We start from the raw sequence: 55,107 nt of genomic DNA on the forward strand, positions 1-55,107 counted from the left end.
GCCGCCGGACGTGGGGCCGGACGAGGTGCTCGGGGCCTGGCCGGCCGGGGAGGACGGGCGAGGCGGGGCCTGGCCCGCGCTGCCCTGGGTCTGGCTGGGCCGGCCGCCGGTGACGGTGCCGGACTCCTGGGTGGCGCCCGGCCGGGACGTGGTGCCCGCGCTGGGGGCGGCCGAGCCGGACGTGGCGCCCTGGGTGGGCGTGGAGGAGGCCGACGGGGTCCGCTTGTGCTGCCGCTTGCCCGGTTCGCCCGGGAGCGGGGAGCCGGGCAGCTCGTTGCGCGGGGCCTCGCCGGGCCCGGGGACCACGACCCGGTCGGCATCGCGGACGGCGCCGCCGAGCAGCGAGCCGACGAGCAGCGTGAGGCCGGTGGCGACGCCGGTGACGAGGACGCCCCGGCGCAGCACGTAGCGGCGCAGGTCCCAGATGTCGGCGCGGGGGCCGAGGTGGCGCCAGGCGCTGCCGGCGAGGCGGCCGTCGACGGAGTAGACGGGGGCGCCGGCGATGATCAGCGGGGACCAGGCAGCGAGGTAGAAGATGTCAGGGGTCTCGTAGACGGGGACGCTCTTCCAGCTGACGGTGACCAGCAGGGCCGCCGAGAGCAGGGCGCCCAGACAGGCGGCGACGCGCTGCCAGCACCCGAGGACCGTCAGGACGCCGACGACGACCTGTGCGAAGGCGATCACGAGCCCGGCGCCGATGGGGTGCGCGAAGGCGAACTGGCGCAGGGGCTCGGCGACTTCCCAGGGGTGCAGGGTGTTGAGCCACTTCACCATGGTGCCGCGCTCGCCGCCGTCGAAGTAGACGGGGTCGCACAGCTTGCCCATGCCGGCGTAGACGGAGATGAAGCCGAGGAAGACGCGCAGCGGGAGCAGGACGACGCCGAGGTTCATCCGGCGGCCCGGGTAGTAGGCGTGCCGGGCCGGGTCGTCGCCGTGGCGTTTGACGGGCCGCCGGGCCTCGTCGAGTTCGTCGGCGAGGTCCTCGAACTCGCCGTCGCCGTAGGAGGGTTCGCCGTAGGCGGGTTCGTCGTAGGCGCTGCCGACGGTGCGCATGGGCGGCAACATCCGGGTGCCGTCGGCCTGTTCGCGGGTGCGCTGGTGGCCGACGATCGGGGTCTCGACGGTCCGGGTGAGCTCGTCCTCGAAGCCGTCGCCCTGGTAGCCGTCGCCCTGGTAGCTGTCGCCCTGGTATCCGGGGCCGCCGTAACCGCCGTTGTCGTATCCGGCGCCGTGGTCCGTGCCCGGGCCGGTGCCCACGCGGGAGATCACCTGGGTGGCTCCGGCGTCGGCGGCGGGCTCGTCGGGGTGGCGGACGCTCTCGTGCCGCACGGCCTGGAGGAGCCGGTGGGCGCCGGTGTCGTCGGGCGCGGATCTGCCGCTCCAGACGACGGGACGGCGGCGGACGGGGCCACCGTCCGCCGCGCCCCCGGCGGTGGCGACGGGGATGCGGGCGGTGTCCTCGGTGGCGGTCATGTGCCGTGCGACCCGTGGGGACTGCACGCGACGCGTCGAGACGCCCAACTGCACGCGGAAACTCGCGTGGTTGACGATGACCTGCGCCGGGTCGCTCGGCACCTTCACCATGCTCAGCGCGGGAGCGTCGTCGAGTCCCGACGAGCGGTCCCCCGTGGGTGTGCGGGGTGTTCTGGTGTCCACACTCATCTAACCGAGTGACGTCGCGATAGGACACTACCTTTGGCCGGCCGGATCTGTCCGGACCCCGTCAAGCTTGTCCTTGTCGCCCCGATGCCCCCGGAATTACCCCGTACGGGTGAAGTGGCGGATGCCTGTTCAGCTGCGTCGGCGGGCCGCCTCGTACAGCACGATCCCCGCCGCCACACCGGCGTTGAGCGACTCGGTGCCGCCCGGCATGGGGATCCGCACGCGGAAGTCACAGGTCTCCCCGACCAGCCGGGAGAGTCCCTTGCCCTCGCTGCCGACGACGATGGCGACGGGCCCGCCCAGGGCCTCCAGATCGCCGAGTTCGGCCTCACCGTCGGCGGCGAGCCCGACGACCACGATCCCGGCCTTCTTGTACGCCTCCAGCGCGCGCGTCAGGTTGGTGGCGCGGGCGACGGGCGTACGGGCGGCGGCACCGGCGGACGTCTTCCAGGCACCCGCCGTCATCCCGGCGGCCCGCCGCTCGGGTACGACGACGCCGTGCCCGCCGAATGCCGAGACGGACCGGACGACCGCACCCAGGTTGCGCGGGTCGGTCACGCCGTCGAGCGCGACGATCAGCGGGTCCTCGCCCTCGTCGGCGGCGGCGTCGGCGAGGTCCTCGGGGTGGGCGTACTCGTACGGCGGGACCTGGAGCACGAGGCCCTGGTGGTTCAGCCCGTTCGTCATCCGGTCGAGCTCGGGGCGGGGCGCCTCCATGAGGTTGATGCCCCCGCGCTCGGCGGCGAGTTGCAGGGCCTCGCGGACCCGCTCGTCGCTGTCGATGAACTGCTGCACATACAGCGTGGAGGCCGGGACGCCCTCGCGCAGCGCCTCGACGACGGAGTTGCGCCCGACGACGAGTTCGGAGGTGCCCTTGGCGCGCGGGCCCTTGGTGCGGCTCTGGGCGCGGCGCGACTTGGCCTGTGCGGCGCGCTGCTTGGCGTGTCCCTTGCGCGCCTCGGCGGGCGGCGTCGGCCCCTTGCCTTCCAGGCCCCGGCGCCGCTTGCCGCCACTGCCGACCTGCGCGCCCTTCTTGCCGGACATGCGGCGGTTGTTTGCGGCCATGACCTACCTGTCTGTGTGAGCGTTCGTACGTACGTCTATGCAGTGTGCCGCCCGGAGGCCCGGGCGGCACAATCGATCAGCTGTGGTTCTCGTCCCAGCGCCGCCCTCAGCGCGGGCCGAGGCTCCACCGCGGGCCCTGCGGGCTGTCCTCGATGACCAGGCCGGACTGGCTCAGCTGGTCGCGGATGGCGTCCGCGGTGGGCCAGTCCTTGCGGGCCCGGGCGGCCTCGCGCTGGTCGAGGACCATGCGGACCAGCGTGTCGACCACGCCGTGCAGATCGTCGCCGCGGTCGCTCTCCCCGGCCCAGTGCTCGTCGAGCGGGTCGAGCCCGAGGACGCCGAGCATGGCGCGGACCTCGGCGAGCCGGGCCACCGCGGCTTCCTTGTCGTCGGCGGCCAGCGCGCTGTTGCCCTGCCGGACGGTGGTGTGCACGACGGCGAGCGCCTGCGGCACGCCCAGGTCGTCGTCCATGGCCTCGGCGAAGGCGAGCGGCACCTCGGGAGCGGGCTCGACGACGCCGGCCTTCTCGACCACGCGCTGCACGAAGCCCTCGATCCGCGCGAACGCCGACTCGGCCTCGCGCAGCGCCTCCTCGCTGTACTCGATCATCGACCGGTAGTGCGGGGTGCCGAGGTAGTAGCGCAGCACGATGGGCCGCCAGCGCTTGACCATCTCGCTGACCAGGACCGAGTTGCCGAGCGACTTGGACATCTTCTCGCCGCTCATGGTGACCCAGGCGTTGTGCACCCAGTACTGCGCGAAGTCGTCGCCGTAGGCCTTGGCCTGGGCGATCTCGTTCTCGTGGTGCGGGAAGACCAGGTCGAGGCCGCCGCCGTGGATGTCGAAGGCGGTGCCGAGGTACTTGTGCGCCATCGCCGAGCACTCCAGGTGCCAGCCCGGGCGGCCGCGGCCCCAGGGCGTCTCCCAGTCGGGCTCGCCCGGCTTGGTGGCCTTCCACATCGCGAAGTCGCGCGGGTCGCGCTTGCCCGAGACCCCCTCGTCGGGCTGGCGCAGGTCGTCGATGTCCTGGTTGGACAGCGCCAGGTACTCGGGGAAGGAGCGGACGTCGAAGTAGACGCTGCCGTCCGCCACGTAGGCGTGCCCGCGCTCGATGAGGCCGCGCATCATCTCGACCATCTCGGTGATGTGGCCGGTGGCACGCGGCTCGTAGGTCGGCGGCAGGCAGCCGAGGACGTCGTAGCCGTCGTTGAAGGCGCGCTCGTTCTCGTAGCCGATGGCCCACCAGGGGCGGTTCTGGTCGGCCGACTTGGCGATGATCTTGTCGTCGATGTCCGTGACGTTCCGCACGAACGTGACGTCGTAGCCGCGGTGGGCGAACCAGCGGCGCAGGATGTCGAAGTTCAGCCCGGAGCGGATGTGCCCGATGTGCGGGGCGGCCTGCACGGTGGCACCACACAGGTAGATCGAGACACAACCCGGCTGGAGCGGGGTGAAGTCACGGATCTGCCGGGCGCTGGTGTCGTACAGGCGAATAGTCACGGGACCAGGGTAGTAGGCCGTGGGGGGTGCGTGGGGCAGTCCCTTGTTTGTCGGGGTGCGGGTCGGGGTGCGGGTCGGGGTGCGGGTCGGTGGGGGCTTGTCGCGCCCACGCGGCGGAGCCGCATGTCAAACGCCGCATCTCAAACGCCGCATGTCAAACACAGCCCCGCGCCCGTGGAGGGTCTGCCCGGTCAGCGCGTCCTGACGACCAGAGCCGTCGCCACCGCCATCAGGCCCTCACCCCGGCCGGGGAAGCCCAGGCCGTCCGTCGTCGCACCCGACACGGACACCGGTGCTCCCGCCGCCTCCGACAACAGCTTCTGCGCCTCGTCGCGCCGCTTGCCGATCTTCGGCCTGGGGCCCACGACCTGTACGGCGATGTTGCCGATGCGGAAGCCCGCCTCGCGGACGATGCGGGCGGCCTCGGTGAGGAGCGTGACGCCCGACGCGCCGGACCACTCGGGCCGGCCCGTGCCGAAGTGCTGTCCGAGGTCGCCGAGGCCCGCCGCCGAGAACAGGGCGTTGCAGGCCGCGTGCGCGACGACGTCCGCGTCGGAGTGGCCCGCGAGGCCCGGGCCCTCGCCCTCCCACTTCAGGCCGGCGCACCAGAGCTCGCGGCCCTCCTCGAAGGCGTGGATGTCGGTGCCGATGCCGACCTGGGGCAGCACTGGTTCGTCAGCAGCCACCACTGGTTCCTCAGAAGCCATCGTTGAGCCTCCTGCGGGCCAGGACCGCCTCGGCGAGGATCAGGTCCAGGGGGCGGGTGACCTTGAAGGCCTCCTCGTGGCCGGGCACCGCCACGACCGTGAGGCCGAGCTGTTCGACCATGCCGGCGTCGTCGGTGACGTCCCCGGTGACCGTCTCGTGCGCCCGGACCAGCGTCGCCCGGTCGAAGCCCTGCGGCGTCTGCACCGCCCGCAGCAGCGCACGCTCCGGCGTCGCGACGACCGGCTCCGGCTCGCCGGGCGTCCCGGCGGGCTCGACCTGCTTGACGGTGTCGGCGAGCGGCAGGGCGGGGACCACGGCGGGGGCGCCCTCGCGGACGGCCTCGATCACGGCGTCGACGGTGTCCACCGGCACCAGCGGCCGGGCCGCGTCGTGCACCAGCACGATGTCGTGGCCGGGCGGCAGCGCGTCCAGGCCGAGCTTGACCGACTCCTGGCGGCTCTGCCCGCCCGGGACGACGAGGAAGTCGGTCCGCTCGGGCAGCGCGTGCCCGTCGAGCAGCGACTTGACCTCGGCGGCGCCGTCGGGCGGGGCCACGACGACGACCAGGGAGACGGCGCGGGAGGCGGCCATCGCGCGGGCCGCGTGGATGAGCATGGGGGTGCCACCCAGCGCGCGGAGCGCCTTGGGGGCGCCCGGGCCGAGCCGTACACCACGGCCGGCGGCCGGGATCACTGCCGCGGTACGGACCGCCGCGGGGCCGTCGGACGGCGAGGGACGCGAATCGTCAGACATCGGTTCCTGTCAGGTTTGTGTGCTGGCCTGGCGTGGGTATGGCCTGGAGGAGTGCCGGGCGCGACGCACTCGACCGGACCCTTCCGTGACGCTGGTCGAGGCGGCTGCCCGGGCCCGGCACGCCAAACACCGGATCGTGAGTGGTAACACATCCGGCGGTGACGGCGCATTCGGCGACCGAGTACGAACATGCCGCAGCGCCCGGCGACAGAAGAATCGTCATCGGGCACCGCGGCATTTCGATGTGCAGCGTTGATCTGCGTTGATCTGCAGAGTGCTGAGCGACAGGCTTCGCCTCAGGAGGCGAGAACCTCGTCGAGCAGGGCCTCGGCCTTGTCCTCGTTGGTGTTCTCCGCGAGAGCGAGCTCGCTCACCAGAATCTGGCGCGCCTTGGCGAGCATGCGCTTCTCACCGGCGGAGAGTCCGCGCTCACGCTCACGACGCCACAGGTCACGCACAACTTCCGCGACCTTGATGACATCACCGGAGGCGAGCTTCTCCAGGTTTGCCTTGTATCGACGGGACCAGTTCGTGGGCTCCTCGGCGTACGGTGCGCGCAGCACCTCGAAGACCCGGTCCAGCCCGTCCTGACCGACCACATCACGCACGCCGACGAACTCCGCATTGTCCGCTGGCACACGCACCGTCAGATCACCCTGGGCGACCTTCAGCACCAAGTAGGTCTTGTCCACGCCTTTGATCTGGCGAGTTTCGATAGCCTCGATCAGCGCGGCCCCGTGATGGGGATAGACCACGGTGTCGCCAACCTTGAACGTCATGTGACAGGTACCCCTTCCGTGGCTATCCAGGGTAACACGGAAACTGCGGGTTCTGAATGGCGTTTTCGCAGGTCAGGGCATATCTCGGGGCTTGACAAGTCCGACAGGAACGTGCTTCGGACAGGGAGTGGAAGAAGGTATTCGCAGGTCGGAGCGGCTCTCCGGGGCGAGAGAAACGCGCACGTTACACGCATCCAGGGCCACCCTCAGAGGGTCAAACATCCCCATATGTCCGGTTGCGTGTGATCGACTTCCGCTACTCCGTTCGGCGGCCCGACCCGGCTTCCGGCCGAATCCAGAATTGATCACACGGCCTCAGGTGGAGTCCCCGGTGATCAATTTCCGGTGGCCCGCCCATTCCTTCACGGAAAATTTTCGCTGCCGTCCGAGGTTCTTATGTGAATGCCGGACGAGTGCACCGTCAATGTGACTCAGGCGTCACCCGTGACGCAGGAACCGCCCGTGACGCAGGTGGGATCGGAGGGGCCCGGGGGGTCGGGTGCGGCAGCGCGGGAACGGCTCGGTAACCTAAGGCCCGCTGACAGACACACAGGGCGGCTTTTCCGGCCGCTCCGCTCGAGTCAAGGAGTTGCCGCCGCCGTGAGCAGCAGCCTTCGACGCGGCGCCCTCGCCGCGGCCGCCATCGCGTTCTCGATCGCCTCGCTCGCCGCGTGCGGTGCCGGCAACGACGCCCAGACACTGGAGATCAAGCCGGACAACGCGGCGACGAGCGTCGGCGACATCAAGATCCAGAACGCGATCGTGATCACCCAGCCCGACCTCGAGTCGACCGGCCCGGCCGCGATCTCCGCCACCTTCTTCAACTCCGGCAGCACCACGCAGACGCTGGAGTCCATCACCATCCCCGGCACCGGCAAGAAGGCCGAGCTCAAGCCCGCCAAGGGCGGCAGCCTGAGCATCCCGGCCGGCGGCCGGCTGATCCTGGGCGGCAAGGACAACGCCACGGCCATGCTGCCGAGCAGCCGCGAGGCCGTCCAGGACGGCAACGCCCAGAAGGTCACCTTCACCTTCAGCAAGACCGGTGACGTGAGCCTGCGCGCGTTCGTCGTCCCCGCCGAGAGCTACTTCAAGGAGTGGGGCCCGACCGAGATCCCGGCCGCGCCGGGCGCGTCCGGCACCCCGTCCGGCTCCCCGGCCGAGAGCGCCTCGGGCTCGCCGGCCGGCCCGGAGAGCCCCGCCGGTGGCGAGAGCCCGGGCGACGACCACGAGACGACGGCCACGCCGACCGACGCGGCGTCCGCGAGCGCCTCGGACGAAGCGGGCGCCGGGCACTGACCCCGTCGCAACAGCCGCGGAAGGGCGGGACCCCTCGGAGGAGGGGTCCCGCCCTTCTGTTGTCCGGTGTCCGGGGTCCGGTCCGGTGTCCGGGGTCCGGTCCGGGGTCCGGTCCGGTGTCCGGTCCGGGGTCCGGTCCGGGGTCCGGTGTCCGGTATCCGGTCCGGTGTCCGGTTCTCGCCCCGCGGGTCGGCCTACGGCTCGAACTTGTAGCCCAGACCGCGGACCGTCACCAGGTAGCGCGGGGCGCCCGGGTCCGGCTCGATCTTGGCGCGCAGGCGCTTGACGTGGACGTCCAGGGTCTTGGTGTCACCGACGTAGTCGGCACCCCAGACGCGGTCGATGAGCTGCATCCGGGTCAGCACCCGGCCGGCGTTGCGCAGCAGCATCTCCAGCAGGTCGAACTCCTTCAGCGGCAGGTCGATCTTGGTGCCGCCGACGGTCACCACGTGCCGGTCGACGTCCATCCGGACCGGGCCGGCCTCCAGCGCCGCCGGAGTCACCTCCTCCGGCTCGCCGCGGCGGCGCAGCACGGCCCGGATGCGGGCCACCAGCTCACGCGAGGAGAACGGCTTGGTGACGTAGTCGTCGGCCCCTATCTCCAGGCCGACCACCTTGTCGATCTCGCTGTCCTTGGCGGTCACCATGATGACCGGGACGTTGGAGCGGCCACGCAGCTGGCGGCACACCTCGGTGCCCGGCAGACCGGGCAGCATCAGGTCGAGAAGGACGAGGTCGGCGCCGTTGCGCTCGAACTCGTCGAGTCCGTCGGGCCCGGTGGTCGCGACGGCGACCTCGAAGCCCTCCTTGCGGAGCATGTACGACAGGGCGTCGGAGAAGGACTCCTCGTCCTCGACGACGAGCACTCGGGTCACGGAAGGACCTCCGGGGCGGGAAGCGTTTCGTACGCGGATGAATCAGGGGATGTGGGGGTGGACCGCCCGGCCTCTTCGTCGAGGCCCGCGCCTGACGCGCGTTCTTCCCGGGCGGGCTGCTGATGTGCGCGGTCGCGGGCCGCACCGGCCTCCGGCAGCCGCAGGGTGAAGGTGGAGCCCTGGTTCTCGGCGCTCCACACCGTGACCTCCCCGCCGTGCGAGGCGGCCACGTGCTTCACGATCGCCAGCCCCAGTCCCGTACCACCGGTGGCACGGGAGCGGGCCGGGTCGACGCGGTAGAAGCGCTCGAAGATGCGCTCCTTGTCCCTGTCGGAGATGCCGATGCCCTGGTCGGTGACGGCGATCTCGATGTGTTCCCCGCCGGGCGCGTTCACCCTGCGGGCCGCTATGCCGACGCGGGTGCGGGCGGGCGAGTAGTTGACCGCGTTCTCGACGAGGTTGCCGAGGGCGGCGGCGAGCTGGCCGCGGTTTCCCCACACGTGCAGGTCGGCGGTGCCGCCCGCGGCCATGGTGATCTGTTTGGCGCCGGCCTGGTGCCGGCAGCGGTCGATGGCCTCGGCGACGAGTTCGTCGACGCGGACCGGCTCGGCGTCCTCCAGCGGGTCGTCGTTCTGCACCCGCGACAGGTCGATGAGCTCCTGCACGAGGCTGGTCAGCCGGGTTGCCTCGATCTGCATGCGCCCGGCGAAGCGCTCCACGGCCTCGGGGTCGTCGGAGGCGTCCATGACGGCCTCGGAGAGCAGCGAGAGAGCACCGACGGGCGTCTTCAGCTCATGGCTCACGTTCGCGACGAAGTCACGCCGGACCGCCTCGATGCGCCGGGCCTCGGTCAGGTCCTCCACGAGCAGCAGCACCAGCCGGGAGCCGAGCGGCGCGACCCGCGCGGAGACGGCCAGCGCGTCCCCGCGTCCGGTACCGCGCCGCGGCAGGTCCAGCTCGACCTGTCGTATCTCCCCGTCACGCCGGGTGTCCCGGGCCATCTGCAGCATCGGCTCGACGGCGAGTTTGCCGCCGCGGACCAGGCCCAGGGCGTACGCCGCGGAGCTGGCCTTGACCACCGCGTCTGCCTCGTCGAGGACGACGGCGGACGACCTGAGGACCGACAGGACGGTGTCCACGCCCGGTGGAAGCACCGCGTCCGTGTGCAGGGAGGTACGTGTGGGGCGCTTCTGCTCGCGCTCGCTCCAGCGGAACGCCAGCATGGCGATGACACCGGTGAGCACCCCGGCGATCGCAGCCGCTGCGGCGACCGCCGCGTTCACGTCCATGCACCCAGGTTAGGCATGGCTCGGGCACGGGCCACAGCCGTCGGAGCGCGAGCTCGAACACTCGTCGCCCAGAGTTCACCTTGGAGCCAGTACCGGTTCATTTGGGGTGACGGAAACGGACGCGTACGGGTCGGATCGTGGGAGCGTGGGGTGCGGACCGTTGGTGATACGACGGTCGTACCGCCGGTTGTCCGGTGGGCCCGGCCCCCCGGACCCCCGAAGTAGACGCACGAGAGGGAAGCCTGATGCGGGACGCGTACCACGAGGAACTTGACTCGATCAGCGACAGTCTGGTGGAAATGGCCCGGCTGGTCGGGTCGGCGATCGGGCGCGCCACGACCGCCATCCTCGACTCCGACCTGAAGCTGGCCGAGAACGTCATCGAGGCCGACCAGAAGGTCGACGAGCTCCAGCACGACCTGGAGGCCCGGGCCATAGCCCTGCTCGCCCGGCAGCAGCCGGTGGCGACGGACCTGCGGATCGTCGTCACGTCGCTGCGCATGTCGGCCGACCTGGAGCGCTCCGGCGACCTCGCCCAGCACGTGGCGAAGCTCGCACGCCTGCGCTACCCGGACCGCGCGGTCCCGAGCGACCTGCACGCCACGATCCTGGAGATGGGCCAGCTCGCCCAGCGCCTGATGGCGAAGGCCGCCGAGGTGATCATCACCAAGGACGTCGACCTGGCGCTCCAGCTGGAGCAGGACGACGACGAGATGGACCTGCTGCACCGCACGCTCTTCCAGCACCTGATGGACGACCGCTGGAAGCACGGCATCGAGACGGCCGTGGACGTGACGCTGCTGGGCCGCTACTACGAGCGCTTCGCCGACCACGCGGTCTCGGTCGCCAAGCGGGTGGTGTACCTGGTGACGGGCGAGCACGCGGACGAGATCCAGACGGACGTGCAGCCGGACATCCAGGCGGTGACGGGGGCGGAGAGCGCCTGAGCGGCCAGGTGCAGGTGGGGGTGGGGCTCGGCGGATGCGGCTGAGCGGCCAGGTGGGACTCGGCGGATGCGGCTGAGGCGCGCGGGCGCCTCCGTGCGCCGTTGATGCGCCCAGCGCTACGGGCGTCCAATGGGCACAGGCACCAGCCTCGGAGGAGGAACCCATGGCCGATTCCCCCAGCACCACGTCCGACCCCACGCAGGAGCGCCAGACCGAGCAGCCCGCCGGGATCAGGAGTCTGCCCCTGATCGCCGCGTGCGGCTGCGGCTCGGGCTGCGGCTGCGGGTGTCAGTCGGGCAGCCCCTGCCAGTGCGGCTGACGCCGGCACCTCGTTCGTACGACCCTGTAGGGCTCCGGCTTTAGGGCTCCGGCTTTCCCAGCCGGGGCCCTACGGCTGTGTGGACCCCCTTTTGCGGGTCGCCGACGTGCGCGTAGGGGCGGAACATGGAACGCAGGGGTCCTCACGGAAGGAGGTGCGGGCCATGGCCAAGTACATGGATGTCCACCACAGCATGAAGGGCATCACCGAGGAGCAACTGCGCGAGGCCCACAACGCGGACCTCGCCATAGAGAAGGACGAGCAGGTCCACTTCGAGATGGCCTGGGCGGACCCGGAGTCCGGCCGCGTCTACTGCCTCTCGGACGCCCCCTCGGCGGAAGCGGTCCAGCGCATCCACGAGCGGGCGGGGCACAAGGCGGACGAGATTCACCCGGTGCCGCTGATGGTGCAGTGAGCGGAGGGCGCTGCTCGTTGTCAGCTGCACGTGGTCAGCTGCCCGTGGCGGTCAGGCCGAGTGGCCCGTCGACGCCGCGAGGGTCGGCTGAGTAGCCGCTTGGCCAGCCCTCGACGGCGAGATCATGATGCGGGTATGCCTGCGAACGACTCCTCCGCGACGAACCCGCCCCTCGCGACACCGACCGCCGTACGCCTCCCCCACTACACGAAGGCCGATCAGGCCGAGATCCTCGGCGACGGCGACGATCCGTTCGGTGTCGCCGAGACCGGCCTCACCTTCCTGCCCAAGGACGAGCACTTCGGCATCAGACACGGACACGGACACGGCGACCAGGGCGACCGGCTCGTGGCGCATGCCGGTCTGCTCCGGCTGCGGGTCGCGATCGGCGACGTGGAGACAGAGGTGGCCGGCGTCGGTGGCGTGGCCGTAGCACCTGACGTGCGCGGCCAGGGCCTGGCGCGTCGCGTGCTCGGGGCTGCCCTCGACCACGCGCGCACGATGGGTCCCCGGCACGCGCTCCTGTTCTGCCGGCCTCCGCTCGTACCGCTCTACCAGCGCCTGGGCTGGCATCCGCTCGACACGGACGTATGGGTCGAGCAACCCGGATCCCGCCTGGTGGCCATGCCGCTGCGGACCATGGTGACGCCCCTGCGCGACGACGCGGCCTGGCCTCCCGGGCCGGTGCGGTTGTTCTCTCTGCCGATGTGAACCCTCCGGCTCACCCGGCACCGACCTCCGGCTGCGACCGCGCCCCTGACCCCGGCCCGGCCACCGCCGCCCCTTTCTCCTTCTCCTCGTGCGGCCGCTCGTGCAGTCGCCGCATCAGCACCCCGTACCCCAGCCCAGCGACCGTCCCCACCACCGCGCACAGCCCCCACAGCCACTCCGCCCCGAACCGGTCGATGACGAAGCCGGACAGCAGTGGGGCGACCAGGCCGGCGACGGACCACGACATGGCGTACATGCCCTGGTAGCGCCCGCGGCCGTGCAGCGGGGAGAGCCGGACGACCAGCCCCGTCTGCGTCGGCGCGTTGACGATCTCCGCCAGCGTCCACACGCACACCGTGAGGGCGACGACGCCGACCGACCCGGCGAAGGCGGTGAGGCCGAAGCCGTACCCGGCGAGCAGTGAGGAGATGACGAGCAGTCGCCGCGGATCCCGGTGCTCGATGAACCGCGTGACCGGGATCTGGAGGACCACGATCAGTACGCCGTTGACGGCGATCGCCATGCCGTACTCGGCCGGCGTGAACCCGGCGTCGCCCATCGCCACCGGCAGCCCCACCGACCCCTGCTGGAAGATCAGCGCGACGAGGAAGGACAGCCCGACGACGCTCATGAAGCGCCCGTCGCGCAGGACCGTGCCGAGGCCGACGGAGCCGTCCCGGGCCGCCGTCATCGCCGTCTCGGCGGGCTTGGACTCCGGCAGCTTCAGGAAGACGACGATCGCGCAGACCATCGTCATCCCCGCCTCGATCAGGAACCCGGCGAGATAGCTGGACTCGGCGATGAACCCGGCCGCCATGGAGGAGATCGCGAAGCCCAGGTTCAGGGCCCAGTAGTTGAGGGAGAAGGCCCGTATACGGTCCTCCGGCCGCACGATGTCCGCCATCATCGCCTGCACGGCCGGCCGGGACGCGTTGCTCGCCGCACCCACGAGGAAGGCCACACCGGCGATCGCGACCGGGTCGCGCACGAACCCGAGGAGCGCGACGGACACGGCGGTCGACGCCTGGGCGATCAGCAGGGTCGGCCGCCGGCCCAGCCGGTCGGTCATCACCCCGCCGCCCAGCGAGGAGACGACCCCGCCGAGCCCGTGCAGCGCGGCGACCAGACCGGCGTACGAGGCGGAGTAGCCGCGGTCGAGCGTCAGGTACAGCGCCATGAAGGTGGCGACGAAGGCGCCGAGCCGGTTGACGAGGGTGCTGATCCACAGCCACCAGAACGCGCGGGGAAGTCCGGAGACCGTCTCCCGGACTGCATGTCCGGCGCGCAGGGCGTACGCATACGGCATGGACGGCATGGACTCCCCCAGAGCGGCGCGGGACGTGAACGAACCACGGGAACACTGGATGTAAGCGGCGCCCCCGGGAGCCACAAGTTACAAGTCGCCGATTGACAGAGGCCACTCAATTAACAGAACCCGTCAAACGTCCGCCTGCCGGGCAGCCACGCGAACGGGCGAATGCGTGGATTACGCTCTGGGGCATGGCCGACGCACCGTACAAGCTGATCCTCCTCCGCCACGGCGAGAGCGAGTGGAACGCGAAGAACCTGTTCACCGGCTGGGTGGACGTGAACCTCAACGAGAAGGGCGAGAAGGAGGCAGTCCGCGGTGGCGAGCTCCTGAAGGACGCCGACCTCCTCCCCGACGTGGTCCACACGTCCCTCCAGAAGCGGGCGATCCGCACGGCCCAGCTGGCCCTCGAGGCCGCGGACCGCCACTGGATCCCGGTCCACCGCTCCTGGCGTCTGAACGAGCGCCACTACGGCGCCCTCCAGGGCAAGGACAAGGCCCAGACGCTCGCCGAGTTCGGCGAGGAGCAGTTCATGCTGTGGCGCCGGTCCTACGACACCCCGCCGCCGCCGCTGGACGTCGACGCCGAGTACTCGCAGTTCGCCGACCCGCGCTACGCGACCCTCCCCCCGGAGCTGCGCCCGCGCACGGAGTGCCTCAAGGACGTCGTCGTCCGCATGCTCCCCTACTGGTTCGACGCGATCGTCCCGGACCTGCTGACGGGCAAGACGGTCCTGGTCGCCGCGCACGGCAACTCGCTGCGCGCCCTGGTCAAGCACCTGGACGGCATCTCCGACGCGGACATCGCGGGCCTCAACATCCCGACGGGCATCCCGCTGTCCTACGAACTCGACGCCGACTTCAAGCCCCAGAACCCGGGCGGCACGTACCTCGACCCCGAGGCGGCCAAGGCGGCCATCGAGGCGGTCAAGAACCAGGGCAAGAAGAAGTAACGCGGCGCGATCAAGCCCCCTGCCTGCGGTTTTCCCGCGAGTGGGGGGCTTGTTGTTGCACTGGGGCCGTCGCTGGGCCGTGAAAGGGATTTGGGGCCGCTGTCAAGCCTTCTGCCGTCCCTCGGTGAATAACAACATGACCGGTATGCTGGTCGCGCCTCACCTGATCCTTCCCTGAACTCCGCCCACTGGCGCGTGAGTTCCTAGGCTCCGGCCCGACCAGCGGGGCGGTTGAAGGAGGAAGGGAGGCGGTAGAGGTGAGCCTTGAGAAGGACGAGCCTCGTAGGTGGACCAGTGCCGAGAGGTGGCAGGTCTGGCTTACGGGAGCGGGTCTAGTGGTGGCCATCGCTACCGGCGTGATGCAGTTCGCTCGATGAGCGGGTCACGCGCGAGGACGGTCGGGATCGGGTGCTGCACGTGCAGCGAGCCCGGTCTGCTTGTGGGCGACCGGGCTCGCTGACTGCACAGGGGCCTGGATCTGGTTGCAGCCGGATCCAGGTCCGCAGTCTTTCTAGACTCCAATCTCTCACGCGTGAAATCACGAATCAACTTTGTGAGCGTGCTCCCGCACTTTGCTCGCTCAGCATTTCAGCGAACATTGCCAGCACAATGTTCAGACGGATCCAGCGGCGGTGGGCTCTGACCATGGCGTACGTCTTTGGTGATCGAAGACGGAAGCCACAGCCTTGCGGGTCCGCTCCTGGCTGGACGGCATCAGGTGCGCATACACGCGTAGCGTCAAGCCCGGGTCCGAGTGGCCGAGGTACTCGGCGAGGGCCTTGATGTTCTCGCCAGCGTCCAGGAGCACCGAGGCGTAGAAGTGCCGGAGGGCGTGCATGCCGTTCTCGCGGGACTCCGCGTAGGACTCGCCCGGCTTCCGCTCAGGGATCACCCCGGCCGAGGCGAGCGCCCGCTTCCACGCTTCCTCGTTGAGGGACGTCCGCCAGACATGACCGCCACGCGGGCCGGTGAAGATCAGCCGCTTGGTCACCGGAGGCCCGTCCGCCACCTTCCACGGCAAGGTGATCTCCACCGGCGGGAACCGCTCCATGTGATCCCGGAGGGCATCAGCGACCGGACCCGGCAGCGGCACGTCCCGCAGCTTGCCACCCTTGGGCGGGGCGAACACGCGCTTGCTGCGGCTCAGCTTGAGCTGCTGGACCACGTGAAGCATGCCCGACGCGAAGTCGATCGCGTCGACGGCGATGCCAAGGATCTCCCCCTGGCGTAGGCCGCAGCCGCCGCCCAGATCGACCATGGCTTGGTACCGCTCGGGCATGCCGGCCCGGACGGCGAAGACCCGCTCTGCCGTCCATGGGACGACTCGCTTGCTGTCCACGGTCGGCGGCCGGACCGAGCGAGCAGCACACGGGTTCCGGGGGAGGTGCCCATCGTCCACGGCAGCGCTCAGAGCCGCCCGCACGTTGGAGTAGATCGTCCGAGCGTACGAGCCACGGATGCCGTTCTCTTGAAGCTGCCTCACCCAGCCACGGATGTGAGCAGGCTGGAAGGAGCCGAGCGGACGCGACCCCAGGTACGGGAACGCGTGCAGCCGAAGCTGCGACTCCATCGACGCCTGAGTGTTCGGATCCGGTGCGTGAGTCATCCAGTTCTCGGCGTACTGCTGGAACGTGATCCGTGCCGCGCGCGGGTCGATGTACTGTCCGCGCGCCATGTCGGCCTCAGTCTGAGTCAACCACTGCTCGGCGAGCCGCTTCTGCCGGTCAGGAAAGCTCCTCGACTTCTCCGTGCCGTCCGGGCCGACATACCGAGCGCGGTACCGCATGCCCGAGCCGTACCGCTCGGTCTTGACCTTGCTGGTCTTGCCGTCCGGGCCAACCTCGGTCTTGTACCAGCGGTCCTGGATGTGCCCGGCCATCAGGCAGCTTCCCCAAGCTGGGCATCCACCCAGGCCCGCACGTCGATCGGGTCGAAGCGCAGGTGCCGGCCGACACGGAAGCCTCTGGGGCCAGTGCGCTTCCTGCGCCACTGGTAGACCGTCTCGACGCTGGGCAGGTCGAACATCTCGACCAGGTCTTCGGGCGTCAGGTACCGGGAAGGCAGAGGGCGCGGTTCGGCAGCCACGTCCGCCAGGGTGAGGCGTCGGTTAGCCACGGGTTGGTTCTCCTTCCGTTCCGGGGGCGGGTTCGAGGGATGCGGCCAGCCAGGCTTCGGTGTCCGAGAGGCCGGTTCCGGCGAAGACCCAGTGCGCGAGGACGTACGTCGTCTCGGGCTCGGGGCCGTTGACTGCTGCGGCTTGTGCGCGGCGCCATTCAGCGCGGGCGTCGCGGAGGGCGCCGAGGGTGGTGGAGTAGCGGCGGGACTTGGTGGAGAAGTGGCCGCGGAATCCGAGCATGTGAGCCCAGGCGCGCAGGCGGAGGTGTTCGAGGTCCTTGCGTGCGCCGAGGAACCATGCGGCGCGGATCATGCGGCGGGCGTGGTCGCTGATGTCGAGCTGGGCGAGTTCGGCGGCGAACTTGAGCGGCCGGTCGAGAGCTCCCGTGGCGGTCTCCGCGCCCTTGGTGGCGTACTTGGCGATGTAGGCGGCGACGGCCCGTTCGGTCAGTTCCTGGCCGTCGTTGAAGTCGGCCGAGCGGATGGTGCGGACGTCGAGTTGGCGGCCGAAGGTGAAGGTGTGCGTGCGGCCGTCAATGACCGGGCCGTCCACGCGAACCCTGGCAGCGGCGGCGCGGATCGCGTGGGTGAGCAGTTCGGCGGTTGCCCAGGTAGGGGGTGGGGTGTCGCCGCCGCTGGGGCCGTCGATGCGGATGACGGCGTGGAAGTGGACCGCGCCGCGCTTCTGGTACTCGGCGACCTTGGCGAAGGAAACGCGGGCGTGCTCGCGGAAGCGCCGCTGGGAGAGGCCGACGCGCTTGGCGACCTCTCGGCGCAGGTATGTGGAGAAGCGCCGCCAGAGGGGGCCGGTGTGGGCGTTCCAGAGCACGGCGGCTTGGTAGTCGTAGGTGTCCGGGTCGAGCGGGGAGCCGAGTAGGTCGTCGTCCTGGTCGTGATGGGTACCGCAGCGGCAGGGGCGTCCGCTGGAAGGGCGGTTGTGGACCGGGCCGAAGCTCGGTGCGGTGAAGGTGGCGAACACGCGGGGGTGGGCGGCGACGTGTTCGGGGATGCCCTTGCCACCGCGCAGGCCGGAGGTGATCAGGTGGAAGGTGTCGCGGCGGTAGACCTCGGCGCAGGCCGCGCAGCGGGTCGTGCGGCGGTTGTTGCAGCGGACGAGGAGCTGTCCGGCCGGGAGGCTGGTCGAGTCGAGGTCGTGGAGGACGTTGCCGATCTCGCCGGTGCGGGTGTCGACGTCGCACTCGGTGCGGTGGCCGTCGAGGCCCATCCAGCGACTGAGAGGCGCGGCGCCGAGCCAGGCACGTACACCTTGTACCGAGGGGAAGGCGGTCCGGTAGAGGACAACGATGTTGAGCCCCGGCGCACAAGGTTGCGACGGGGCTCAAGACTCACGGTGGTGCACGTGTTGCTCGCGGACCTTCCATCAGCGGCGCCTCCGCTCAAGCCAGCGAAGGATCCGGAAGGCCAAGAGCCGGGCGTCACGCCGGCGCTCGCGGTCGCGTGACCAGACGGCCGGGTAGAAGATCCCTGTGACAACTAGAAGCAGGGCCACAGGGACTACCCCGATATACGGGATGGCTGCGATCGCAAGTGAGACGACGTCTGCACTCAGTTCGACCGGCAGCCACCGGCTCACGGGTCGGTCGTGGTCGCCATGTGCACAAATTCCTTTCTTTTCGCGTTTGCGTACGTTCCATTCACGAAGCGCATCCCCTTTCCGATCTTGACTTAACTTGCGCTTCGTAAAGGTCTCAGCAACCTAGGTCCTTAGGCTCCCCCTCGGGCCGGAAGACTGGGTACAGCTTTCCTCGCGTCCACCCAAAGACCTCCCGCTTGTATGGAACGCCTGAGCTGGGCGGCAGCCTCCGAGGAGCCTACGGCGGCATATGGGGTGTCACCTTTGAGAGTCAAGATGGCGAGCGAGACCCTCTTTTGCGGCCACCGTAGGCGGCACTCTCGCGCGGATTCTCGCATGCCCGAGAATCGGCGGAAACGGCAACTACACTCGTGAGAAGGAAAGTTGCCGATAACGATGACGGTCGAACAGATCTTGAGCTAGAAGTCGGCCCTAGGGGCTAGATGTGCTGTCCGGAGAGGTTGGTGACGCGGCTGGCTGGTGTGTGGCCGCTGATGCCGGTGTGGGGTCGGTGGTAGTTGTACCAGTCCAGCCAGTCGGGAAACGCGGCCTGGCGCGCGGCATCTGAGGTGTAGGGCCTGTGGTAGGCCCATTCGCCGAGCAGGGTGCGGTGGAAGCGTTCGACCTTGCCGTTGGTCTGGGGCCGCCAGGGGCGGGTCCAGCGTGGGCTGATGCCCAGGTCGCGGCAGGTTTGGCGCCAGGTGTTCTTGGTGTAAGACCAGGCGTTGTCGGTCAGCACCCGTTCGATGGTGACGCCGCGTGCGGCGAACCAGGCGGCAGCCCGTTGCAGGAAGGCGGCGCAGGTGGCGGCCCTCTCTTCGGGCAGGTCTTCGGTGTAGGCCAGGCGGGAGTGGTCGTCCAGCGCGGTGTACAGGTAGGCGTATCCGGTGCCGTCTCGGCGGTCCTGGTTGGCCCGGCCGGCTGCGCGGCCGAGGACTTTGTGCCCGCCGCCGTCGGGGATGCGGCCGAGCTTCTTGGCGTCGATGTGGACCAGTTCGCCGGGCTGGGAGCGTTCAAAGCGGCGGACCGGTTCGCCGGTGGCCCGGTCGGTCGCGGCCAGAGCTGGCATGCCATGGCGTTTGAGGATGCAGTGTGCGGTGGAGGTGGCGATGCCGGTGCGGGCGGATAACCGCACCGGGCCGATGCGGTGCTCGCGCCGCTGCCGCACGACTCTCCATTGCCCTGCCACCCTGGACACCGCATCCTCGGCGTATGCCGGTCTCTCCTGATACTCGCGATCTATGCCGGTCCGTCTTCGCTCCGGACGTGGTGGAGCTGGCCGTTATGGCTCTGGGGACGTACACCGGGCCAGATGAGACGTGGGTTCATCAGGCCGCCACCAGGCTCAGCGAAGGAGAGCTTCACCGCCTGGCCCGCTGGTTGCACGAGGCTGAGCGAAACCCGGACACCTTCCGCTGGTACGCCAGCGAGCCCACCGACGTGTCACCCGAGACACACCGGTTCGCCGTTGAGTTCACCAACGCGCTGATGGACAAGGGTGTCCCCAAGCCGCCAGGACCGCGGTAAGCACCATGCCAGACCCGTGCCAGATAGCGCGGGGAGCCACGGGGAACAGCGGTCACTCACCGAGCACGTCCACATGTCGTCACTCCGCTGCGCAGCAGGTCAGCGCGCCAATCGAGTGCGGAGGACCCAAGCTCCCCAAGCTGATGTCCTATAGATCGGGCCCCTAGCTAGGTGGTGCAGTTGTCCCGGTTGACGTTCTCCGTCACGTAGGCCCTGCCAAGCTTCGCTCATGAGACGTTGTTCGGGCGTGACACGGCAGGGCCGAATGTGCGGCAACCCAGCTGGGCGGAGCGGCTACTGCCACTTGCATGGTGGTGGTCGCCGAAGTCCGAGCACCACCGTCCGTCCTCCGCGCCGGCCTCCACGATTAGCAGTCAGCCCTCAGCCGCAAGGAAGGCGGCGAGGCTGGTGGTGGCGACTGCGGTGGCTCCTCATGAGCTGGCTAGAGATGCTTCGCGACGCCATCAGCCGCCGCCGGTGAAGCCGTTGGCTGGGCCGTCTCTGGGCCGTCCGAAGTCGCTCAGCACCGGCCGACAACGACCAACCAGGCGGGCACCGCCAAGTCCCGGAGCTACAAAGACGCAGGGCCTCAAGATCCCCGACAAGACCCAGGGCAAGAAGAAGTAAGCAGAGCTGTTCAAGGCCCCTACCTGCGGTTTCTCCGCTGGCAGGGGCCTTGTTGCTGGGGTGAGGCCGTCTGTTGGCCGTCAGCTGCTCGGTCGGGCCGTGCTCAGTTGGGGAAGCCCGGCTCCGGCTGTTCCCTCGCTTCTGCTTGTGCTCCCACCTCATGCAGGGCCGTGACGGCTTCCTCAGCGTCTTCCTGAGGCACGCCGACGAGGATCAGGGCTGGGACCTGTGTGGCAAGGGCCTCGCTGCGCCAGAGGCTCAGCCCCGACAATCGACGAACGACCTGAACGACGTCCAGCACATGGGCGCCGGTGTCAGTGAGCACTACGTCATGGGGCACGTCGTCACACACCGACAAGACGTACTCGTCCTCCATCGCCACTCCCGCACCTCTCCTTATCAGAGCGTACGAGCCCTCGACCGTCGTGTCGCGCCGAGGCGTAGCAGTGGCGGAGGGCGTGCATGCCGTTCTCGCGGGACTCGGCGTAGGACTCGCCCGGCTTCCACTCGGGGATCACCCCGGCCGAGGCGAGCGCCCGCTTCCACGCTTCCTCGTTGAGGGACGTCCGCCAGACATGACCGCCACGCGGGCCGGTGAAGATCAGCCGCTTGGCCACCGGAGGCCCGTCCGCCACCTTCCACGGCAAGGTGATCTCCACCGGCGGGAACCGCTCCATGTGATCCCGGAGGGCATCAGCGACCGGACCCGGCAGCGGCACGTCCCGCAGCTTGCCGCCCTTGGGCGGGGCGAACACGCGCTTGCTGCGGCTCAGCTTGAGCTGCTGGACCACGTGAAGCATGCCCGACGGGAAGTCGATCGCGTCGACGGCGATGCCGAGGATCTGCCCCTGACGGAGACCGCAACCGCCGCCGAGGTCGACCATGACTTGGTACCGCTCGGGCATGCCGGCCCGGACGGCGGAGCCCCTTTCCGCCGCGGCTTTACAGAGCACAAGCCGTTGACTGTGTGCCGAGATCTCAATGGTCCGAGGCTGTCCCGCGACGGCACCGCGAGGAAGCCCAGCGCCATGCCACCCTCTTCTCACTGCCGCACGCCATGACCGGGCCAGCGGCGGCCCCGACCAGCTGATTCAAGGTTTTCCCAAGGTTCCTTGCAACACGGACCGCGCATTGTGGTTGCGCGCCACAACACGTGGCCGGCCGTTCCGACGGTCGACACCGCCAAGGAAGCGAAGGAGTCCGAAGAGTGCGCAGATTTCAGAAGATCGCTGCTACGGCGATGGGAGCCAGCCTGGCAGCAACTGCCCTTGTGGCGGCCACAGCAACGCCCGCCCTGGCCGCCGAGACCTGGTGCTCAGCAGCCCGCGACTACAAGACGGTGGCCCCGAACGAGGAATCGCGGTCTGTCGACGGACGGACCATCGCTGTCCGCTACTACAACAACCACGTCTTCAGCGTGATCTACGGGGGCAGGCAGGGCGACCGCGTGTCCATGGGGTGGAACTACAGGGGCAATGACACGTCGTACTGGTGCGGCCAGTACGGCGGCAGTTGGCCCACCTGGTCGACCGTCCCCAGCGGCAAGAACTCGGCCTTCACCGCTGCCGTTCCGCTGAGCAGCGTCAACTGGGTCTTCGCCCGGGGACGCCTGCTGAACAACGTCACCAACTACGACACCGGCAGGCTCTACCCGTGACGCTGAGGTAGGACTCCACCGCACGCTTGGGGGCTCTTATGACACCGCGCACGAAGCCGCTGTTCCCGGTTGTGTGCCTGTTAATGGCACTGACGACCGCCTGCGGACCGAACAGCGCATCCCAGGACGCCGGAGAGCATCGCAAGCGCGGTCCAGCAGTGTCACAGACTCCGCATCCACGGTCGGCATCGGATTTCACTGTTCCACTGCAGTCCTATGAGCTGACCTCACCTCAGTACGCACAGCTGCAACGTGCGCGTATGGCGGCCGTTCGGCAGTGCATGCACCGATTCGGTATCTCTCTCGACACGCCGGATATCCGCGAGGTCCGATGGCCGCACATCCCTGCGCTCTTGGGCTGGCTCGGCGACCGGAAGCCGTCTCGGTACGGATACCGGGGCCCGAGCGGGTACCTGGCAGACCAGTACGCGGCCGCCGCTCGGGGAGGAACCAAGGCCCTCTTCGTGCCCGACAAGTACAGCGGTGTCTACGACGGGTCGGCCGACTTGTTCGACGGTCGGCCCGTGCCGCGGGGAGGTTGCCACGGCGAGGTGATGCGCCGACTCGACAGGTCTGGCGAGGCACTCCGCAGATCACTGAAGGATGAGGCGATCGTCCCTTGGAAGCTGCTGTCCGACATCGAGAACACTGTGGCTCGGACAGTGGCGTCTGATCACCGGTATCAGCAGGTGGAACAGCGCTGGCGTGATTGCATGAGCCGCTCTGGGCGCCCCTACGCTTCACCAGCCGACGCCGAAGGCGATCCGCGGTGGGCAAGGTCGGTGTCGATCACGGACGAGGAACCCGAGCAACCCGTCACGCGAGCAGAGATCGAAGCTGCCGTCGCAGATGAGAAGTGCCGCGACGAGGTGAACCTGCCCGGGATGGCCCTGGCCCTGCATGCCGCCTATCAGAAGGAAGCGATCAAGGCTCACGCCACGGAACTCGAGCGAGTGAAGAAGCTTCTCCGCATCCAATTCAAGAACAGCTCCGATATTGCCCGTGCCAATCCTTGACGGCGGCGAACAGGTCGGTCTCGGTGCGGGGCCCTCGGACTCCTTGGTCCTTGCCATCGCCGGCGCAGCGACGACATACCCGGCTTTGTGGTGCTGCCCAAGCAGTGGACCTCGTCGAGCGTCTCTTCGCCTACCTGATGTGCACCCGCCGCCTGGCACGCGACTACGGGCGGCGCACGACCAAGCTGATGGCTCAGGCAGTGTGCTCACGGGCCGGCCGCTTTAGCTTCCTCTGGTCGATAACACCTTGACAGCGTGGCTGAGGCCGGCGTGGGTGCAGCAAGGCATACGCGCGCCTGGTCGGTCGGCGCACCCGCCATCTGTGGCTGACTGTCGAGTAACGCGACGCCACTGAGCCCCCGGCATACGGTTCTTCGCAGGCCGGGGGCTTCTTGGCCGAGGCCGGTGCCCACTTCGACACTCCCCCGATCGGGGACGTCCGCGAGGCAGGAGCCGCCACGTGGCCCGTGAAGATCAGCCGCCCGGTCGCGCAGGGAGGAGGATCGGCTCAGGATGCGTTTGCTCCCGGGTGGTGTCGTCCGTCTCGTTTCGCCGCAGTGATCACAGCGGACACGAGGGCGGTCACGCCCAGGCTCCCCACCATGACCAGCACCACGCCGACCATGAAAAGGCCGCTGGCGTCGTCCGACCAGTCGTAGAAGGCGGCGACGGTCAGGCCCGCCGTAGTGCCGAGCACAGCGCCTGCGTTGGAGCGCCGGGACGCCGCCCAGCACACAGGTACGAGCAGGGTCAGCACCAGCCCGATCACCTGCCACGCCTCGTACGGGCCGGTCGTCGAGCCATCAGGCTGCGCGTCACGATGCTGGTCCCAGCCCAGCCAGGCGGCCCACATCGCTGTCGATACCCCGGCCAGCACGAGGATCGACAACAGCTGGGGAACGGGTTTCAGTAGTCCTTGGCGCATGTCCCAAGCGTTTCGGCTCGCCCCGCCATCGAACAGAGCGCACGTACTCAGCTCTGTCCGAGTACCTGAGCGTCAGAGAGCCCACCGAGCCCTCGTCACCCCCGGCCGAGGACGCAGAACTCGTTGCCCTCCGTGTCGGCCAGGACGACCCAGGAGACGTCGCCCTGACCCACATCGGCCCGTGTCGCACCGAGACTCTCCAGCCGGGCGACCTCCTTCGCCTGCTCCTCGACAGGGTCGGACATGACGTCGAGATGGACGCGGCTCCATATGACCTCGTCCTCCGGCGTGCGGCGGAACTCCAAGTAGGGCCCGACGCCCTTGACGGAGCGCAGCAGGGCGCGGTCATCGGTCAGTTCATGGACCGTCCAGTCGATCGCCTCGCCCCAGAACCGGACCATGGCCCGAGGGTCGGCGCAGTCGACGACCACGGCGGCTATGGGCCCGGTGTCCCGGTAGAGCTCTCGGGGCTCCAGGACGCTGAACACGTTGCCTTCCGGGTCGGCCAGCATCGTCCACGGCACGTCGCCCTGGCCCACGTCGACGGGCGTCGCCCCGAGGTCTTTCAGGCGTGTGACCAACTCCGTCTGATGGGCGTCGGAGGTGGTGGCGAGCTCGAGGTGTACGCGGTACTTCACCGTCTCCGGGTCCGGCACGCGGACGAGATCGATGCAGACGGCGGACGGGTCCGGCCAGTCGAAGCCCACAGGTTCCAGGTTGGTGACTCCAGGGCCTTCACTTGAGACACCCCAGCCGAGCGCCTCTGCCCAGAACCGGCCGAGCGCCGAGTCGTCCCGGGCCTTGAAGTTCACCTGAACAAGTTGCAGGGTCATGCTGCGTACCCTAAAGGGCGTTGCACAAGGCCGCTTTCGGGCAGGTCAAAGCTTGTGATCGCGGTCGTGTGGCCATGATGCGAGGGCGAGGTTGTGCATGTGGGCGACGGCCTGGACCGCGTGGTGGAGGCCGTCGCCGCGCTGCCGGCAGTCGCGGAGGATCTTGTAGTTCTTCATCCGGCCGATCACATGCTCCACCCGTGCACGCACCTTGCGGTGGGCGGCGTTGTCCTCTTCCTCGCCCGGCAGCAGGGGCCGGTGCGGGCATTTGCGGTGCGGCACGACCATCCCGCAGATGAGGTAGGCGCCGTCGCCGCGTGCGCGTCCGCGGTGGTGCCCGGCACCGGGCGGGCGGCAGCGATCACCAGGCGGGTGTCGGCATCGACGATGACTTGCACGTTCGCCGAGAGCCGGTAGTTGCGTGGCGTGCAACACCCTTTAAGTGTTGTCCCCTTCACGGAACGCCCCTCAGCGCGCCACTCGATAGCGCAGGTAGACGACTTTCGAGCCGAAGGTGCGGGTCTCGACGAGGTCGAGATCCACCCGGCGCTCGTGCTGGGGAAAGAACGGAATGCCGCCGCCGACCAGCACCGGGTGGACCATGACCCGGTACTCGTCGATCAGATCCGAAGCGGCCGCCTCGGCGGCGAGCGTCGCGCCACCGATCGCGATCTCGCCCTCTCCCGGCTCTGCTCGCAACCGCTCGATCTCCTCCACCAGACCGCCGGAGACCAGTCGGGCATTGCCCTGCACCTCCGACAGTGTGGTGGAGAAGACCACCTTCGGGAGCGGGTTCCAGAGCGCGGCCCACTCGTGCCCTGAATCGTCGAGCGATGGATCCTCATCAGCGGTCTCCCAGTACAGCATCGTCTCGTACAGCCGTCGCCCCATCAGGTGGACGCCGACCTGTCGAATATCGTCGATCCAGAAACGGAAGACTTCCTCGTCGGGCACCGTCCAGTCGAAGCCGCCGTCCGGCCCGACGATGTAGCCGTCAAGGGAGACACCCATCGAGTATGTGACGCTGCGCATCGGAAGACCTCCTCGGTGGCGGGTTCGACCATACGGCCGCCGAGGCGCAAAGTGAGGTTCCGGCAGTGACTGACCAAGGGACGCCGCACACCTTTATGCCCGCTAAAGCGGCCTCGCAGCCGGCGAGCGTGCGGGCGTGGCTACCGACTGCGGGGCCGGCGGCCCTGGGCTCGGTCCTCCATGGATTCCCAGAAACTCCTCATGTTCGGCAGCGAGGCGCCTTGCCACCACATGGTCTGCCGGAAGTTGAGGAACCTGTGCTTCGCAACGAGTTCACGCTGCTTTCGACAGAAGGCCTCACTCATCTCGGATTGATGAATCTTGTCGGACTTGGATGGATAGGGACAGAGCTGTACCGGACAGCCTGAGGCACAATTCTCGCGCCCCAGGGTCAACTTCTCTGTCGAACCGGGACGGCAGGGGTCAAGCCACCCTCGGTCGCCCCGGAGGCACGAGGGCAGGTCGGTGCCCCCGGTCTGCTTGAGGCGCGTTTCGTAGTCCTTCGAGGAGGGCGGGTCCCCTCGGTCGGCCAGGTTGAGCAGGAGCAGTACGTCGGCCACAAGCTTCCGTGCCCGCGGGTCGAGCAGGCTCCAACCTGCTGAGGGCGGAATCCACAGGTGATCAATAGTGTTCATCCGGTCAAGGTGCCTGGACTCGGAGCCCACTCTCGACACGACGCCGAACTCGTCTATCCACAGGAACCGTTCCGGCGCGTGGTGCTCAAGAGCGAGTACTGCCATGTCGGCACCGGCAGTCACGAACGGATGATGCACTCTCCGTCCGTTGGTTACCGCTAGTGGCGAACGAGCCTCGGTGCCCGCGGTGTCGAGCCAGGCGTTCACCTTGGACCGCGCCTGTGAGTAGGTCAGCCGCTCTGGCTCCGGATGCTCGCTGTCCGCATCGGGCATATGCCAAAGGCACAGCGCCTGGATGAGGGTGAGTTGAGTGAACCAGAAGTCCGTCCGGCGCAGCAATGAATTGGCCCGACTGATCAGATAGCTTTCACATTCCGGCGTATTATGTCGGTGCTGGCGACGCCGATTGGCTGCATATTTGAAGCCTTGCGCCAAAGCAACCTGTTTTACCAGGCACCCTCCTTCACCTTCCGGGCTCGCACCACCCATTGCCCCATGCAGCACTCTTTCAAATTCCTCATTAACCCATTCCAGGTTATGAGAGTGTTGCGAATTCTCTCCCTTGTACTGCTTGTGCCACACTGATGCACTCCCAAAGAGCATGGGGAGAAGCCACGATCGCGCTACTTCTTCCCACTCGCCAGGGGAGTCCTTCTCCTCTTTGCGCCGCTCATCAAGCTTGCTCAGCGTGCTTATGGCCTTTGTTCCACTGTCGGCGAATTCCTGCACCGCGGCAAGCCTGATTCCGTGTGAACGGTCGGTTCCCGCGATCGCATTCAATGCTTCGTACCCTTTTCTCAGACCTTCCTCCAGCACCTCTGCCTTTTCGTTCCTCTGGCGCATACCCTCATACTGTGCCCGACTGTCCTCCAGGTTGTGAAGGGTGGTGGCCAGTGATCGAGCAAGGCGCAGTTTCGCTTGCCCAATAGTCCACTGATCGGTGACGATCTTCTCCTCGCTCTGCTTGTTTTTGATCCAGTCAACGAGCCTCTCCGCGATACAAGCAAAACGCGCGCCGCCCATTTCGCTATCTATCTCAAACGCATGAATAAACACCTCGAGCACCTTACTCGGGTCGGCACCCCGCATTGCCTTCTCGAAAGTATCGAACCCCTCATCGAAATTCAGCCTCTCGTACCAGGGTTCCAATTTCCGAAGCAGGGCTTCCTTTTCCCTTTCCAGCCTTTCTCCAGTGGCACCGAACGAAGTTCCGTGACTATAGGCGTACATGGAAAGCGCGAGGAGGAACTCGTTGCCGACGTCAAGATGTTTTTCGCCTTCCACCTGCTTCCACATCGCGTCTTGTATATAGTCGGGACTCAGCGCAATATGCATCATTCGGGATCCGAGATATGCCTGCATGATGCTGTGCGGGAAGCGAAGGCCGTCGCCGTAGGGCTCCACCAGGCCCAGTTTCGCGCCAAGCGTCGTCGCCAGCTCACGGCCGATTCCCGATGTGGTTTGCAGCTTTTTCAGCTCATCCTTGACCTCTGTGCAGTCTTCAAGCGGTTCACGGGTTTCCGGCCGTTCCTCGAAAAGATATCTGAATTCTACGACCACGGAGTCTCGCTGCAACCCAATACAGGCGAGGAGCGATATTTGGTCGATGACTTTGCGTCTGACGTCCGTGGAGATTTGCACGTGGCGGTACAGCATGCCGTCACTCACGGCGTGCACCCATGTCTTGAGCAGGTGAAGTCGTTGATTGGTCAGTATTTCGTGGCTTCGTGTGTCCAAGTCGGTGTCTGCCTCCCTGTAGCGGAGATGTTTCGTCAGACCCTGGTCGCAGAGTTCTTTCATGAGCTGTAGATAAAGGGGGGATTCGACAACTCTTGCCACCCGTACCACATATTTGAGTCGCTGCTCGTCCTCAGTGGAGTGATCTTGGCTCGATCTGAGGTAATCGAGCGCCTCTTCCTCGTTCAGAGGCTCCAGGTCGATAAGGGAAGCGTTGATGCCACGGATGGGGTCATGTGGCCTCGATGCGATGACCAGAGGAAGGTTTTGCTCATTCGCACGCTGTACAGCATCCCGGATCAATATGTCACGCCCGGACCCGATTCCATCACTGATCAGTAGTTCCTCAAGACCGTCGGCCAGCACAACGATCCTGCCGTTGTTGCGCAGCTTCTGCCAGAGTTTCTTCGGGTCGACCGTGAAGGGCATGATGCGAGAACGAGTCCTGATGATCTCGTAGAAACGCTGTTCACCGAGCGCCTCGAAGTCGAGGTTCTCCCTGTCCTTCGTCTCCCGTGCTTGTTTTTCGCGGAGCCGAATGGGCACCGGGATGTAACGTTCTTTTGCCAGTTTCTCTGCCAGTTTCAGCAGTACGGCTGTCTTACCCGCGCCGGCGCCTCCCATGATCAGCTGCGGCCGCGGGTTCTCCTTGCTGGTTACTTCCTTGAGAATGGTGTGGCAAAGCGCGTCGCGGCCCACGACCTCGCCGAAGATTCTGCCTGCCGTAGGGACAACTCCGTGTGGGTTATTCCTGACCGTCTTCAAGTACTTCCGCTTGACCGGCCAATAGGCCACCACGAGGAAGAGAAGGGCAGTCAAAGCGAACAAGAACAATGTTGTGGCCCCGCTGGCGAGACCACTACATGCAAGCGGGTGCCCTGTGCACCCCTTTTCAAAGGGTCCGGGCTTTCTTGGGGCTGGAGAGAGCAATTCGACGATACCCCAGACCATCCAGGCGACGAACGCCATTGCCAGGACAAGAAGCAGAACACCTGAAGTCGAGCGACCGATCACCTGCGGCCAATTGCGTACGTAGTGACGGTCGCGGTAGGACCAGTAGGAACGTCTGGCCCGCTCCTGTGTGTCGGCAAGGAAATTACGAACGCCGCCTACTGTTCGCCTGAGTGTCCGGTGGATCGCCCCCGGCTCTCTATGCTGCTTCTTCGGTGTCCGGAAATCCGCGTCGTTCATATGCTCCTCCCGCGGGCCGGAGGTACAGCGCCGCTCACCAAGGCGGGCTGCGAGGTAACCGAAACGAGGGGAATGTTTCTCCCAGGTTCGCTTGGGGCTGCGGCTCGGGCAACCTGAGGCCGTCGCACGGCTCAGTCGTCGGAAGCGTGCAGCGAAAATCAGTGGCGGAGCCTCCCCGCCCCGGCCACCGTGCCCCCATGGCCCGGGACGAGCACACCAATGAAGCAGCCGTGACTCGGTGGACGCGGGCGAGCGTCTACCCCGACATGTGGGTGGATCCGGGTGACGACCCCCGCGAGACCGATGTCGAAGTCGTCGACGAGCGTGGGGCGTTGCTCGACTGTCTGCGGCATTTCCGGCTCACGCTGGAGATGAAGTGCGCGGGACTGGACGCCGGGCAGATGGCTCAGCGGTCCGTGCCGCCGTCGACGATGTCGCTGCTCGGGCTGGTGCGGCATCTGACCGAGGAGGAGCGGCGGTTTTGGCGGGTGATGGCCGGGGAGGACGCGCCGATGCTGTACCGGACGGACGAGGATGGCGACGGGGACTGGAACGGCGCGGTCGCCGAGCAGGCGGTCGTGGACGAGGCCTGGCGGCAGTGGCGGACCGAGGTGGAGAGGACCGGCCGGTACCTGGACGGGGCCACCGATCTCGCCGCCACGAACACCGGCTTCTCCGAGCTCGGCCCCGACCCCGGCGGCCGGCTCCAGTTCCGTGACGTGCTGCTCGCCCAGATCGCGGAGTACGCACGCCACTGCGGCCACGCCGACCTCCTGCGCGAGCGGGTCGACGGCCGGGTCGGGCAGTGAGCTGGCTTCCTTACCCGTGAGGTAATCGACGCTCCCGCAGTGCCCCGGCAAGCTGAGCCTCATGACGCCTACCAGCACCTCGGACGCGACCCGCGCCACCGTTCAGAAGTTCCTCGAGCTCCGTCTCGCCGGGGACACCGCCGGACTCACCGCGCTCTTCGCCGACGAAGTCGACTGGGTGCTCGCCGAGAATCCGGGGGTGCCGTGGATCCGGCCGCGGTCCACGGCCGCCGAATGTGCCGCGCAGTTCGACGAGTTGATGGAACACACCGTGCCGGAGGAGGCGCGTGCCTCCGTCGACGTCTTGCTCGTGGACGGGAACGACGCCGTCCTGACGGGGCACCTGTCGGGGGCCGTGCGGGCGACCGGGAAGTCGTTCGAGGGGCCGTTCGCGCTGCGGCTGACCGTGGAGAACGGGCGGATCACCCGGCACCACCTCTACGAGAACAGCCTGTCGATCGCCGAGGCCTGCGCTCGGTGACCACGTCCTACCGCCCGACCAGGACGTTCGTGGACTCCGCGTCGTGGGAGACACCCGACGGTTGCTCCGGGTCGGACGGCCACCAAGGCGCCGTGACCGCCGCGGACAGCACCGCGCCGACCTCGCCGTAGTCGGGCGCGACGGGGGGCAGCGCCAGGCGGACACGGACCGTTCGGGACTGGCCGGGCGCGAGGGCGAACTCGTCCGTCTCGATGTGCGTGCGGCCGGTCAGATCGGTCCAGCGGCCCCTGTCCCCCCTATCCCCCATGTCCCCCTCGTCCTCGAACGACCAGGGAAGGCTGCGGACCGACTGGCCGGCCGCGCCGGGGCCGAGGGTGATCGCGATGCGCAGGCGGGAGCGGGCGAGCTTGCCCGCCGCGTTACGGACGCGCACCTTCCACTCCACGGGTGGGCCGCCCACCGTCGCCCTGAGCACGTCCGGTACCTCGATGGCGAGGTGTGTGGGGTCGATCGGCAGCCGGACTCGCGGTGCCGATGCCGCCGGGTGGGCGCTCGGTGTCCACCCCTTGCGGGCCAGTTGCGCGGCGACGGTGGAGGTCCGGCCTTCGGCGGAGCCGCGCTCCCGGTCAGCGGCGAACAGCCGGAAATCTAATGCCGTCCGGGCCTTGCCGTGGTGTGCGAGGGGCAGAACGGCGACGAACTCCCCGTTGTCGTCCTGCTCGTTGGTCCACTGGAGGGGAACGTCGTGCCAGGCGCCGTCTTCCCGGACCTGGAGCCGGTCGGGGGTCAGGCCGAGGTAGAGCCCCAGTACGCGTCGGGCCGCCTGCGCGTCGGTGAGGCGGCCCTCGACGGAGACGCGGAAGGGGAGCGGCGGGCCGCCGGGGACCAGTGAGTCTCTCTCGCCGAGATGGATGGTCGGACGTGGTGCCGATACGGCCGGGCTTCTGTCCGTCGACGCGTCCGGTGCTCGGCCGGCGCACCCTGCGATCACCGACAGGGCGACGAGCAACGCGAGCGGAGCGATTAAGCCAGGTATTCGGGCCTTTGTCACGGGAGACCTCCGCGCGGAGTCTAGCCACCGATCCCGGCGGGGCACATCGACCCGTCACATCAGCCCCGCCGCACCGACCGCCAGTACTGCCGCCCGCCCTCGTCCCGTACGACCACCCCCAGCCGCAACAGCTCCCCGCGCAACTCCCGGGCGTCATCGGCGTCGCCCTCGTGCTTCCGGGCCTGTGCGCGTGCCCTCAGCAGGGCGTCCGCGCCCTCGGGCAGGCCGGGGCTGCCGGGGACCCAGCGGCGGAACTCGGCGCGGTACGGATCCTCCGCCGCCCACGCGTAGCCGTGCTCGGCGAGCGCGTCCGTGAGGCGGCGCCAGGGCAGGCCGCAGTGCTCCCGGGCCAGTTCCAGGCCGTCCGGGGCCAGTACCACGAGGTGCTTGCCGTCCCTGAAGAGCGCTGCGATCTCCTCGCGGGCGAACTCCCGTGTCGTGTCCCTGATGGTGAGGGTCACGTGGGTGTCGGAGATTCGGACCGACAGCGACTCGTGCACGGCGGTCAGGCCCAGCAGCAGGCCGCCGAGCGCGCCCACCGCGACGGTGCCGAGCGTGAGGGCGGGTTCGGGGACCGACGTCAGCAGCTCGGCCGGGCCTTCCAGCGGGGCCCACGGCAGGGACAGCAGCCAGCGGGCGAGGAGCGGGAGTACGGCGCCGATGCCGGCGCCCACCCCTGCGCAGAAGAGGCTGATAGCCCAGGCCGATTCGGCCAGCTCCGTTGCCGAACGGCCCGTCGGCGGATCGGGTCGCTTGCCCATGTCCACGTGCCTCGCGTCCTCCATGGAGCGAGTCTCGGTGGGAGCGACATGCTCTGTCGTCAGCCGTTGGTCTACACGTCCGCGACTTTGGTCGTCTCAGGGCAGCGCACCACCTCACGGGTGCATCCGCGCCCCCTTCACCACCTTGTCCACCGCGTTCTTCGGGCCGTACACCGCGAGGCCGACCAGGTCCAGCTCCGCCGTCGGCACCGCCCGTACGGCCGCCCGGTTGTCGCGGTCGTTGCCCGTGGTGAACAGGTCGGAGGTGAAGAGGGAGCGGGGCAGGGAGCGGGACAGGGCGCGAGTGTGCGCGGTGGTCAGGGTCTCCTTGGTGGCCTCGAAGACCAGGACCGGCTGGCGGAACATCGGCAGGTAGGGCACGCCGTCCGCGTCCTCGTACGGGTCGCCGATCACTTCGGGGATCTGCGTTCCGAGGCCGCTGACCAGGAACGACGTCACGTTGAGGCGCTGCCACGGCTCCAGGTCCGCGCGCAGCAGTACGGCGATCTTCGTGTCGAAGCGGATCGGCTCCAGGGGTGATGCGGTGTTCATGATTCGAGCGTGCCCGGCAGCCCCCACTCGGGTCTTGTACGTTCTTTGCATGGCCGCAGAGCGCCTCTCCGAGCCCTCGTCCGGGTCCGCATCCGGGTCCTCCCGGAACGTCTCCGCCTGGCGGCCCTCCGTCGCCGGTGTGATCGAGGTCTTCCACGCCCGTTTCACCGAGTACGCGTATCCCATGCACGTCCACGAGGCCTGGACGCTGCTGATCGTCGACACCGGCGCCGTGCGCTACGACCTCGACCGGCACGAGCACGGCACGCCGCACGACACGGTGTCGCTGCTGCCGCCGCACGTGCCGCACAACGGCTCCCCCGTCACCCCGGAGGGCTTCCGCAAGCGGGTGCTGTATCTCGACGGGACGTATCTCGGGGACGAGCTCATCGGGGCCGCCGTCGACCGGCCCGATCTGCGCGATCCGCTGCTGCGGCGGCGCGTCGGACAGCTGCACGGCGCGCTGGTGCGGCCCGGTGAGGAGCTGGAGGCCGAGAGCAGGCTGCTGTTCGTCGGGGAGCGGCTGCGCGGGCATCTGCGCAACGAGGGTGCCGCGCTCCGTCCCGCCGATCCCGTCCTGGCGCGGCGGCTGCGTGAGCTCCTGGACGAGCGGGTCGTCGAGGGCGTCGCGCTGCGGGAGGCCGCCGGGCTGCTCGGCGCCCATCCCGCCCATCTCGTACGGGCGTTCAGTACGGCCTACGGCATCGCCCCGCACCAGTACCTGACGTCCCTGCGCGTGGGGCGCGCCCGGCGGCTGCTGCTGGAGGGGCGTTCGCCGGGGGACGTGGCGGTGGCGACCGGGTTCTACGACCAGTCGCACCTCACCCGGCACTTCCGGAAGCTGGTGGGTGTGCCGCCGGGGCACTATCGCAGCAGCGCGCGCTGAGCGTCGTGGAGATTGCGCGGCCGTACGGCGTCCGTCGTGCCGTACAGCTCCAGGCGCGAGTGCAGGTCGCCGGTGAAGTCCGGTACGTCGATCTGGTCGAACTCGGTGACCTCGTTGAGGCCCACGGTCGCGGAGTGGGGGGCGAGGCCGTCGAGGCGGATCATGCCCGCGCGGCCGTTGGTCACCCGGATGTTCCAGTGGGTGAAGCGCGCGCCGAACAGCGGCCCGGCGCTGGCGTCGCCGCCGTGGCGGCCGTCGTTGTGGACGGTGATGTCGGTGCGGACGTTGGCGAAGGGCAGGCCGCGGTGGCTGTCGAAGGTGCCCATCAGCATGTCGCCGCGTGACCAGACGTTGTGGGAGGACAGGCCCTCCACGTTGATGCCGTGGAGCTGGGTGTTGGCGGGGGCGGGGGTCGTGCGGGCCTCGATCGTGAAGTCCTCGATCAGGTTGTCGTGCGAGCCCTCGCGGCAGAAGTACGGGTGGTGGACTCCTCGGCCCGCCACGCGCGTGTGCCGGAGCGTGCAGGCGGAGGCGGCCACCAGGCCGAAGCCGTTGTCGACGTGGCGGACGGTGACGTCGTCGGCCCAGCAGTCGTAGGCGCACTGGAAGACGACGCCGTTGTGGCCCTTGTCGAGGAGGTGCGGCTGCTGCGGGGTCTCCACGGCCTGAAGGGTCAGTCCCTCCACGCCCGATCCGGTCAACTCCCTCACGTGGGTGGTCAGTCTGGGGTCCCACTCGGGGCGTAGATCGAGCGGGAGGGGGCGTTCGAGGGTGACCTGGCGGCCTCGGACGCGGGTGATGCGCACCGGCCACTCGTAGGGGACGTACGAGGTCAGTTTCGTCTTGTCGTCCCAGGTGTACGCCTCGGGGCCGGGGCCGCCGCCGGACATGTGCTCCAGCAGCGTGTGGCCGGCGTCGTCGGCGAGGCGGAGGAGGACCAGAGCGCCGGGGCGCAGTGCCGAGGGGTCCTGGACCGTCACCGTCCAGGACCCCCGGCCTGCCGGGGCGAGCGTCGTGAGCGTGCGCCACTCGTCACGCCGGTTGCCCGTCCAGCCCTCGAACGGCCAGGACTTCGCCCTGATCGCGGCGACGAGGGAGTTCCAACGGGCCTCGGGGGCCAGCCAGATCAGGCCGCCCGCCCAGGACCAGGAGGACTTGTCGCCGCCGTAGCGGGAGCCGTAGACGCCGATCAGTTCGGTGAGGTTCTTGGTCGCGAGGAGTGTCGTACGGCCGCTTCCGGCGCCGCGCAGGACCACGTTCGAGTGGCCGACGCGGATCACGTCGTCGATACGGAACGTGCCGGGCGGGATGGTGACCGTGCCGCCGCCGGCCCTTCCGGCGGCGGCGACGGCGCGGTTGATCGCGGGGGCGGAGTCGGTCGTGCCGTTCACCACGGCACCGAAGTCGCGGACGTCGGCCACGACGGGGCGGCGGGGGAAGCGGCTGGTTCCGCCGCGGTGACCGGCCCGGCCGACGAAGGGGATCTGCGGGTGAGTGAAGGGGTGTCCGATGAACTCGCGCCAGAGGGAAGGCACTGAAGGGACTGGTAGGGCTGAAGGAACCGAAGGGCCTTCGACGGGGGCCGCCTGTGCCGTGCCGGTCGTCGTTCCCGTTATCGCGCCGAGCGCCACGGCCGTGGTCCCGCCGAGCAGGGCCCGTCTGGTGAGATGCGCATTGCCCATGTCCGTACGCCCTCCATGCGGCTCGTCATGGATGTGAACGACGTTCAGAATTGCGTCGGTTGGTGAGCATGCCATGGGGCCCCTACGCCGGGAAGAGGGTGCGCAGGAGTTGGGTCAAACGTCTTGGTGCGGACCTGAAGTCAGCCTGCGGGCCGCTGGGTCAGGTGGCTGAACGCATCCAGGTTCCGCGTCGATTCACCGCGCGCCACCCGCCACTCGTACTCCTTGCGGATCGCCGAGGCGAAGCCGAGTTCCAGGAGGGTGTTGAAGCTGCCGTCGGCCGCTTCCAGGACCTGGCCGAGCAGGCGGTCGATCTCGTCGGCGGTGACGGCGGACAGCGGGAGCCTGCCGGTGACGTAGACGTCGCCGTGCTGGTCGACGGCGTAACTCACGCCGTAGAGCTTGAGGTTGCGCTCCAGGAGCCAGCGGTGGACGCCCTGCTCGTTCTCGTCGGGGTGACGGATGACGAAGGCGTTCAGCGACAGGGAGTGACGGCCGACGATGAGCGAGACCGTCGTCTTCAGCTTGCGGGTGCCGGGGAGTTGCGCCACGTAGGTGCCGGGCTCGGGGCTCTCCCACTCCAGGTCCGTGTCCTTCAGGACACCTTCGATGACCTGTGCCGCCGTCTGTTCCGCTTCCGTCTTCGCCGCCTCACCCATGGTGCGAGCGTACGCGACGGCGGTGCGCCTGCATCGCGGCCGTGTACACGTCCGCGGTGGCGGCGGCCGCGGTGTCCCAGCCGAAGGACTGGGCGTGGCGGGCGGCCTGGGCGCCGAGCCGGGTGGCCAGCCGCGGGTCGTCGGCGAAGTCGCGGAGCACGCGCGCGTAGGCGGCGGGATCATGGCCCTGTACGAGGAAGCCCGTGTGTCCGTCGCGCACGGCGACCGGCAGGCCGCCGACCGATGCCGCGAGCACCGGGGTGCCCGCCGCCTGTGCCTCTATGGCGACCAGGCCGAAGGACTCGCTGTAGGAGGGCATGACCAGGACCGATGCGGCGCGGAACCAGTCCACCAGCTGTTCCTGGCCGACGGGCGGGCGGAACCGTACGACGTCCGCGATGCCGAGGCGGGCGGCCAGCTTCTGCAGTCCCTCGGGCTTGGCGAGGCCGCTGCCGCTGGGGCCGCCGACGACGGGGACGAGGATGCGGGAGCGCAGTTCGGGGCGCTCGTCGAGGAGGACGGCGACAGCCCGCAGCAGCACGTCGGGGGCCTTCAGGGGCTGGATGCGGCCGGCGAAGAGCGGGATCAGGGCGTCCTGGGGCAGGCCGAGACGGGCCCGGGCGGCGGCGCGGCCGTCGGCGGGCGAGAAGCGGCTGAGGTTCACGCCGGGGTGGACCACGGCGACCTTGTCGGCCTCGGCGGAGTAGTGCCGGACGAGTTCGTCGGCCTCTTCGGTGGTGTTGGCGATGAGCCGGTCGGCGGCGGAGACGATCTGGGTCTCGCCGATGACGCGGGCGGCCGGTTCGGGGGTGTCGCCGTCGGCGAGGTTGGCGTTCTTGACCTTGGCCATGGTGTGCATGGCGTGCACCAGGGGGACGCCCCAGCGCTGGGCGGCGAGCCAGCCGACGTGGCCGGAGAGCCAGTAGTGGGAGTGGACCAGGTCGTAGTGGCCGGGGCGGTGGCCGGCCCAGGCCTGCATGACGCCGTGCGTGAAGGCGCACAGCTGGGCGGGGAGGTCCTCCTTGTTGAGGCCCTCGTAGGGGCCGGCGTCGATGTGCCGGACGAGGACGCCGGGGGCGAGTTCGACGGTCGGCGGGAGGGAGGCGGCGGTCGCGCGCGTGAAGATCTCGACTTCGACGTTGATCGCGGCGAGGCGCTGCGCGAGCTCCACGATGTAGACGTTCATGCCGCCGGCGTCGCCGGTGCCCGGCTGGTGGAGCGGGGACGTGTGCACGGAGAGCATGGCCACCCGGCGGGGCCTGCGGTGCAGCCTCAGGCGCGCGGGAGCGGACGCGGAGCGCCGCCCGAGCCTGCCGATGTACTGGCTCACGTGGCGTTCCTCCTCGCTCCGGGCATGCCTTTCGCAGGGCGCACGTGCCCTCCAGGTCGAAAACACCGGAAGGGGGCGCTCCATTTCCCGATTCGCCACCTTTACCGAATCATTACCGGCTCTCGCTCAACCGTTCGACGGATGGGGGTGTGACTCGTGCCGCGTGACGGGAGGGTGAACTCGACCGGAAGCCGCCGCCTCTTCCCGGACGGCGGCGCACCGGCCGGGCTGCGGCTCGTCAGCCACCGGACGACACCGGGCGGTCTGTCGGTGCAGGTCTTCGAGCCGGTGGGGGCGCCGGGAGTGGGGACGTACGGGGGCGGGGCCGGGGCCTGGGCGCCGCTTACCCTCGTACGCATGGCATCCCGCGCAGCGACCCGCCCCCACTCCCGGCTCCGCCCGGGCGCGGGGGCCCCCGTCGTGGGAACGGTGACGCGCGGGACGACCAACCCCAACCGGCTGCGCCGTATGGACCGCTGGATCGCGGCCACCCACGGCGCGGAGCTGCGCCGCGCCGCCGACCCGGTGACCGTCGACCTCGGATACGGCGCCGCCCCCTGGACGGCCGTCGAGCTGCTGCACCGCCTCCGTACGGTCGCGCCCCACGCGCGCGTGGTGGGCGTCGAGATCGAGCCGGCCCGGGTCGCGGCGGCGCTGCCGTACGAGCGGGCGGGGCTCGTCTTCCGGCACGGCGGGTTCGAGATCCCGATCCCGCAGCGCCCCGTGCTCGTCCGCGCGGCGAACGTGCTGCGGCAGTACGAGGAGGGCGAGGTCGCTGCCGTGTGGGAGCGGTTGTGCGCCCGGCTCGCGCCGGCCGATCCGGCGACCGGTACGCGCGGCGGGCTGCTGGTCGAGGGCACCTGCGACGAGATCGGACGCCGGCACGTCTGGGTCGCGCTCGGCCCGGAGGGTCCGCGCACGGTCACCTTCGCGACCCGGCTCGGCTCCCTGGAACGCCCCTCGGACCTGGCCGAACGCCTGCCCAAGGCGCTCATCCACCGCAACGTCCCGGGCGAACCGGTGCACGCGTTCCTCCGCGACTTCGACCGCGCCTGGGCCGCCGCCGCGCCCTACGCCTCCTACGGTGCCCGTCAGCGCTGGATCCGTGCGGTGCGGGACCTGACGGCGGACTGGCCGGTGGTGGACGGGCCGGTGCGGTGGCGGCAGGGCGAAGTGACGGTGCGGTGGACGGCGTTGGCGCCACGGGGCTGACCGGCTCACCGGCCGACCGGCTGACCTCCCCGGCGTGGCCGGTCGACACGGGCCGCCGGGAACGATCTCTTTGAGTTGTTCGTCACACAGGCGGGGAGATCGTCATGCCGGAGGCATACCAGGGAGGGAACGGCGGGAAGCACTACCCCTGTCGTTTTGCGGGCCGACGTGGCAGCATCCCCGGACGACCGGATGTTACTGACGGTTAATAAGTTGGGGGCTGGAGTATGCGCAGGGGCAAGCGGGGTCTGATCGCCACGGCCGTGACGGTGGTCTGCGCGATCACCGTGCTGGCGGCACCGGGCGCGGCGTTCGCGAACCCGAGCCCCACACCGACGCCGAGCGCGAACCCGCCGCTCGCCCCCAGCAAGGATCTCGAGGCCGTACGCCAGAAGCTCGACACGCTCTACCGCGCGGCGGCCCGCGCCACCGACGAGTACAACGCCGCCGAGGAGAAGGCCGACAAGCAGTCCGCCGAGGTCGTCGAACTGGCCAAGAAGATCGTCAAGGGCCAGGAGCGGCTGGACGAGTTGAAGGAACGGGCGGGTGCCGCTGCCGCTTCCCAGTACCGCGGCGGCGGACTGCCGCCCGAGGCCCATCTGATGCTGAGCGACGACCCGCAGGAGTTCCTCGAAGGGGTGGGCCGGGTCCGCCAGGGCCAGCACGCGACCAAGGGACTGCTCGGCGAACTGGCCCGGACGCAGGAGGACTTGGAGCAGTACGCGAAGGACGCCTCCGCGCAGTGGAAGAAGCTGGAGTCGGGCCGCAAGGCCAAGGCCGCCGCGCAGAAGAAGATCGAGAAGCAGATCGCGCAGGCCGAGAAGCTCGAGTCCGCGCTTCAGAAGGAGGAGCAGCAGCGCCTCGTCGAGCTGGAGAAGGAGGCCGCCGACAAGGCACAGACCGCCTGGCTCGGCTCCGGCATCCTCAAGGACATCAGCGGCAAGGCGTCCGAGCAGGGCAAGAAGGCCGTCGCGTACGCCACGGCCCAGATCGGCAAGCCGTACCAGTGGGGCGCCGAGGGCCCGAGGACGTACGACTGCTCCGGGCTGACCTCACAGGCCTGGATCTCCGCGGGCCGCGGCATCCCGCGCACCTCGCAGGAGCAGTGGAAGCAGCTGCGGCACATCGACGTCCGGGACATGCGGCCCGGCGACCTCATCATCTACTTCGACGACGCCAGCCATGTCGCGATGTACGTCGGCGACGGGGCGATCGTGCACGCCCCGCGACCAGGGCGTACGGTGACGATCGCTGGGGCCGGGTCGATGCCCATACTCGGGGTGGTACGGCCGGACACCGGTACCGACGCCGACGCCGACGCCGACTGAGCCCGCGCCCGCGAACCGGTTGATCGGCGCCGGTTGATCCCGCACCGGATGTTCCCGCACCGGCCGAGCCCGCGCAGCCGAGCGGACACCGGGCCGCGCGGGCACACCGGCCGAGCAGGCACCGGGCCGCGCGCACACCAGGCCGAGCAGGCACCGGATATCGGACAACGTGTCGCGACGAGCCCGGGAGCGGCGAACCGGCCGGTGACCTGGAACACGTGACCCGCCCCACGCCGCGCCCGGGGCCCGACCATGCGCGGGCGTGACGTTCGTCATCCCCGCGACATCCGCGCCCTGTCCAACTGCTGCACATATCGCGGCATATGACGCTGGCCGGTGGCGCAGCGGCGTGGCTCACACCATTCCAATGCGGCGCCGACACCCGCTATGGTCCCCGTCGGTGGGTCGAGGTCCCTCGCCCCACCGTGCCCTCGGGGGGAGGGAAGGAACCCAAGACGATGCCCGTACCCATACCGCGGCAGAGAGCGATCCCGGCCGTGGAGAGTGGTCAGGCGCAGGCCGCGTCGCCGTGCGGCGGCCCGGCCGAGGACTCCGCGACGGACGTCTCGGCAGCTGCCCCGCGCACGCCGGACACCGCCGGGAGCACCACGGAGAAGGTGGAGAGCAACACCACCCACACCAACCTGACGCTGCTGCTGATCGAGGACGACCCGGCCGGTTCGCCGATCGTGCCGGACATGCTGGACCAGGCAGGCAAGCCGATCCGCGTCCGCACGGCCCGCAATCTGACCGAGGCCGGGCGGCTGCTGACCGACGACGTCCACTGCATCCTGCTGGACCTCGCGCTGTCGGCGCCGGGCCGTGGCGACACCGACGACGAGCTCGCCGTGCTCAGGCACGTGCTGGAGCTCGCGCCCCGGCACGCCGTCCTCGCGCTGACCGCCTCGGGCGACGCCGAGCGCGGCGCGGAGGCGGTGCGCGTGGGTGCCCAGGACTACCTCTTCCGCGACGAGCTGGACGGCCGGCTGCTGAGCCGTGCGATCCGCTACGCCGTAGAGCGCAAGCGCTCCGAGTCGGCCGAGCGCCGGCTCGCCGAGGGCCGGCTGCGGGCCCAGGAGAACCGTCGACTGGAGCGCGGTCTGCTGCCGACGCCCCTGCTGGACGGCTCCCCGCTCCGGTTCGCCGCCCGCTACCGTCCGGGCCGCTCGCGCGCCCTGCTCGGTGGCGACTTCTACGACGTCGTGCGCACGCCGGACGGCACCGTGCACGCCATGATCGGTGACGTCTGCGGTCACGGCCCGGACGAGGCCGCGCTCGGTGTTGAGCTGCGGATCGCGTGGCGCGCGCTGACGCTGGCGGGCCTGTGCGGCGACGAGCTGCTGAACACGCTCCAGCAGGTGCTGGAGCACGAGCGGGCCGACGACGAGATCTTCGCGACCCTGTGCACGGTGGACATCGCGCCGGACGGCCGCCGCGCGGGCCTGTGCCTGGCCGGGCACCCGTCGCCGCTGCTGGCCCGCCCGGGCAAACCGGCCCGTCTGCTGCCGTACGACAACAACGGCCCGGCCCTCGGGCTGCTGCCGGGCGCGCGCTGGCCGCGGATGCAGGTGGAGCTGGGCGCCGAGTGGAGCCTGATGCTCTACACGGACGGACTGATCGAGGGCCGTATCGGCCAGGGCCGGGAACGGCTCGGCCAGGACGGCATGACGGAGATGATCCGCCGCCAGTTCGCCGAGGGACTGCGGGGCGAGGCACTGCTGCGGGCGGCGGTGAACGAGGTGCGCGACCTCAACGGTGGCGAGCTGACGGACGACGTGGCGGTGCTGCTGCTGGACCGGGTGCCCTAACTCCCCCGGGCCTGCCGGGAGGGGGTGGTCACCGGCCGCCGTTCCAGGGCCCGTACGGACCGTCGCTGCTGGAGCCGCGGTGGCTGCGGCCACCGCCCGGGAGCGCGCGGATGGCGGGGCGTACGTCGACCATGTACACGATCGTCGCGATGAGACCGATGATCGGCAGGAACGACAGGATCGGGAAGAGCAGGTTCACCACGAAGGCGATCCCGAGGACGATCAGCCAGAACGGTTTGGTCTTCTTGTCGGCCGCGCGGTAGGCGTCCTCCCGGCGCACAGCGGCGTCGATCAACGCGAAGCCACTGAAAACGATCAGGGCCATGCTCAGAAGCCACATCAACCCTGCGAAGCCCTGCATCAGCACAACGTCCACCACCTGACTCGGCTCGTCCTACGCGGTCACCGTACCCGTACAACGGGCCGGGCACCCCCAGGGTGCCCGGCCCGATGTCGCTCTCCGCCTTCCGCCGTCCTACTTGGCCGGCGGGGTGGTCTTCTTGGCGGTGGTCTTGCCGTTGGTCGCGGTGGTCTTGCCGCTGGGGGCCGTGGTCTTGTCGTTGGTGGGCTTGCGCGCCGCCGGGGCCTTCTTGGCGGGGGCCGGCTTGGCGGGCGTCGGCTTCGCCGCGGCGGCGGAGGCACCGGCGGGCTTCGCCGGCTCGGTCTTGACCTCGACCGGCTGGGACTTCGGCTGGGCCTTCGGCTCGACGGCCACGGCCAGCTCCTCGACGCCCTCGGCGACGTCCTCGATGCTCTCGGCGGCCTCGCCGCGCCAGGTGCGCACGGCCTGCTCGCCGTGCTCGGCGACCTTCTCGTAGGTCTCGCGCGCCTTGACGGCGTACTCGGCGGCCACGCCGACCCCGCGCAGCGCGAAGTCCTGGGCGCTCTCGCCGAACTTCTTCAGGTCCGCGTCGAGGTTGCTGCCGAGCTTCTTGATGTCGGTGTCGAGGGAGCCGAGGAACCCGGTGACCTTGTTCTGGAGCGTCTCCTGCGTCTCGCGGACGCGGGCGGAGGCCTCCTTCGCCCGGGCGGACGCCTTCTCCTGGACGGCCTTGGTGTCGGTGTTGCGCACGGCCTCGAACCGCGCCGGGGCCTCGTTGCGCAGCTGCTCCACCAGGGCCGGGACCTTCTTGGCCTGCTGGAGGGCGAGGTCGGCGGTACCTGCGGCGAAGTAGAGCGGGGTCGGGTCGCTGAGGGTCTTGCGCAGGTCGTCGGTGATGGCCATGGTGATGGTCCTCCCGGATTCTGTTCGCTTGAGAGTTCGGCTGAGGGTGGTGTGATCCGCGGCGGGCGGCCGGTGCCCTGGTCCGGCTCAGCCGGCCGTCTGCTGCGGGTCGGTGTCACTGATGCCGCTGCCCTTGCGGGTGCGGCGGGTGGCGGACGTACCGCCGTTGGTGCTGCGGGGACGACGGGCCGGTGACGGTACGCCGTCGGCCGCGAGGGTCGGCGGTATCTCGGCCCCGGCGGCGCCGCCGGTCGCACTGCCGGTGGCGCTCTCCGAAGCGTCGGCCTCCCCGTCTCCCGTCCCGAACCCGTTCTCCTTGCGGAAGGACTCGTAGATCTGGAGCAGCACCTGCTTCTGCCGCTCGTTCAGCGTCGGGTCCGCGAGTATCACGGCACGCGTCTCGACCTCGTCCCGGTCCCGCTCGGCGTCGAGGATGCCGGCCCGGACGTACAACGTCTCGGCGGAGATCCGCAGGGCCTTGGCGACCTGCTGCAACACCTCCGCGCTCGGCTTGCGCAGCCCGCGCTCGATCTGGCTCAGGTACGGATTGGACACCCCGGCGGCGTCGGCGAGCTGCCGCAGCGACAGCTGCGCGTTGCGCCGCTGCTCGCGCAGGTAGTCACCGAGATTGCCGACGTTGAGGGTTGCCATGCCTCCACAGTGCAACATCGCGCTAACTATTGCAAGCACCTGCTTGCAATAGTGCGCCACACCACCCGGACGGCTGAGGGGCGTGCTTGACCTATGTCCTGCCTCCGCGATGTGTAGGCAGTCCCGCTCTTCTGTAGGCATGCGGGGCTGCGTCCCGGTCATCGGCGGTGCTGCGGCCGTCGACGAAGGCTGTGGACGCCGCGCTGCTGCTGGCCCGGGCGATGACGCCGGAGCCGATGCGGCCGGGCTGGGCGGACGCTTTGCGGATGTCCCGCTCGGTGCACCATGCGGCGGCCGTTCCAGTGATCACGCCGGAGACGATCGTCTGGCCGGGGCAAGGCCTACATCTCCGACACGTTCCGCTCGGCCTGCCAGTCGCTGGGCATCTCCTTCCAGCCTGCCCACCCCGACACCCCGACGGACAAACCGCATGTCGAGCGGACGCTGGGCTCGGTGGCCTCGATGTTCGTCCAGCACCTGCCCGGCCACAAGGGACGCAGCACCGAACACCGCGGCGGCGATCCGGCCGCGGAGGCGGTCTGGACGATCCATCAGCTCCAGGGGTTGTTGCAGGAGTGGATCATCCACTGGCAGAACCGGCCGCACGACGGGCTGAGGGACCCGCTGATGCCCGGCAAGGCGCTGACTCCGAACGAGAAGTACGCCGTCCTGGTCGCGGCGGCCGGACATGTCCCGGTCGCCCTCAGCCCGGACGAGTACATCGAGCTGCTGCCCCGCTGCCGGCGGCGCACGATGACGAGGTCTACGGCGGCAACCCGAAACTGCGGACCGCCTTGGAAGGACGCGGCATCGGCTACGTCCTCGCGGTGGCCTGCTCGGCCGAAGTTCCCACCGCCACAGGCAAGTTCCGCGCTGATGCCCTGGAGAAGAAGGTGCCGAAGCGGGACCGGCGCGAAGGGGCAGCGGTTCTACGACTGGGCCGTCATCGACCTCGCCGAAGAGCCGCCAGGACACCACCAGCTGCTGATCCGCCGCAACCGCACCACCGGCGAACTCGCCTACTACCGCTGTCACTCCACCACGCCGGCACCCCTGGCCACCCTGGTCAAGGTCGCAGGTTCCAGATGGCGAGTGGAAGAGACCTTCCAAAGCGAGAAGGGACTGGCCGGACTGGATGAACACCAGGTCCGCCGTACCCCTCCTGGGCCCGCTGGGTCACCCTCGCCATGCTCGCCCACGCCTTCCTCGCCGTCGCCCGCGCCGACGAACACGCACGCCGACCCACGCCGGACGACCTGATCCCGCTGACCTGCAACGAGATCTGCCGCCTGTTCATCGCGCTCGTCGTCCGACCCGTCCGCGGCGCGGCCCACCGGCTTGCTTGGTCCGACTGGCGCCGCCGCCACCAGGCACGATCACGCACCAGTCACTACCGGCGGCAAGCCGCATCCCCGACAAATGCCAAGCTCAGCACTCCTTGGCGGGCCTCCCCTTGACGTCGGCGAACTCCACCCGCAGGCTGTCGTCCTTCTCGATCACCCAGAGAGTGCCACGGCCGGGCGTCCAGTCCGACCCCACCAGGAACACCCGGTCCCCCGACACGTGGAAGAGCCGCAGCCCTGCGTGACGGAAGCCGTAGGCGCTGTCCTTGTCCTCGATACGGTTGAAGCAGGTGCCATCACCGCGGATCAGCAGGTCCTTCTCACTGAAGACGACCACTGAGGGAAACGCCGTGTCGACCGATCGCGCGGCCGTCTCCGCCCGGCTGCGGCCTACCATTCCCGCGTACGCGGAGATCGCCCAGAACAGCGCCAGCACGCTGATCAGGACGGTAAGCGCCCACAGGCGCAACTTTCTGCGGCGGTCTGCCGCCGAGGACGGCTCGCCTGCGCGCGACAGAGTACGCGCGTAGGTGGTCAGCAGAAAGCCGGGAATCAGCGCCAGCGGGACGAGCAACTCCAACAGGGGGAAGCGCGGCAGCAGCACCATCAGGGCCACGGGTGGCAGCCAGGCGAACCGTAGGGTCCGGGTCACCGCTTCGGCGCGGCCCGGGTCCTGCGTCACCCAGCGGTGCAGCCCTGTACCGGCCAGCGCGGCGGCCGCCACCAGCGCGGCCGGCAGGAACAGCGCGTCCACACTGCGCAGCAGGTAGTCGATGGTCGACAGCCGTAACACGGTGTCACGCAGCCCGAGAGCCCGGGTCTCGGCATCTGTGCTCGCCCACCCGAAGTAGAACAGGACCGCTGTGAGCAGCGACAGCAGCGAACCCGCCGCACCGAGGAGTTCCAGCCAGCCGGGCGGCAGGGTGCTCTCGGGTCCTGCACCGGACTGGGGCTCGGGCTCGGGGGACGATGTGTCCGGCGCACGGTTCGGGGCGGCTGCTGGGCTGGCTGCAGGGGAGTCTGGCATGTGGGCGGCCGGGGAGGGTTGGGGAGGGCCCCCGTCGCCCTGCAGCGGGCGACGGGGGCGGACCATCTGCTGGGCGAGGGCGCGCAGCCGGGTCCTCCTTCGGGAGGCGACGGCCATCAGGGGGCCTTCACCGTGAACCCGCGGGGCGCGGTGAGTTCGAACCCGTCCCCGGCGAGCGTGATCTTCTTCACCTCGGTGCCGGGCTGCAGGTTCTGTGGGACCTCGAACAGGGTGATGCCCTTGTGGCAGCACGCCTTGTCCTCATCGCCCTCGGACAAGGGGCGGACATCCTGTTTCTTTCCGTCGAGGAAAACATGACGGACCTCGCTCGGCCAGGTTCCGTGGACCTCGACGATGTCCCCGGGGGCCGCCTCGTCGACGTTCCCGATGGGGAAGTACAGGTCGGTGACCCGGTACGGACACGCAGCCGCGCCCGGTCCTGTGGGCGCCTCGCCGAACTCGACCTTCCCGTCGGGATGTTCCAGGAGGAAGGACCCGACCTGCTTCAGCAGGTCGTACCCGGCCTGGTACTTGCAGTCCCCGGTGGTGATACCCCTGACCTCACGGTAGGACTCGATGGCGGTTTTCCACCCGCCCTCATTTCCCTGCACGGCAAAACAGATACCGATGAGCCCTTTGAGGAGATTCCACGTGGCAGGGGCTTCCGCCCGGCGTTCGGAACCCTTCACGTCATACTGCCGCTGGGCACGGTCGCAATTGTGTCGCTGGATCAGGTCGTAGACGTGGTCGGGCTGGAGCGCATCGAACTCGGGGGATTTCGGGCCGATGCGAAGCCAGGAGAACTTCTCGCTCGGTACTTCCCCGTCCCCGTCCCCGTCCCTGTTTCCTCCGCCGCCGTCACCGCGGTTTCCGGATCCCGTGGACGCTCCTGGTGACCCGGACACAGGAGTCCTGGGAGATGCCGCCGACTCCGAAGCTCCGGTTGTCCACACCCCTCCATCCGAGCCCGGATCTCCCGTCCAACCGCCGCCGGACACCGAGGAGTCGGGGCTCCCGCCACTTCCCTGCGTCCCGCCGCCCCGATCAGACCTGTCCGAATCGCCGGACCCCGGAGAACCCTTCGACCCGCCCGATCCGGGGGACCCATCGCCCGGCCCGGCGCTGCGCGGTAATGCGTTCTTGGTGCCCGGACTTCCAGCCCCCTGGTCCGCACCGCCTCCAGCGCACCCGGCGAAGGCGAGAGCGCCGATCACAATGAGCACGATCAAGGAAATGACTGCACTCCACCAGAGGGAATGAGTTCGCTCCGTGTTCTGCTGCGTCAATTTCCGGCCCCCTGTACCGCGACCGCAGTCGCGCCCCAACGCGTGCGCAGACCAGGGTATCCCGCGTTGTCTGGCGGACTCGGGAATTTTCGAGAAATGCCTCGCATCGTTTCCGTAGTCCATTTCTTGAGCGATTTGGTTCGCTTGATGAGGGACTTGGGGTCGATGAGCCTCCGGGGGACACTGAGGCCATGACCACAACCCCGCTGTCCCTCCCCGAAGTGGAAGCCCTCGCCCGCGAGGCGCACGCACACCAGACCGACAAGGCCGGACGGCCCTACGCCGAGCACCTCCGGGCCGTCGCCGAAGGGGTCCGTGCCCGCGGCGGCGACGACGAGCAGATCGCCGCCGCCTGGCTGCACGACGCGGTCGAGGACGACGCCCTGGCCGAGGAGTGGCTGCGTGAGGCCGCGCTGACCCGGCGGACGAAGGACATCGTCCAGGCGCTCACCAAGCGGACGGGAGAGCCCCCGGAGGCGTACGCCCGGCGCATTCTCGACACCCCGGCCGCCGTCCTAGCAGGGACGTCCCCTCTATGGACTGCCCACACGTAGGCGGGACGGTCCCGGCCAGCACGTCCCAAACAAAACGAAGTACCCCAGGTCAGGGCCTCGCACTACCCACACTTAACTGGGACAGGACACCGGTGAGAACGATCATGGTCATGATCTGAGCGCCGCGGCGTCCGGTCGGGGAACGGGGGACGTCCGCGTTGCGGAGGTCGGCGAAGTCGGCATTCCCCGAGGGTGGCGGGGCGGTGCGGCGGGTTGTGAGGGGCGGTGATTCGGACTCAGGCATGGGGGACGACAGCCACGGGGCAGCGTCCGTGGTGGAGGGCGGCGTGGGCGACGTGGCTCAGCAGCGGCCCCGTGTGCGGGTGCCGGTGCACGCGCCGGCCGACGACCAGCAGCCCGGCGTCCAAGGTGGCCTCCACGACGGCCTTGGCGGGGCTCGTGAGACGGACACTCTCGGACACGTCCACCCCCGGGTACTTCTCCTGCCAAGGGCGGAGCGCCTTGCCCAGTTCCTTCTGGCCGTTCCTCGTCATCTCCTCGGTGGCGTCGTGGTCGACACCCCAGGGGGTGCGCGCGTGGAGCGGAACGCTGCGGCCGAGGACGGCCAGCAGGGGAACGCTCCGCGCGGCGGCGGTGTGGAAGGCGAAATCGAGCAACTCGTCGCTTGACCCGCGCGGTTCCACCGCCACGACCACGCGACTCGCGGTTGCCGGAGGCGGGTGCTCCTTTCCCGGGGCCGTGCGGACCACGACGACGGGCCGGTCGGCGCGCGCCACGACCGGGAGGCTGACGTCGCCCAGGAAGTAGCTCGAGAGGGTCTCCATCCTCCGGGAGCCGAGCACGAGCATCTCGGAATCCGATGCCGTCCGCAGCAGGGCCTCCCGGGCGTCCTCGGCGACCAGGCTGCCCACGACCGTCAGGCCCGGATGGCGTGTCTGAAGCTCCGACTGCGCGGTGTGGACCAGACGCTTCGCCCAGTAGTTCTGGTCGACTTCGGAGGGCCCGCGGGCCGGTTCCGGTACCAGCATCGGCCACGCGTGCAGCAGCCGCAGGGTGAGCTTGCGCATCTCGGCCTCGTCGGCGGCCCAGCGGGCGGCGGTGAGGCTCTCTGGTGAGCCGTCGAGGCCCACGGTGACGACTGGTTGCATGGCGGCGGCCTCCGTCTCGTACGAAGCTGGACATGACGGTGAACGAGTCCGGGGGCGAGCCGTCCGGACGTCGCCGGCGGGCCGAGTGTGGTGCTTTCTCTCCCTTCGAGAACTACACCAATCCCCTGCGGCGCGCATGTGGACCTAGGGACGGCAGGACACGACGGTGAGAACGATCATGGTGGTGCGGCAGGCGCGATCGGTCTCCAGGAAATAGGCAGTGTTCAAGGACGGGTCCGAGGAGACCGCATGCCGCGGGACTCGGCGACGCGCAGGGCGTCGGTCAGGCACTCGGCGAGACGGAGACCGGCGTAGCGGACCTCGGTGTACGGCGAGGCCGGGTCGTCCAGCACCATGCGGGCGAGGCCGAGCACCTCGGTGCCGGTGGCGAGCTGGGTGGCTTCCAGTTCGTCGGCGAGTCGGGAGACGTAGCTGCCGTCATCGTCGGTCACCAGGTAGCAGGGGTTGCCGTCCGGGGACGGCCAGGGCAGGAGCCGGGGCATGGGCGTGCCGTGGGCGTGGCCGTCTGCGTGTCCCATCAGGCAGCCGCCTTCTGGTCGTCTACGAGGTGCCGATCCAGGGCTACGTGATTGTGGGCGGCGAGGTAGGGGCGTACGAGGGCGGAGGCGGTGCCGTCGAGGGGGGTGGGGAGGCCGTACGGGGAACGGTGACGGGGGAGGTGCGGCAGCTGGGACGCGGAGGGGCGGCGCACGGGGGTGAGGTGGAGGCGAGGGGAGCAGTGGTGGCACCGACGTCGTTTGCCCGTACCCGGGCCGAAGAGAAGGCGCAGCCATTGGAGGGCGCGGGGGATAAGGTCGTGCATGTCGACGCTCCTTGTTCAGCGTTGGCCATGCCCCGGGAGGTCTAGCCACCTCGCCGGGGTTTTCCGTCTTCGACGCTACACCTGTGTGCAGACCTCTACATACAAGTGCAGAGGGATCCACCCGATCGTGCAGCTCGCCACCGCTCTACGTTGGACGTATGAGCGATACCGAAGCGCCGAAGACCTCGCTGGACCCCATGAGCGCCAGACCGCTCTACGTGCAGCTGGCCGACGTGATCGCCGGGAAGATCGCGTCCGGAGAGCTGGCGCCTGACAGGCCTATCCCCTCCGAGAACCACCTCGCCGACGAGTACGGCGTGGCACGACTCACCGCGCGGCGGGCCGCGCAGGAACTCCGCGAGCGCGGCCTGATCGTCACTGTGCGAGGCAAGGGTTCCTTCGTCGTCGAACAGCCTGTGGGCGACGCGCCCGAGGAGAGCGAACCGAACGCCTGAAAGGGGCCGCGCGTCCTCGTTCAGCCCCCGACGATGCAGAACGGATGCCCCGCCGGGTCCGTGAGCACCCGCCACCTGCCCGCGTTCGGCTGGTACTCCGGTCTGCCCGCGCCCAGCTCCACCAGCCGTGCCTCGGCCTCCTCCAGGTCCGTGACCCTGAAGCAGCAGTGCAGTTGCTGCGGTACCTCCTGGTCGGGCCAGCTCGGTGCGCGGTAGTCGTCGACGCGCTGGAAGCCGACGGAGATGTCGCCCTCGCTGCCCAGCGAGGCGAACTCGGCGTTCGACTTCGGATGCAGGTCGAGCCCGGTGGCCTGCTGGTAGAACGCCGCGAGCGCCAGCGGGTCGGCGCAGTCCAGGGTGATCGCGCTCAACTTCATCCCGCGAGCACCTCCTGACAGTCCGACCAGGCAGGTCGGCTCAGCAGGGGGCGGATGCGGGTGAAGAGGCTGAGGAGGTCGGGGCCCCATCGGCCGCGGAAGGCGGGGTCGGTGCGGGCGAGGTCAAGTTCGTTGGCGGCGGAGAGCTCGGAGAAGTCCCGCCGTGACTGCGGCTCCCGGGTGTGACTCAGGCCGGTGAACCGGTCGCGGAAGGGCCCGTCGGGGTCGGCGAGCGTCGGATAGGTGGCCCCGCGATCGCAGGAGGCGTACAGGTACACCAGCGCTTCGGCCTCGGCGCCGACCGCCGCCGTGAGTTCGCTACGGCGGTCCAGGGGCAGCAGGGCCTCGGGGAAGCCGTCGGTTCCGTAGAACGCGTGGCAGAGGCCCGCGAGTTGGAGGGCCGGGCGGGCGCCCCAGGCGGCGAGTTGCCCTTGGACGCGCTGGAGGTGGGTGATGAGGGTGCCGCCTGGATGGGCGAGGTCCGCCGCGCCCAGCTCGTGCAGGAGCGCGTCGGCCGGGCCGGAGGCCGCAAGGGAAACGGGCACGGGGTGGTGTCCTTCCAGCAGTTCCGGAGGTCGGCCCCCATCAAATCGGTGGACGGACCGGGTCGGCCATCGATTTGATCGCGCTCACCTGCACCGTACGCGCCGTGACGAGCAGCCCGGCCCGGTCGAGGAGTTCGGCGATCCGCTCATGGCGCGAAGCCGGCCGACGGCCCTGACTGGCCCCCGGAGCCGGGCCCCGGAAGCCAGTACGCCGACACCAGTAGGCCCGGTTACTCCCGCCGTACGACGCCCGGAGCATCCCCGCCCGGCACCGTTGGCAACGTGAAGTCCAAGACGATCCCAAGTCGCAAGCCGAGCCCGAAACTCAGTCGGCCCGCCCGCCGGGCCCTGCTCGTCGTCCACGTCATCGCCTCCGCCGGCTGGCTCGGGCTCACGCTCGGGCTGCTCGCCCTCGGGGTCACCGCGGGCGCCGACGGTTCCGCCGTCACCGTCGAGGCGTCCGTGCGGGCCATGCGGCTCTTCGCCGACTGGCTGCTGCTCCCCGTCGCGTTCCTCACGCTCCTCAGCGGCCTCGTGCTCTCGCTGGGCACCCCGTGGGGGCTGGCACGGCACCGGTGGGTGTACACGAAGTTCTGGCTGACCCTCGCCACGACCACCGCCACAGCCTTCGCCCTGCGTCCCGCGACGCACTCCGCGGTCACCGCCGTCGCCGCGGGCGGGCCGCTGCCCGAGACCCATGAGGTGCTGATGGGGCCGATCGTCTCGCTGTCCGCCTACGTCTTCATGACCGTGATCTCCGTGCTGAAGCCCTGGGGGCCGACCAAGAGGGGGAGGCGGCTGCGGGTCTCCTCACGGCGGGCCCGCAAGGAGGTGCGGGCGGCCTCGCCAACCTAAAGGAAATGATATTTGCCTAAAGGGCTTAGGCAAATGCACAATCCCTTCAGGCAGGCGGAAGGGAGAGCCGGATGATGGCGCGCGCAGGACTGACCCCGGAACTACTGACCCGGGCGGGTGCCGAGCTCGCCGACGAGGTCGGCTTCGACCAGGTCACCGTCTCGGCGCTGGCCCGCCGGTTCGACGTCAAGGTCGCGAGCCTGTACTCGCACGTCAGGAACTCCCAGGACCTCAAGACCCGCATCGCGCTGCTCGCGCTCACCGAAATGGCCGACCGGGCCGCCGAGGCCCTGGCCGGCCGGGCCGGCAAGGACGCCCTGGCCGCGCTCGCGAACGTCTACCGCGACTACGCCCGGGAACACCCCGGCCGCTACGCCGCCGCCCAACTGCGCCTCGACCCGCAGACCGCCGCCGCGAGCGCCGGTGTCCGGCACGCGCAGATGACCCGGGCGCTGCTGCGCGGCTACGACCTGACGGAACCCGACCAGACCCACGCGGTGCGGCTGCTCGGCAGCGTCTTCCACGGCTACGTCAGCCTGGAGCTGGGCGGCGGTTTCAGCCACAGCGCCCCGGACACCGAGGAGACGTGGGCCCGGATCCTCGACGCCCTCGACACGCTGCTGCGGAACTGGCCCGCGGCCCCTACCGATCCCCGAGGCTGACACCCATGCACACCGAGCACGACTGGATCACCACGCCCCTCACCGCGGACCTGCTGCGCGGCGCCCTCGACCTGGAGCGCACCGAGCACGGCCTGCTCCCGCACCGGTTGCCCGCCCGGGCCCGCGCGCAGAACACCAACGCCCAGCTGGCGATGGCCGAGGCCCAGCCCTCCGGCGTACGGCTGGTCTTCCGTACCGCGGCGACCGCCATCGAGCTGGACACCCTGCGCACCAAGCGCGACTACGCCGGTTTCCCGCCGCGCCCGGACGGTCTGTACGACCTGCTCGTCGACGGCCGCCCGGCCGGCCAGGCAGCGGGGAACGGCGGCAACGTCCTCACCCTCGATCTGGCCACCTGGGAGGGCGAGCTCACGCCGGGTCCGGTGGGCACCGTCCGCTTCACCGGGCTGCCCGCCGAGGAGAAGGACGTGGAGATCTGGCTGCCGCACAACGAGACCACCGAGCTGGTCGCCCTGCGCACGGACGCGCCCGTCGCACCCGCGCCGGACCGGGGCCGCCGGGTGTGGCTGCACCACGGCAGCTCGATCAGCCACGGCTCGGACGCCGCGAGCCCCACGGCCGTCTGGCCCGCGATCGCCGCGTCCCGCGGGGGTGTGGAGCTGATCAACCTCGGCCTGGGCGGCAGCGCGATGCTCGACCCGTTCACCGCGCGCGCCATGCGGGACACGCCGGCCGACCTGATCAGCGTCAAGATGGGCATCAACATCGTCAACCAGGACGCGATGCGGCTGCGCACCTTCGGCCCGGCCGTCCACGGCTTCCTCGACACGATCCGCGAGGGCCACCCCGACACCCCGCTGCTGCTGGTCTCCCCCGTCCACTGCGCCATCCACGAGGACACGCCCGGCCCCACCGCCCCTGACATCGACGAGATCGGCAAGGGCCGCCTGGTCTTCGCCGCCATGGGCGACCCGGCGGAGAAGGCCGGCGGCAAGCTCACGCTCGGCGTCATCCGCGAGGAGCTGTCCCGCATCGTGCGGCAGCGCGCCGCCGACGACCCGAACCTCCACTACCTCGACGGCCTGGAGCTCTACGGCGCGTCCGACGCGGCCGAACTCCCGCTCCCCGACAACGTCCACCCGGACGCCGCCACCCACCGCCGTATCGGCGAACGCTTCGGCGAACTGGCCTTCACCGAGGACGGCCCCTTCGCGGCACGGAGCTGACCGTCAGCCCTCGAACCCCTGGTCCGCCAGGATCTTGTCGATGCGGGCCCGGTGGGCCGACTCCCAGGCGTCCAGGGTCTCCCCGGCCTCCTTGGCCAGCTTGGCGCGGGCGGCGGTGAGGGTCTCCTCCAGGCGGGCGGCGGGCACCACCACGACGCCCTCCTCGTCGGCCACGACCACGTCGCCCGCGTCGACCGCGACCCCGCCGCAGCGCACCCGTTCCCCCAGCGGCCGGACGGCCGACTTGCGGCCCGGGATGGGGATGACCCCGCGGGCGAACACCGGGAAACGCATCTCCCGTACCTCGGCGAGGTCGCGGATCAGGCCGTCGGCGACGAACGCGGCGACCCCCCGGCGCTGGGCGACGGCGCAGACGTTGCCGCCGGCCAGCGCGTAGTCGAGGTCCCCCGACTCCACGACGACGACCGAGCCGGGGTCGGCCCGGTGGATCGCGGCGTGCAGCATCAGGTTGTCGCCGGGCGGGCACCGGACGGTGAAGGCCGGTCCGGCCACCCGCGGCACCGGTCCCCACAGCGGCCGGATCCCGATGTCCATGACCTGCTCGCGGCCCAGCAGGTCGGCCAGTGTGGTCGTGGGTATGTCCGTGAACGCGTCGACGTCAGCCATGACATGGATCTAACCACCCACGCCGGTCGCTAGTGCCCCGACAGGCAACGTTCGCCCCGTCGCGACGCCCGGCACGCACTCTCGCCGCACCGGCCGAAAGCCCAAGTACGTCCCAGTACGAGGACTTCCGGCCGGCACGCCGAGAGCACGCACCGGACGCCGCTCCTTGACGGGCAAACGTTGCCTGCCGCGGCACTAGAACGGCAACGGCCGAGCCCGCACCACCTCGAGCCGCGACACCGCCCGCGTCAGCACCACGTACAGCCGGTGCGGTCCCCGTTCCTCCGCCTCCGCGATCGCCGCCGGCTCGACGGCCACGACATGGTCGTACTCGAGCCCCTTGACCACGCTCGCCGGTACCAGGGACAGCCGCGCGCCGAGTTCCTCGTG

The 55,107-nt window shown here is 69.5% G+C and carries 53 protein-coding genes and 5 pseudogenes (2 of these 58 only partly in view); 20 read left to right on the plus strand and 38 right to left on the minus strand.

Annotated elements, in window-relative coordinates; translation table 11 throughout:
* The 6 genes from ABEA82_RS19410 to ABEA82_RS19435 all read right to left on the minus strand — a co-directional run.
* On the minus strand, positions 1–1,662 hold the 5' portion of the coding sequence (locus ABEA82_RS19410) for a DoxX family membrane protein (RefSeq protein WP_345662807.1). 93 nt of this gene lie to the left of the window's left edge; 1,662 of the gene's 1,755 nt are visible here — the first part of the coding sequence; the start codon lies at positions 1,660–1,662; the stop codon falls past the left edge of the window.
* 129 nt (positions 1,663–1,791) lie between these two features.
* Positions 1,792–2,727: a 23S rRNA (guanosine(2251)-2'-O)-methyltransferase RlmB gene (gene rlmB / locus ABEA82_RS19415; RefSeq protein WP_345662808.1), complete on the minus strand. Its 936-nt coding sequence runs from the start codon at positions 2,725–2,727 to the stop codon at positions 1,792–1,794.
* 106 nt (positions 2,728–2,833) lie between these two features.
* Positions 2,834–4,228, minus strand: a complete 1,395-nt coding sequence (gene cysS, locus ABEA82_RS19420; RefSeq protein WP_345662809.1) for a cysteine--tRNA ligase — start codon at positions 4,226–4,228, stop codon at positions 2,834–2,836.
* A 191-nt stretch (positions 4,229–4,419) separates the two neighbouring features.
* Entirely contained in the window at positions 4,420–4,914 is a 495-nt protein-coding gene (gene ispF / locus ABEA82_RS19425) for a 2-C-methyl-D-erythritol 2,4-cyclodiphosphate synthase (RefSeq protein ID WP_423655707.1), read from the minus strand.
* Between the two features lie 10 nt (positions 4,915–4,924).
* Positions 4,925–5,689: a 2-C-methyl-D-erythritol 4-phosphate cytidylyltransferase gene (gene ispD / locus ABEA82_RS19430; RefSeq protein ID WP_345662811.1), complete on the minus strand. Its 765-nt coding sequence runs from the start codon at positions 5,687–5,689 to the stop codon at positions 4,925–4,927.
* Positions 5,690–5,985: 296 nt separating this feature from the next.
* Positions 5,986–6,468: a CarD family transcriptional regulator gene (locus tag ABEA82_RS19435; RefSeq protein ID WP_003953493.1), complete on the minus strand. Its 483-nt coding sequence runs from the start codon at positions 6,466–6,468 to the stop codon at positions 5,986–5,988.
* A gap of 600 nt (positions 6,469–7,068) precedes the next feature.
* Here ABEA82_RS19435 and ABEA82_RS19440 point away from each other — a divergent pair.
* Positions 7,069–7,764, plus strand: a complete 696-nt coding sequence (locus ABEA82_RS19440; protein ID WP_345662812.1) for a copper chaperone PCu(A)C domain-containing protein — start codon at positions 7,069–7,071, stop codon at positions 7,762–7,764.
* A gap of 194 nt (positions 7,765–7,958) precedes the next feature.
* Here ABEA82_RS19440 and phoP read toward each other — a convergent pair whose 3' ends face one another.
* On the minus strand, positions 7,959–8,630 hold the full coding sequence (phoP, locus tag ABEA82_RS19445) for a two-component system response regulator PhoP (protein WP_020271862.1): 672 nt from the start codon (positions 8,628–8,630) through the stop codon (positions 7,959–7,961).
* A 5-nt stretch (positions 8,631–8,635) separates the two neighbouring features.
* Positions 8,636–9,928, minus strand: a complete 1,293-nt coding sequence (gene phoR, locus ABEA82_RS19450) for a two-component system sensor histidine kinase PhoR (protein WP_345662813.1) — start codon at positions 9,926–9,928, stop codon at positions 8,636–8,638.
* A gap of 245 nt (positions 9,929–10,173) precedes the next feature.
* Between phoR and phoU the strand changes: the two genes are divergently transcribed.
* The 4 genes from phoU (at position 10,174) to ABEA82_RS19470 (ending at position 12,320) form a co-directional block, all read left to right on the plus strand.
* Entirely contained in the window at positions 10,174–10,875 is a 702-nt protein-coding gene (gene phoU / locus ABEA82_RS19455) for a phosphate signaling complex protein PhoU (protein ID WP_345662814.1), read from the plus strand.
* A 163-nt stretch (positions 10,876–11,038) separates the two neighbouring features.
* Positions 11,039–11,194 (plus strand): hypothetical protein, encoded by a 156-nt coding sequence (locus tag ABEA82_RS19460; protein ID WP_345662815.1) that lies wholly within the window; start codon positions 11,039–11,041, stop codon positions 11,192–11,194.
* Positions 11,195–11,357: 163 nt separating this feature from the next.
* A complete protein-coding gene (locus ABEA82_RS19465) occupies positions 11,358–11,609 on the plus strand; it encodes an SCO4226 family nickel-binding protein (protein ID WP_345662816.1) in 252 nt (83 codons plus the stop codon).
* A 135-nt stretch (positions 11,610–11,744) separates the two neighbouring features.
* Positions 11,745–12,320, plus strand: coding sequence for a GNAT family N-acetyltransferase (locus tag ABEA82_RS19470; RefSeq protein ID WP_345662817.1), 576 nt, complete (start codon positions 11,745–11,747; stop codon positions 12,318–12,320).
* Between the two features lie 10 nt (positions 12,321–12,330).
* Here ABEA82_RS19470 and ABEA82_RS19475 read toward each other — a convergent pair whose 3' ends face one another.
* Positions 12,331–13,635 (minus strand): MDR family MFS transporter, encoded by a 1,305-nt coding sequence (locus ABEA82_RS19475; RefSeq protein WP_425588536.1) that lies wholly within the window; start codon positions 13,633–13,635, stop codon positions 12,331–12,333.
* Between the two features lie 185 nt (positions 13,636–13,820).
* Here ABEA82_RS19475 and ABEA82_RS19480 point away from each other — a divergent pair, with 185 nt between their 5' ends.
* A complete protein-coding gene (locus ABEA82_RS19480; protein ID WP_345662818.1) occupies positions 13,821–14,582 on the plus strand; it encodes a phosphoglyceromutase in 762 nt (253 codons plus the stop codon).
* A 613-nt stretch (positions 14,583–15,195) separates the two neighbouring features.
* On the opposite strand, the gene ABEA82_RS19485 is transcribed toward ABEA82_RS19480, so the two are convergent.
* The 6 genes and pseudogenes from ABEA82_RS19485 to ABEA82_RS19510 form a co-directional block, all read right to left on the minus strand.
* Positions 15,196–16,461, minus strand: coding sequence for a tyrosine-type recombinase/integrase (locus ABEA82_RS19485; RefSeq protein ID WP_345662819.1), 1,266 nt, complete (start codon positions 16,459–16,461; stop codon positions 15,196–15,198).
* Positions 16,461–16,697 carry a helix-turn-helix transcriptional regulator gene (locus tag ABEA82_RS19490; RefSeq protein WP_191846998.1) on the minus strand — a complete coding sequence of 79 codons (237 nt, stop codon included), beginning with the start codon at positions 16,695–16,697 and terminating at the stop codon, positions 16,461–16,463. Before ABEA82_RS19490 ends, ABEA82_RS19485 begins: the two co-directional genes overlap by 1 nt.
* Positions 16,690–17,922, minus strand: a complete 1,233-nt coding sequence (locus ABEA82_RS19495) for a replication initiator (RefSeq protein WP_345662820.1) — start codon at positions 17,920–17,922, stop codon at positions 16,690–16,692. Before ABEA82_RS19495 ends, ABEA82_RS19490 begins: the two co-directional genes overlap by 8 nt.
* Before the next feature lie 808 nt (positions 17,923–18,730).
* Positions 18,731–19,462: pseudogene (locus tag ABEA82_RS19500) on the minus strand (IS481 family transposase); the annotation flags it as partial.
* Positions 19,463–20,548: 1,086 nt separating this feature from the next.
* Positions 20,549–20,821: a ribosomal protein L7/L12 gene (locus ABEA82_RS19505; protein WP_345662821.1), complete on the minus strand. Its 273-nt coding sequence runs from the start codon at positions 20,819–20,821 to the stop codon at positions 20,549–20,551.
* Positions 20,814–21,377, minus strand: a pseudogene (locus ABEA82_RS19510) (tyrosine-type recombinase/integrase); the annotation flags it as partial. The pseudogene ABEA82_RS19510 and the gene ABEA82_RS19505, both read right to left, overlap by 8 nt.
* 338 nt (positions 21,378–21,715) lie before the next feature.
* On the opposite strand from ABEA82_RS19510, the gene ABEA82_RS19515 reads away from it, so the two are divergent.
* Both ABEA82_RS19515 and ABEA82_RS19520 read left to right on the plus strand, forming a co-directional pair.
* Complete coding sequence (locus ABEA82_RS19515) at positions 21,716–22,102, plus strand: hypothetical protein (protein ID WP_345662822.1); 387 nt, start codon at positions 21,716–21,718, stop codon at positions 22,100–22,102.
* Positions 22,103–22,566: 464 nt separating this feature from the next.
* On the plus strand, positions 22,567–23,118 hold the full coding sequence (locus tag ABEA82_RS19520; protein WP_345662823.1) for a hypothetical protein: 552 nt from the start codon (positions 22,567–22,569) through the stop codon (positions 23,116–23,118).
* Positions 23,119–23,626: 508 nt separating this feature from the next.
* Here the strand turns inward: ABEA82_RS19520 and ABEA82_RS19525 are convergent.
* From ABEA82_RS19525 to ABEA82_RS19545, 5 genes and pseudogenes are all read right to left on the minus strand, one after another.
* On the minus strand, positions 23,627–24,043 hold the full coding sequence (locus ABEA82_RS19525; protein ID WP_345662824.1) for a hypothetical protein: 417 nt from the start codon (positions 24,041–24,043) through the stop codon (positions 23,627–23,629).
* A gap of 95 nt (positions 24,044–24,138) precedes the next feature.
* Positions 24,139–24,876: a VOC family protein gene (locus tag ABEA82_RS19530; protein ID WP_345662825.1), complete on the minus strand. Its 738-nt coding sequence runs from the start codon at positions 24,874–24,876 to the stop codon at positions 24,139–24,141.
* Positions 24,877–24,921: 45 nt separating this feature from the next.
* A pseudogene (locus tag ABEA82_RS19535) lies at positions 24,922–25,301 on the minus strand (transposase family protein); the annotation flags it as partial.
* Positions 25,302–25,344: 43 nt separating this feature from the next.
* Positions 25,345–25,908: a dihydrofolate reductase family protein gene (locus ABEA82_RS19540; protein ID WP_345662826.1), complete on the minus strand. Its 564-nt coding sequence runs from the start codon at positions 25,906–25,908 to the stop codon at positions 25,345–25,347.
* A gap of 140 nt (positions 25,909–26,048) precedes the next feature.
* Positions 26,049–29,471 carry an NACHT domain-containing protein gene (locus ABEA82_RS19545; protein ID WP_345662827.1) on the minus strand — a complete coding sequence of 1,141 codons (3,423 nt, stop codon included), beginning with the start codon at positions 29,469–29,471 and terminating at the stop codon, positions 26,049–26,051.
* 197 nt (positions 29,472–29,668) lie between these two features.
* Between ABEA82_RS19545 and ABEA82_RS19550 the strand changes: the two genes are divergently transcribed.
* Together ABEA82_RS19550 and ABEA82_RS19555 are read left to right on the plus strand one after the other, a co-directional pair.
* A complete protein-coding gene (locus ABEA82_RS19550) occupies positions 29,669–30,280 on the plus strand; it encodes a DinB family protein (RefSeq protein WP_345662828.1) in 612 nt (203 codons plus the stop codon).
* A gap of 61 nt (positions 30,281–30,341) precedes the next feature.
* A complete protein-coding gene (locus tag ABEA82_RS19555; protein WP_345662829.1) occupies positions 30,342–30,761 on the plus strand; it encodes a nuclear transport factor 2 family protein in 420 nt (139 codons plus the stop codon).
* 7 nt (positions 30,762–30,768) lie between these two features.
* Here ABEA82_RS19555 and ABEA82_RS19560 read toward each other — a convergent pair whose 3' ends face one another.
* From ABEA82_RS19560 to ABEA82_RS19570, 3 genes are all read right to left on the minus strand, one after another.
* Entirely contained in the window at positions 30,769–31,773 is a 1,005-nt protein-coding gene (locus ABEA82_RS19560) for a hypothetical protein (RefSeq protein ID WP_345662830.1), read from the minus strand.
* A gap of 59 nt (positions 31,774–31,832) precedes the next feature.
* Positions 31,833–32,558 (minus strand): YqeB family protein, encoded by a 726-nt coding sequence (locus tag ABEA82_RS19565; protein WP_345662831.1) that lies wholly within the window; start codon positions 32,556–32,558, stop codon positions 31,833–31,835.
* A gap of 90 nt (positions 32,559–32,648) precedes the next feature.
* Complete coding sequence (locus ABEA82_RS19570) at positions 32,649–33,086, minus strand: DUF2000 family protein (protein ID WP_345662832.1); 438 nt, start codon at positions 33,084–33,086, stop codon at positions 32,649–32,651.
* A gap of 49 nt (positions 33,087–33,135) precedes the next feature.
* Between ABEA82_RS19570 and ABEA82_RS19575 the strand changes: the two genes are divergently transcribed.
* Positions 33,136–33,972: a helix-turn-helix transcriptional regulator gene (locus tag ABEA82_RS19575; protein WP_345662833.1), complete on the plus strand. Its 837-nt coding sequence runs from the start codon at positions 33,136–33,138 to the stop codon at positions 33,970–33,972.
* Here the strand turns inward: ABEA82_RS19575 and ABEA82_RS19580 are convergent.
* The 3 genes from ABEA82_RS19580 to mshA form a co-directional block, all read right to left on the minus strand.
* On the minus strand, positions 33,951–35,654 hold the full coding sequence (locus ABEA82_RS19580; RefSeq protein WP_345662834.1) for a glycosyl hydrolase family 28-related protein: 1,704 nt from the start codon (positions 35,652–35,654) through the stop codon (positions 33,951–33,953). The two genes, ABEA82_RS19575 and ABEA82_RS19580, sit on opposite strands and share 22 nt — an antisense overlap.
* A gap of 140 nt (positions 35,655–35,794) precedes the next feature.
* A complete protein-coding gene (locus tag ABEA82_RS19585; protein ID WP_345662835.1) occupies positions 35,795–36,313 on the minus strand; it encodes a type III secretion system chaperone family protein in 519 nt (172 codons plus the stop codon).
* Positions 36,306–37,643, minus strand: coding sequence for a D-inositol-3-phosphate glycosyltransferase (mshA, locus tag ABEA82_RS19590; RefSeq protein ID WP_345662836.1), 1,338 nt, complete (start codon positions 37,641–37,643; stop codon positions 36,306–36,308). Before mshA ends, ABEA82_RS19585 begins: the two co-directional genes overlap by 8 nt.
* Before the next feature lie 357 nt (positions 37,644–38,000).
* Between mshA and ABEA82_RS19595 the strand changes: the two genes are divergently transcribed.
* The 3 genes from ABEA82_RS19595 (at position 38,001) to ABEA82_RS19605 (ending at position 41,991) form a co-directional block, all read left to right on the plus strand.
* A complete protein-coding gene (locus ABEA82_RS19595) occupies positions 38,001–38,855 on the plus strand; it encodes a class I SAM-dependent methyltransferase (protein ID WP_425588537.1) in 855 nt (284 codons plus the stop codon).
* Between the two features lie 227 nt (positions 38,856–39,082).
* Complete coding sequence (locus ABEA82_RS19600; protein ID WP_345662837.1) at positions 39,083–40,183, plus strand: C40 family peptidase; 1,101 nt, start codon at positions 39,083–39,085, stop codon at positions 40,181–40,183.
* A 458-nt stretch (positions 40,184–40,641) separates the two neighbouring features.
* Positions 40,642–41,991 carry a PP2C family protein-serine/threonine phosphatase gene (locus ABEA82_RS19605; RefSeq protein ID WP_345662838.1) on the plus strand — a complete coding sequence of 450 codons (1,350 nt, stop codon included), beginning with the start codon at positions 40,642–40,644 and terminating at the stop codon, positions 41,989–41,991.
* 28 nt (positions 41,992–42,019) lie between these two features.
* On the opposite strand, the gene ABEA82_RS19610 is transcribed toward ABEA82_RS19605, so the two are convergent.
* The 3 genes from ABEA82_RS19610 to ABEA82_RS19620 form a co-directional block, all read right to left on the minus strand.
* Positions 42,020–42,352 (minus strand): DUF2516 family protein, encoded by a 333-nt coding sequence (locus ABEA82_RS19610; RefSeq protein WP_078507033.1) that lies wholly within the window; start codon positions 42,350–42,352, stop codon positions 42,020–42,022.
* A 114-nt stretch (positions 42,353–42,466) separates the two neighbouring features.
* Entirely contained in the window at positions 42,467–43,216 is a 750-nt protein-coding gene (locus ABEA82_RS19615) for a hypothetical protein (protein WP_345662839.1), read from the minus strand.
* Positions 43,217–43,303: 87 nt separating this feature from the next.
* Positions 43,304–43,867, minus strand: a complete 564-nt coding sequence (locus ABEA82_RS19620) for a helix-turn-helix domain-containing protein (protein ID WP_345662840.1) — start codon at positions 43,865–43,867, stop codon at positions 43,304–43,306.
* A gap of 725 nt (positions 43,868–44,592) precedes the next feature.
* Between ABEA82_RS19620 and ABEA82_RS19630 the strand changes: the two are divergent.
* A pseudogene (locus tag ABEA82_RS19630) lies at positions 44,593–45,324 on the plus strand (transposase family protein); the annotation flags it as partial.
* Here the strand turns inward: ABEA82_RS19630 and ABEA82_RS19635 are convergent.
* Both ABEA82_RS19635 and ABEA82_RS19640 read right to left on the minus strand, forming a co-directional pair.
* A complete protein-coding gene (locus ABEA82_RS19635; RefSeq protein ID WP_345662841.1) occupies positions 45,296–46,237 on the minus strand; it encodes a hypothetical protein in 942 nt (313 codons plus the stop codon). The pseudogene ABEA82_RS19630 and the gene ABEA82_RS19635 overlap by 29 nt on opposite strands.
* Before the next feature lie 116 nt (positions 46,238–46,353).
* A complete protein-coding gene (locus ABEA82_RS19640) occupies positions 46,354–47,190 on the minus strand; it encodes a hypothetical protein (RefSeq protein ID WP_345662842.1) in 837 nt (278 codons plus the stop codon).
* Positions 47,191–47,714: 524 nt separating this feature from the next.
* Between ABEA82_RS19640 and ABEA82_RS19645 the strand changes: the two are divergent.
* Positions 47,715–48,059, plus strand: a pseudogene (locus ABEA82_RS19645) (HD domain-containing protein); the annotation flags it as partial.
* Positions 48,060–48,313: 254 nt separating this feature from the next.
* Here the strand turns inward: ABEA82_RS19645 and ABEA82_RS19650 are convergent.
* From ABEA82_RS19650 to ABEA82_RS19660, 3 genes are all read right to left on the minus strand, one after another.
* On the minus strand, positions 48,314–49,186 hold the full coding sequence (locus ABEA82_RS19650) for a universal stress protein (protein ID WP_345662843.1): 873 nt from the start codon (positions 49,184–49,186) through the stop codon (positions 48,314–48,316).
* Between the two features lie 224 nt (positions 49,187–49,410).
* Positions 49,411–49,725 carry a hypothetical protein gene (locus tag ABEA82_RS19655; RefSeq protein ID WP_345662844.1) on the minus strand — a complete coding sequence of 105 codons (315 nt, stop codon included), beginning with the start codon at positions 49,723–49,725 and terminating at the stop codon, positions 49,411–49,413.
* A complete protein-coding gene (locus ABEA82_RS19660; protein WP_345662845.1) occupies positions 49,725–50,009 on the minus strand; it encodes a hypothetical protein in 285 nt (94 codons plus the stop codon). The genes ABEA82_RS19655 and ABEA82_RS19660 overlap by 1 nt, the downstream gene beginning before the upstream one ends.
* A gap of 158 nt (positions 50,010–50,167) precedes the next feature.
* Between ABEA82_RS19660 and ABEA82_RS19665 the strand changes: the two genes are divergently transcribed.
* Positions 50,168–50,464 (plus strand): GntR family transcriptional regulator, encoded by a 297-nt coding sequence (locus ABEA82_RS19665; protein ID WP_345662846.1) that lies wholly within the window; start codon positions 50,168–50,170, stop codon positions 50,462–50,464.
* 20 nt (positions 50,465–50,484) lie between these two features.
* Here ABEA82_RS19665 and ABEA82_RS19670 read toward each other — a convergent pair whose 3' ends face one another.
* Together ABEA82_RS19670 and ABEA82_RS19675 are read right to left on the minus strand one after the other, a co-directional pair.
* Positions 50,485–50,841 carry a VOC family protein gene (locus tag ABEA82_RS19670; protein WP_345662847.1) on the minus strand — a complete coding sequence of 119 codons (357 nt, stop codon included), beginning with the start codon at positions 50,839–50,841 and terminating at the stop codon, positions 50,485–50,487.
* Positions 50,838–51,386 (minus strand): DUF6817 domain-containing protein, encoded by a 549-nt coding sequence (locus ABEA82_RS19675; protein WP_345662848.1) that lies wholly within the window; start codon positions 51,384–51,386, stop codon positions 50,838–50,840. Before ABEA82_RS19675 ends, ABEA82_RS19670 begins: the two co-directional genes overlap by 4 nt.
* Before the next feature lie 282 nt (positions 51,387–51,668).
* Between ABEA82_RS19675 and ABEA82_RS19680 the strand changes: the two genes are divergently transcribed.
* From ABEA82_RS19680 to ABEA82_RS19690, 3 genes are all read left to right on the plus strand, one after another.
* Positions 51,669–52,241, plus strand: a complete 573-nt coding sequence (locus tag ABEA82_RS19680; RefSeq protein ID WP_345662849.1) for a DUF2269 family protein — start codon at positions 51,669–51,671, stop codon at positions 52,239–52,241.
* A 74-nt stretch (positions 52,242–52,315) separates the two neighbouring features.
* Positions 52,316–52,903 carry a TetR/AcrR family transcriptional regulator gene (locus tag ABEA82_RS19685; RefSeq protein ID WP_345662944.1) on the plus strand — a complete coding sequence of 196 codons (588 nt, stop codon included), beginning with the start codon at positions 52,316–52,318 and terminating at the stop codon, positions 52,901–52,903.
* 5 nt (positions 52,904–52,908) lie between these two features.
* Entirely contained in the window at positions 52,909–54,090 is a 1,182-nt protein-coding gene (locus ABEA82_RS19690; protein WP_345662850.1) for a GDSL-type esterase/lipase family protein, read from the plus strand.
* Positions 54,091–54,093: 3 nt separating this feature from the next.
* Here the strand turns inward: ABEA82_RS19690 and ABEA82_RS19695 are convergent, their stop codons facing one another.
* Together ABEA82_RS19695 and ABEA82_RS19700 are read right to left on the minus strand one after the other, a co-directional pair.
* Positions 54,094–54,717, minus strand: a complete 624-nt coding sequence (locus tag ABEA82_RS19695; RefSeq protein WP_345662851.1) for an RraA family protein — start codon at positions 54,715–54,717, stop codon at positions 54,094–54,096.
* 195 nt (positions 54,718–54,912) lie between these two features.
* Positions 54,913–55,107, minus strand: partial view of a HelD family protein gene (locus tag ABEA82_RS19700; RefSeq protein ID WP_345662852.1) — the 3' portion only. It continues 1,827 nt past the right edge of the window; only the last 195 of its 2,022 coding nucleotides appear in the window; its start codon lies beyond the right edge, outside the window; the stop codon is at positions 54,913–54,915.

It is taken from the genome of Streptomyces venetus (genome assembly GCF_039540295.1).
Lineage (GTDB): Bacteria > Actinomycetota > Actinomycetes > Streptomycetales > Streptomycetaceae > Streptomyces > Streptomyces venetus.

Coding starts and splice junctions, on each gene's coding strand:
- ABEA82_RS19670 (WP_345662847.1), bottom strand. CDS start 50,841: ATGAAGTTGAGCGCGATCACCCTGGACTGCGCCGACCCGCTGGCGCTC.
- ABEA82_RS19605 (WP_345662838.1), top strand. CDS start 40,642: ATGCCCGTACCCATACCGCGGCAGAGAGCGATCCCGGCCGTGGAGAGT.
- ABEA82_RS19695 (WP_345662851.1), bottom strand. CDS start 54,717: ATGGCTGACGTCGACGCGTTCACGGACATACCCACGACCACACTGGCC.
- ABEA82_RS19665 (WP_345662846.1), top strand. CDS start 50,168: ATGAGCGATACCGAAGCGCCGAAGACCTCGCTGGACCCCATGAGCGCC.
- ABEA82_RS19485 (WP_345662819.1), bottom strand. CDS start 16,461: ATGGCCGGGCACATCCAGGACCGCTGGTACAAGACCGAGGTTGGCCCG.
- ABEA82_RS19570 (WP_345662832.1), bottom strand. CDS start 33,086: ATGAACACCGCATCACCCCTGGAGCCGATCCGCTTCGACACGAAGATC.
- ABEA82_RS19575 (WP_345662833.1), top strand. CDS start 33,136: ATGGCCGCAGAGCGCCTCTCCGAGCCCTCGTCCGGGTCCGCATCCGGG.
- ABEA82_RS19435 (WP_003953493.1), bottom strand. CDS start 6,468: ATGACGTTCAAGGTTGGCGACACCGTGGTCTATCCCCATCACGGGGCC.
- ABEA82_RS19610 (WP_078507033.1), bottom strand. CDS start 42,352: ATGCAGGGCTTCGCAGGGTTGATGTGGCTTCTGAGCATGGCCCTGATC.
- ABEA82_RS19480 (WP_345662818.1), top strand. CDS start 13,821: ATGGCCGACGCACCGTACAAGCTGATCCTCCTCCGCCACGGCGAGAGC.
- ABEA82_RS19470 (WP_345662817.1), top strand. CDS start 11,745: ATGCCTGCGAACGACTCCTCCGCGACGAACCCGCCCCTCGCGACACCG.
- ABEA82_RS19465 (WP_345662816.1), top strand. CDS start 11,358: ATGGCCAAGTACATGGATGTCCACCACAGCATGAAGGGCATCACCGAG.
- ABEA82_RS19505 (WP_345662821.1), bottom strand. CDS start 20,821: ATGGAGGACGAGTACGTCTTGTCGGTGTGTGACGACGTGCCCCATGAC.
- ABEA82_RS19475 (WP_425588536.1), bottom strand. CDS start 13,635: ATGCCGTCCATGCCGTATGCGTACGCCCTGCGCGCCGGACATGCAGTC.
- ABEA82_RS19530 (WP_345662825.1), bottom strand. CDS start 24,876: ATGACCCTGCAACTTGTTCAGGTGAACTTCAAGGCCCGGGACGACTCG.
- ABEA82_RS19635 (WP_345662841.1), bottom strand. CDS start 46,237: ATGCCAGACTCCCCTGCAGCCAGCCCAGCAGCCGCCCCGAACCGTGCG.
- ABEA82_RS19620 (WP_345662840.1), bottom strand. CDS start 43,867: ATGGCAACCCTCAACGTCGGCAATCTCGGTGACTACCTGCGCGAGCAG.
- phoU (WP_345662814.1), top strand. CDS start 10,174: ATGCGGGACGCGTACCACGAGGAACTTGACTCGATCAGCGACAGTCTG.
- ABEA82_RS19540 (WP_345662826.1), bottom strand. CDS start 25,908: ATGCGCAGCGTCACATACTCGATGGGTGTCTCCCTTGACGGCTACATC.
- ABEA82_RS19460 (WP_345662815.1), top strand. CDS start 11,039: ATGGCCGATTCCCCCAGCACCACGTCCGACCCCACGCAGGAGCGCCAG.
- ABEA82_RS19660 (WP_345662845.1), bottom strand. CDS start 50,009: ATGCACGACCTTATCCCCCGCGCCCTCCAATGGCTGCGCCTTCTCTTC.
- ABEA82_RS19580 (WP_345662834.1), bottom strand. CDS start 35,654: ATGGGCAATGCGCATCTCACCAGACGGGCCCTGCTCGGCGGGACCACG.
- ispD (WP_345662811.1), bottom strand. CDS start 5,689: ATGTCTGACGATTCGCGTCCCTCGCCGTCCGACGGCCCCGCGGCGGTC.
- ABEA82_RS19600 (WP_345662837.1), top strand. CDS start 39,083: ATGCGCAGGGGCAAGCGGGGTCTGATCGCCACGGCCGTGACGGTGGTC.
- ABEA82_RS19545 (WP_345662827.1), bottom strand. CDS start 29,471: ATGAACGACGCGGATTTCCGGACACCGAAGAAGCAGCATAGAGAGCCG.
- ABEA82_RS19565 (WP_345662831.1), bottom strand. CDS start 32,558: ATGGAGGACGCGAGGCACGTGGACATGGGCAAGCGACCCGATCCGCCG.
- ABEA82_RS19495 (WP_345662820.1), bottom strand. CDS start 17,922: ATGGGCCTCGACGGCCACCGCACCGAGTGCGACGTCGACACCCGCACC.
- ABEA82_RS19525 (WP_345662824.1), bottom strand. CDS start 24,043: ATGCGCCAAGGACTACTGAAACCCGTTCCCCAGCTGTTGTCGATCCTC.
- ABEA82_RS19655 (WP_345662844.1), bottom strand. CDS start 49,725: ATGGGACACGCAGACGGCCACGCCCACGGCACGCCCATGCCCCGGCTC.
- ABEA82_RS19615 (WP_345662839.1), bottom strand. CDS start 43,216: ATGGCCATCACCGACGACCTGCGCAAGACCCTCAGCGACCCGACCCCG.
- ABEA82_RS19685 (WP_345662944.1), top strand. CDS start 52,316: ATGGCGCGCGCAGGACTGACCCCGGAACTACTGACCCGGGCGGGTGCC.
- ABEA82_RS19585 (WP_345662835.1), bottom strand. CDS start 36,313: ATGGGTGAGGCGGCGAAGACGGAAGCGGAACAGACGGCGGCACAGGTC.
- ABEA82_RS19555 (WP_345662829.1), top strand. CDS start 30,342: ATGACGCCTACCAGCACCTCGGACGCGACCCGCGCCACCGTTCAGAAG.
- ABEA82_RS19595 (WP_425588537.1), top strand. CDS start 38,001: ATGGCATCCCGCGCAGCGACCCGCCCCCACTCCCGGCTCCGCCCGGGC.
- phoR (WP_345662813.1), bottom strand. CDS start 9,928: ATGGACGTGAACGCGGCGGTCGCCGCAGCGGCTGCGATCGCCGGGGTG.
- ABEA82_RS19690 (WP_345662850.1), top strand. CDS start 52,909: ATGCACACCGAGCACGACTGGATCACCACGCCCCTCACCGCGGACCTG.
- ABEA82_RS19650 (WP_345662843.1), bottom strand. CDS start 49,186: ATGCAACCAGTCGTCACCGTGGGCCTCGACGGCTCACCAGAGAGCCTC.
- ABEA82_RS19550 (WP_345662828.1), top strand. CDS start 29,669: ATGGCCCGGGACGAGCACACCAATGAAGCAGCCGTGACTCGGTGGACG.
- rlmB (WP_345662808.1), bottom strand. CDS start 2,727: ATGGCCGCAAACAACCGCCGCATGTCCGGCAAGAAGGGCGCGCAGGTC.